The organism is Azonexus sp., from assembly GCF_049652925.1.
GTDB lineage: Bacteria > Pseudomonadota > Gammaproteobacteria > Burkholderiales > Rhodocyclaceae > Azonexus.
Window position 1 is genome coordinate 168,726 of the sequence record NZ_JBASFI010000040.1, and the last position, 56,845, is coordinate 225,570.

Annotated in this window: 55 protein-coding genes and 1 other RNA gene (2 of these 56 only partly in view); 33 read left to right on the forward strand and 23 right to left on the reverse strand. The window is 61.1% G+C overall.

Annotated elements, in window-relative coordinates; genetic code table 11:
- Nucleotides 1–424, reverse strand: partial view of a tetratricopeptide repeat protein gene (locus tag WBK19_RS19450; protein ID WP_511292726.1) — the 5' portion only. 164 nt of this gene lie to the left of the window's left edge; 424 of the gene's 588 nt are visible here — the first part of the coding sequence; its start codon is at nt 422–424; its stop codon lies off the left edge, out of view.
- Between the two features lie 163 nt (nt 425–587).
- On the opposite strand from WBK19_RS19450, the gene WBK19_RS19455 reads away from it, so the two are divergent.
- The gene (locus tag WBK19_RS19455) at nt 588–2,645 is read left to right on the forward strand and encodes a TonB-dependent copper receptor (protein WP_511292727.1); all 2,058 of its coding nucleotides are present in this window, start codon (nt 588–590) and stop codon (nt 2,643–2,645) included.
- A 245-nt stretch (nt 2,646–2,890) separates the two neighbouring features.
- Here the strand turns inward: WBK19_RS19455 and WBK19_RS19460 are convergent, their stop codons facing one another.
- Nucleotides 2,891–3,076: a hypothetical protein gene (locus WBK19_RS19460; RefSeq protein WP_511292728.1), complete on the reverse strand. Its 186-nt coding sequence runs from the start codon at nt 3,074–3,076 to the stop codon at nt 2,891–2,893.
- Nucleotides 3,069–3,281 (reverse strand): hypothetical protein, encoded by a 213-nt coding sequence (locus tag WBK19_RS19465; RefSeq protein ID WP_511292729.1) that lies wholly within the window; start codon nt 3,279–3,281, stop codon nt 3,069–3,071. The genes WBK19_RS19460 and WBK19_RS19465 overlap by 8 nt, the downstream gene beginning before the upstream one ends.
- Nucleotides 3,282–3,400: 119 nt before the next feature.
- Between WBK19_RS19465 and WBK19_RS19470 the strand changes: the two genes are divergently transcribed.
- Nucleotides 3,401–4,084 (forward strand): energy transducer TonB, encoded by a 684-nt coding sequence (locus tag WBK19_RS19470; RefSeq protein WP_511292730.1) that lies wholly within the window; start codon nt 3,401–3,403, stop codon nt 4,082–4,084.
- A gap of 17 nt (nt 4,085–4,101) precedes the next feature.
- Here the strand turns inward: WBK19_RS19470 and ssrA are convergent.
- From ssrA to WBK19_RS19495, 5 genes are all read right to left on the reverse strand, one after another.
- Nucleotides 4,102–4,433, reverse strand: a transfer-messenger RNA (tmRNA) gene (gene ssrA, locus WBK19_RS19475).
- A gap of 12 nt (nt 4,434–4,445) precedes the next feature.
- Nucleotides 4,446–4,973: a hypothetical protein gene (locus tag WBK19_RS19480; protein WP_511292731.1), complete on the reverse strand. Its 528-nt coding sequence runs from the start codon at nt 4,971–4,973 to the stop codon at nt 4,446–4,448.
- Between the two features lie 4 nt (nt 4,974–4,977).
- On the reverse strand, nt 4,978–5,571 hold the full coding sequence (locus WBK19_RS19485) for a riboflavin synthase (RefSeq protein WP_511292732.1): 594 nt from the start codon (nt 5,569–5,571) through the stop codon (nt 4,978–4,980).
- 171 nt (nt 5,572–5,742) lie between these two features.
- On the reverse strand, nt 5,743–7,944 hold the full coding sequence (locus tag WBK19_RS19490; protein ID WP_511292733.1) for a DUF6600 domain-containing protein: 2,202 nt from the start codon (nt 7,942–7,944) through the stop codon (nt 5,743–5,745).
- Between the two features lie 129 nt (nt 7,945–8,073).
- A complete protein-coding gene (locus WBK19_RS19495; protein WP_511292734.1) occupies nt 8,074–9,786 on the reverse strand; it encodes a response regulator in 1,713 nt (570 codons plus the stop codon).
- 160 nt (nt 9,787–9,946) lie between these two features.
- Here WBK19_RS19495 and WBK19_RS19500 point away from each other — a divergent pair, with 160 nt between their 5' ends.
- The 15 genes from WBK19_RS19500 (at nt 9,947) to WBK19_RS19570 (ending at nt 23,816) form a co-directional block, all read left to right on the forward strand.
- The gene (locus WBK19_RS19500) at nt 9,947–11,266 is read left to right on the forward strand and encodes a cyclic di-GMP phosphodiesterase (RefSeq protein WP_511292735.1); all 1,320 of its coding nucleotides are present in this window, start codon (nt 9,947–9,949) and stop codon (nt 11,264–11,266) included.
- Nucleotide 11,267: 1 nt separating this feature from the next.
- Nucleotides 11,268–12,584: an EAL domain-containing protein gene (locus WBK19_RS19505; RefSeq protein WP_511292736.1), complete on the forward strand. Its 1,317-nt coding sequence runs from the start codon at nt 11,268–11,270 to the stop codon at nt 12,582–12,584.
- A gap of 90 nt (nt 12,585–12,674) precedes the next feature.
- A complete protein-coding gene (gene mnmG / locus WBK19_RS19510) occupies nt 12,675–14,606 on the forward strand; it encodes a tRNA uridine-5-carboxymethylaminomethyl(34) synthesis enzyme MnmG (RefSeq protein ID WP_511292737.1) in 1,932 nt (643 codons plus the stop codon).
- Nucleotides 14,603–15,220 carry a 16S rRNA (guanine(527)-N(7))-methyltransferase RsmG gene (rsmG, locus tag WBK19_RS19515; RefSeq protein ID WP_511292738.1) on the forward strand — a complete coding sequence of 206 codons (618 nt, stop codon included), beginning with the start codon at nt 14,603–14,605 and terminating at the stop codon, nt 15,218–15,220. The genes mnmG and rsmG overlap by 4 nt, the downstream gene beginning before the upstream one ends.
- Complete coding sequence (locus WBK19_RS19520) at nt 15,217–15,978, forward strand: ParA family protein (RefSeq protein WP_511292739.1); 762 nt, start codon at nt 15,217–15,219, stop codon at nt 15,976–15,978. Before rsmG ends, WBK19_RS19520 begins: the two co-directional genes overlap by 4 nt.
- Nucleotides 15,975–16,829, forward strand: coding sequence for a ParB/RepB/Spo0J family partition protein (locus WBK19_RS19525; protein WP_511292740.1), 855 nt, complete (start codon nt 15,975–15,977; stop codon nt 16,827–16,829). Before WBK19_RS19520 ends, WBK19_RS19525 begins: the two co-directional genes overlap by 4 nt.
- 131 nt (nt 16,830–16,960) lie before the next feature.
- A complete protein-coding gene (locus WBK19_RS19530; RefSeq protein ID WP_511292741.1) occupies nt 16,961–17,305 on the forward strand; it encodes an ATP synthase subunit I in 345 nt (114 codons plus the stop codon).
- A 16-nt stretch (nt 17,306–17,321) separates the two neighbouring features.
- Complete coding sequence (gene atpB / locus WBK19_RS19535; protein WP_511292742.1) at nt 17,322–18,122, forward strand: F0F1 ATP synthase subunit A; 801 nt, start codon at nt 17,322–17,324, stop codon at nt 18,120–18,122.
- Between the two features lie 71 nt (nt 18,123–18,193).
- Entirely contained in the window at nt 18,194–18,454 is a 261-nt protein-coding gene (gene atpE / locus WBK19_RS19540) for a F0F1 ATP synthase subunit C (RefSeq protein ID WP_117610057.1), read from the forward strand.
- A gap of 40 nt (nt 18,455–18,494) precedes the next feature.
- Nucleotides 18,495–18,965, forward strand: coding sequence for a F0F1 ATP synthase subunit B (locus WBK19_RS19545; protein WP_226496593.1), 471 nt, complete (start codon nt 18,495–18,497; stop codon nt 18,963–18,965).
- 3 nt (nt 18,966–18,968) lie between these two features.
- On the forward strand, nt 18,969–19,505 hold the full coding sequence (locus tag WBK19_RS19550) for a F0F1 ATP synthase subunit delta (protein ID WP_511292743.1): 537 nt from the start codon (nt 18,969–18,971) through the stop codon (nt 19,503–19,505).
- Nucleotides 19,506–19,514: 9 nt separating this feature from the next.
- Nucleotides 19,515–21,053 carry a F0F1 ATP synthase subunit alpha gene (gene atpA / locus WBK19_RS19555; RefSeq protein WP_511292744.1) on the forward strand — a complete coding sequence of 513 codons (1,539 nt, stop codon included), beginning with the start codon at nt 19,515–19,517 and terminating at the stop codon, nt 21,051–21,053.
- 17 nt (nt 21,054–21,070) lie between these two features.
- Complete coding sequence (gene atpG / locus WBK19_RS19560; RefSeq protein ID WP_226496596.1) at nt 21,071–21,931, forward strand: F0F1 ATP synthase subunit gamma; 861 nt, start codon at nt 21,071–21,073, stop codon at nt 21,929–21,931.
- A gap of 31 nt (nt 21,932–21,962) precedes the next feature.
- Nucleotides 21,963–23,363: a F0F1 ATP synthase subunit beta gene (atpD, locus tag WBK19_RS19565; RefSeq protein WP_226403069.1), complete on the forward strand. Its 1,401-nt coding sequence runs from the start codon at nt 21,963–21,965 to the stop codon at nt 23,361–23,363.
- Nucleotides 23,364–23,390: 27 nt separating this feature from the next.
- Entirely contained in the window at nt 23,391–23,816 is a 426-nt protein-coding gene (locus tag WBK19_RS19570) for a F0F1 ATP synthase subunit epsilon (protein ID WP_511292745.1), read from the forward strand.
- 69 nt (nt 23,817–23,885) lie between these two features.
- On the opposite strand, the gene WBK19_RS19575 is transcribed toward WBK19_RS19570, so the two are convergent.
- The 6 genes from WBK19_RS19575 to WBK19_RS19600 all read right to left on the reverse strand — a co-directional run bounded on the left by WBK19_RS19575 (nt 23,886) and on the right by WBK19_RS19600 (nt 31,725).
- Complete coding sequence (locus WBK19_RS19575; protein ID WP_511292746.1) at nt 23,886–24,455, reverse strand: ubiquinone biosynthesis accessory factor UbiJ; 570 nt, start codon at nt 24,453–24,455, stop codon at nt 23,886–23,888.
- A gap of 11 nt (nt 24,456–24,466) precedes the next feature.
- Entirely contained in the window at nt 24,467–25,204 is a 738-nt protein-coding gene (gene ubiE, locus WBK19_RS19580) for a bifunctional demethylmenaquinone methyltransferase/2-methoxy-6-polyprenyl-1,4-benzoquinol methylase UbiE (protein ID WP_511292747.1), read from the reverse strand.
- A 4-nt stretch (nt 25,205–25,208) separates the two neighbouring features.
- Nucleotides 25,209–25,628: a gamma-butyrobetaine hydroxylase family protein gene (locus tag WBK19_RS19585; protein ID WP_511292748.1), complete on the reverse strand. Its 420-nt coding sequence runs from the start codon at nt 25,626–25,628 to the stop codon at nt 25,209–25,211.
- A gap of 62 nt (nt 25,629–25,690) precedes the next feature.
- The gene (locus WBK19_RS19590) at nt 25,691–27,295 is read right to left on the reverse strand and encodes a cyclic-di-GMP receptor FimW-related protein (RefSeq protein WP_511292749.1); all 1,605 of its coding nucleotides are present in this window, start codon (nt 27,293–27,295) and stop codon (nt 25,691–25,693) included.
- 11 nt (nt 27,296–27,306) lie between these two features.
- The gene (locus tag WBK19_RS19595; RefSeq protein ID WP_511292750.1) at nt 27,307–27,738 is read right to left on the reverse strand and encodes an HIT family protein; all 432 of its coding nucleotides are present in this window, start codon (nt 27,736–27,738) and stop codon (nt 27,307–27,309) included.
- A gap of 111 nt (nt 27,739–27,849) precedes the next feature.
- Complete coding sequence (locus tag WBK19_RS19600) at nt 27,850–31,725, reverse strand: DUF3683 domain-containing protein (RefSeq protein ID WP_511292751.1); 3,876 nt, start codon at nt 31,723–31,725, stop codon at nt 27,850–27,852.
- Between the two features lie 211 nt (nt 31,726–31,936).
- Between WBK19_RS19600 and WBK19_RS19605 the strand changes: the two genes are divergently transcribed.
- Nucleotides 31,937–32,719 (forward strand): phosphate/phosphite/phosphonate ABC transporter substrate-binding protein, encoded by a 783-nt coding sequence (locus tag WBK19_RS19605; RefSeq protein ID WP_511292752.1) that lies wholly within the window; start codon nt 31,937–31,939, stop codon nt 32,717–32,719.
- On the forward strand, nt 32,719–34,689 hold the full coding sequence (locus tag WBK19_RS19610) for a putative bifunctional diguanylate cyclase/phosphodiesterase (RefSeq protein ID WP_511292753.1): 1,971 nt from the start codon (nt 32,719–32,721) through the stop codon (nt 34,687–34,689). Before WBK19_RS19605 ends, WBK19_RS19610 begins: the two co-directional genes overlap by 1 nt.
- Here WBK19_RS19610 and chrA read toward each other — a convergent pair.
- Together chrA and WBK19_RS19620 are read right to left on the reverse strand one after the other, a co-directional pair.
- Nucleotides 34,670–36,019, reverse strand: a complete 1,350-nt coding sequence (gene chrA, locus WBK19_RS19615) for a chromate efflux transporter (RefSeq protein WP_511292754.1) — start codon at nt 36,017–36,019, stop codon at nt 34,670–34,672. The two genes, WBK19_RS19610 and chrA, sit on opposite strands and share 20 nt — an antisense overlap.
- The gene (locus WBK19_RS19620; RefSeq protein WP_511292755.1) at nt 36,019–36,444 is read right to left on the reverse strand and encodes a YqaA family protein; all 426 of its coding nucleotides are present in this window, start codon (nt 36,442–36,444) and stop codon (nt 36,019–36,021) included. The genes chrA and WBK19_RS19620 overlap by 1 nt, the downstream gene beginning before the upstream one ends.
- Nucleotides 36,445–36,482: 38 nt before the next feature.
- On the opposite strand from WBK19_RS19620, the gene ilvA reads away from it, so the two are divergent.
- Nucleotides 36,483–38,015, forward strand: a complete 1,533-nt coding sequence (gene ilvA, locus WBK19_RS19625) for a threonine ammonia-lyase, biosynthetic (protein ID WP_511292756.1) — start codon at nt 36,483–36,485, stop codon at nt 38,013–38,015.
- A gap of 73 nt (nt 38,016–38,088) precedes the next feature.
- On the opposite strand, the gene WBK19_RS19630 is transcribed toward ilvA, so the two are convergent.
- Together WBK19_RS19630 and WBK19_RS19635 are read right to left on the reverse strand one after the other, a co-directional pair.
- Nucleotides 38,089–38,415: a branched-chain amino acid transport AzlD family protein gene (locus WBK19_RS19630; RefSeq protein WP_511292757.1), complete on the reverse strand. Its 327-nt coding sequence runs from the start codon at nt 38,413–38,415 to the stop codon at nt 38,089–38,091.
- Nucleotides 38,412–39,146: an AzlC family ABC transporter permease gene (locus WBK19_RS19635; protein ID WP_511292758.1), complete on the reverse strand. Its 735-nt coding sequence runs from the start codon at nt 39,144–39,146 to the stop codon at nt 38,412–38,414. The genes WBK19_RS19630 and WBK19_RS19635 overlap by 4 nt, the downstream gene beginning before the upstream one ends.
- 234 nt (nt 39,147–39,380) lie before the next feature.
- On the opposite strand from WBK19_RS19635, the gene WBK19_RS19640 reads away from it, so the two are divergent.
- A complete protein-coding gene (locus tag WBK19_RS19640; RefSeq protein WP_511292759.1) occupies nt 39,381–40,430 on the forward strand; it encodes a nucleotidyltransferase family protein in 1,050 nt (349 codons plus the stop codon).
- A 115-nt stretch (nt 40,431–40,545) separates the two neighbouring features.
- Here WBK19_RS19640 and WBK19_RS19645 read toward each other — a convergent pair whose 3' ends face one another.
- Complete coding sequence (locus WBK19_RS19645) at nt 40,546–40,971, reverse strand: hypothetical protein (RefSeq protein WP_511292760.1); 426 nt, start codon at nt 40,969–40,971, stop codon at nt 40,546–40,548.
- A 285-nt stretch (nt 40,972–41,256) separates the two neighbouring features.
- Here WBK19_RS19645 and WBK19_RS19650 point away from each other — a divergent pair, with 285 nt between their 5' ends.
- From WBK19_RS19650 to WBK19_RS19665, 4 genes are all read left to right on the forward strand, one after another.
- Complete coding sequence (locus WBK19_RS19650; protein ID WP_511292761.1) at nt 41,257–42,273, forward strand: sulfate ABC transporter substrate-binding protein; 1,017 nt, start codon at nt 41,257–41,259, stop codon at nt 42,271–42,273.
- 84 nt (nt 42,274–42,357) lie between these two features.
- A complete protein-coding gene (gene cysK / locus WBK19_RS19655; protein ID WP_511292762.1) occupies nt 42,358–43,290 on the forward strand; it encodes a cysteine synthase A in 933 nt (310 codons plus the stop codon).
- Complete coding sequence (locus WBK19_RS19660; RefSeq protein ID WP_511292763.1) at nt 43,287–44,417, forward strand: MalY/PatB family protein; 1,131 nt, start codon at nt 43,287–43,289, stop codon at nt 44,415–44,417. Before cysK ends, WBK19_RS19660 begins: the two co-directional genes overlap by 4 nt.
- A complete protein-coding gene (locus WBK19_RS19665) occupies nt 44,414–44,704 on the forward strand; it encodes a hypothetical protein (RefSeq protein WP_511292764.1) in 291 nt (96 codons plus the stop codon). Before WBK19_RS19660 ends, WBK19_RS19665 begins: the two co-directional genes overlap by 4 nt.
- Here WBK19_RS19665 and WBK19_RS19670 read toward each other — a convergent pair.
- Nucleotides 44,685–45,266: a 5-formyltetrahydrofolate cyclo-ligase gene (locus WBK19_RS19670; RefSeq protein ID WP_511292765.1), complete on the reverse strand. Its 582-nt coding sequence runs from the start codon at nt 45,264–45,266 to the stop codon at nt 44,685–44,687. The two genes, WBK19_RS19665 and WBK19_RS19670, sit on opposite strands and share 20 nt — an antisense overlap.
- 14 nt (nt 45,267–45,280) lie before the next feature.
- On the opposite strand from WBK19_RS19670, the gene WBK19_RS19675 reads away from it, so the two are divergent.
- The 4 genes from WBK19_RS19675 to WBK19_RS19690 all read left to right on the forward strand — a co-directional run bounded on the left by WBK19_RS19675 (nt 45,281) and on the right by WBK19_RS19690 (nt 51,612).
- Entirely contained in the window at nt 45,281–47,212 is a 1,932-nt protein-coding gene (locus tag WBK19_RS19675; RefSeq protein ID WP_511292766.1) for a lytic transglycosylase domain-containing protein, read from the forward strand.
- A 9-nt stretch (nt 47,213–47,221) separates the two neighbouring features.
- The gene (locus WBK19_RS19680; RefSeq protein WP_511292767.1) at nt 47,222–49,300 is read left to right on the forward strand and encodes a DUF1631 family protein; all 2,079 of its coding nucleotides are present in this window, start codon (nt 47,222–47,224) and stop codon (nt 49,298–49,300) included.
- A 97-nt stretch (nt 49,301–49,397) separates the two neighbouring features.
- Nucleotides 49,398–50,360, forward strand: a complete 963-nt coding sequence (locus tag WBK19_RS19685; RefSeq protein ID WP_511292768.1) for a complex I NDUFA9 subunit family protein — start codon at nt 49,398–49,400, stop codon at nt 50,358–50,360.
- Nucleotides 50,361–50,376: 16 nt separating this feature from the next.
- Nucleotides 50,377–51,612: a multifunctional CCA addition/repair protein gene (locus WBK19_RS19690; protein WP_511292769.1), complete on the forward strand. Its 1,236-nt coding sequence runs from the start codon at nt 50,377–50,379 to the stop codon at nt 51,610–51,612.
- On the opposite strand, the gene WBK19_RS19695 is transcribed toward WBK19_RS19690, so the two are convergent.
- The gene (locus WBK19_RS19695) at nt 51,580–51,777 is read right to left on the reverse strand and encodes a DUF2905 domain-containing protein (RefSeq protein WP_226403111.1); all 198 of its coding nucleotides are present in this window, start codon (nt 51,775–51,777) and stop codon (nt 51,580–51,582) included. The two genes, WBK19_RS19690 and WBK19_RS19695, sit on opposite strands and share 33 nt — an antisense overlap.
- Before the next feature lie 60 nt (nt 51,778–51,837).
- On the opposite strand from WBK19_RS19695, the gene WBK19_RS19700 reads away from it, so the two are divergent.
- Nucleotides 51,838–52,644 (forward strand): alpha/beta hydrolase, encoded by an 807-nt coding sequence (locus WBK19_RS19700; protein WP_511292770.1) that lies wholly within the window; start codon nt 51,838–51,840, stop codon nt 52,642–52,644.
- Here WBK19_RS19700 and WBK19_RS19705 read toward each other — a convergent pair.
- Complete coding sequence (locus tag WBK19_RS19705) at nt 52,634–52,825, reverse strand: YjfB family protein (RefSeq protein ID WP_511292771.1); 192 nt, start codon at nt 52,823–52,825, stop codon at nt 52,634–52,636. The genes WBK19_RS19700 and WBK19_RS19705 overlap by 11 nt on opposite strands.
- Nucleotides 52,826–52,888: 63 nt before the next feature.
- Between WBK19_RS19705 and WBK19_RS19710 the strand changes: the two genes are divergently transcribed.
- Complete coding sequence (locus WBK19_RS19710; protein WP_511292772.1) at nt 52,889–53,875, forward strand: hypothetical protein; 987 nt, start codon at nt 52,889–52,891, stop codon at nt 53,873–53,875.
- On the opposite strand, the gene WBK19_RS19715 is transcribed toward WBK19_RS19710, so the two are convergent.
- Nucleotides 53,876–55,036 (reverse strand): class I SAM-dependent methyltransferase, encoded by a 1,161-nt coding sequence (locus WBK19_RS19715; RefSeq protein WP_511292773.1) that lies wholly within the window; start codon nt 55,034–55,036, stop codon nt 53,876–53,878.
- 95 nt (nt 55,037–55,131) lie between these two features.
- On the opposite strand from WBK19_RS19715, the gene WBK19_RS19720 reads away from it, so the two are divergent.
- Entirely contained in the window at nt 55,132–56,274 is a 1,143-nt protein-coding gene (locus WBK19_RS19720; protein ID WP_511292774.1) for an FIST signal transduction protein, read from the forward strand.
- Between the two features lie 10 nt (nt 56,275–56,284).
- Nucleotides 56,285–56,845 carry the beginning of a response regulator gene (locus WBK19_RS19725; RefSeq protein WP_511292775.1) on the forward strand. The gene runs 2,196 nt beyond the window's last position, so the window shows 561 of its 2,757 coding nt (coding positions 1–561); its start codon is at nt 56,285–56,287; the stop codon falls past the right edge of the window.

Genomic DNA, 56,845 nt, shown 5'->3' on the forward strand with positions numbered 1-56,845 from the left:
GCCGCCAGGCGACCATTTGCGGTTCATGTTCGTGGTGCAGATGGTGTTTGCGATTCATCGTGAACCAGCGATGCGCCTCGACTTCGTCAGCCGCCACACCCTGACCGATCTGGTACATCAGGCCGATCTGCAACTGCGAAACCTTGTCACCCTGTTCGGCTGCCTGCCGATACCAGCGTAGCGCCGCCGCATAGTCGAGCGGCACGCCGTCAGCGTACTGATGAATCACCGCCAGATTGTAGGCGGCATCGACATTTCCCTTGGCCGCCCAGTCCTTCCAGATCGCCACCGCCCGCCCGGTATCGCCGCCCTTGTGCAACTTCGCGGCCGTCCGCAAGTCGTCGTCGGCCGTACCGGCCACGGCAGAAATGCTGGTTACCAGGACCCAAAGGGCGACGAGAAAACGGATCGGCATTCCTGACATGGACTGACTCCGGCGCGGGAAAAATAAGCCAGGAATCCTACGGCGCCAGCCCCTCCTTTGGAATTAGACAAATTGCCGCGCGACAATTTGTCGCATTCCCGTCGCCTGCCAACTCCCGGACAATCAGCGCGCGTTCAAATACCAATAATTCAGGGAGAGTTTCATGGGGTACCACATTCGTCCGCTGGCCGCCGCAATGGCTGTCGCGTTTTCCGGCACGCTGCCGGTCATGGCGCAAACCACCGTGCTCGACACCGTCGTCGTCACGGCCGCCCAGATGGACGAACCGCTCAAGGTGGTCACCGACCCCAAGGCACCGAAACAACCGATCCCGGCCCATGACGGGGCCGATTACCTGAAAACCGTGCCGGGCTTCAGCGTCATCCGCAAAGGCGGTACCGATGGCGACCCGGTGTTGCGCGGCATGGCCGGCTCCCGCCTCAACATCCTGCTCGATGGCGAACACATTCTCGGTGGCTGCGGCAACCGCATGGACCCGCCCACCGCCTACGTTTTCCCTGAATCCTACGACCGCGTCACCATTCTCAAAGGGCCGCAGACAGTCAGCCACGGCCCGGGCAACTCGGCCGGCACCGTGCTCTTCGAACGCGACATCAGGCGTTTCGCGCAAACCGGCTACCGCTTCAACGGCAGCCTGACCGCCGGCAGCTTCGGCCGCAACGACCAGGTCATCGACGCCCGCGCCGGGACGCCGGAGTTCTACGCCCAGATCAACGGCACGCGGTCGAGCAGCGACGACTACGAGGACGGCGACGGCAACAAGGTCAATTCCGCCTACACGCGCTGGAGCACCGGCGCGACGCTGGGCTGGACGCCGAACGACAACACCCGCCTCGAACTCTCCGTGCTCAAAAGCGACGGCGAAGCGGCCTACGGCGACCGGACCATGGACGGCGTCAAGTTCGACCGTCAGAACGTCGGCCTCAAGTTCGAAACGCGCCAGGTATCGAGCCTGATCGAGAAAATCGAAGCGCAGGTCTATTACAACTACGTCGATCACGTCATGGACAACTACTCGCTGCGCACCAAGCCGGCCGGCAGCATGTACATGGTCAGCAACCCGGACCGCGAAACGACCGGCGGTCGCCTCGCCGTCGCCCTGCGCCCGGCTGACATGCTGCAACTGACGCTGGGCGCCGATTACCAGCGCAACATCCACACCCTGCGCAGCGCCTCCTCGATGACCGCGGTGCCGGCGTTCGAACAACTGGCGCGCACCGAGGACGCCAATTTCACCAACTTCGGCCTGTTTGGCGAGGCGACCTGGCATCTGTCCGACACCCGACGCATCATCGGCGGCCTGCGCAGCGATAGCTGGGAGGCTCAGGACCAGCGCGCCACGCTGCGCCTCGGTACCGGCATGGGCGCCACCACCGTCGCCAACCCGACCGCCGGCCAGGCCCGCGACAGCACGCTGACCAGCGGCTTTGCCCGTTACGAACACGAGCTGCAGGCCGGCTCGACGCTCTATGCCGGCCTCGGCCACAGCGAGCGTTTCCCGGATTACTGGGAAACGGTATCGGCCAGCAAGGAAAGCGCCACCTCGACCAGCGCCTTCAACACCAAGCCCGAGAAGACCAACCAGCTCGACATCGGCTGGATTCGCAACCTCGGCGCGCTGTCCTTCTCGGCCGCCGGTTTCTACAACGAGATCGACGACTACATTCTGGTCCAGTCGGGCGTCGTCAAGGCGACGCCGGCCCGTACCGTGTCGATCGTCCGCAACATCGACGCCCACACCTGGGGCGGCGAAATCGGCGCCGCTTACCAGATCGACAGCAACTGGAAAATCGACAGCTCGCTGGCCTACGTCCGCGGTGAAAACGAGACCGACGGCACGCCGCTTGCCCAGATCCCGCCGCTCGAAGGCCGCCTCGGCCTGGCCTGGAACAATGGCACCTGGTCGGTCGGCTCGCTGCTCCGCCTGGTTGCCGGGCAAAAACGCTACGACCTCAACAAAGGCAACATCGTCGGCCAGGACATCGGCGCCACCGGCGGTTTCGGCGTCTTCTCGCTGAACGCCAGCTACAAGCCGAGCCGCGCCGTGCTCGTCTCGGCCGGGGTCGACAACCTGTTCGACAAGACCTACGCCGAACACATCAGCCGCGGCGGCGCCGCCGTCACCGGCTACGACCAGACCTTCCGCATCAACGAGCCGGGCCGCACGCTATGGCTCAAGGCCCAGGTCAGTTTCGACTAAGCGAGGAGTTTTCAAATTAGCCTGTTTTTTCCGGTCGACCGTAGCAACCCCCCCGGCGCCCAGCGCGCCGGACGCCAACTGGCGGCCGGCGAAGGCATCTATCACGCTGGCGCCGATGGCCTCGCCTGGCGGCTCAACAGCGGCGTCGTCCGGCTCGACAACGTCAGGTCAGCCAGCGACGCCTCGTTTGCCAGCCTCGCCGTCCCCGGTGACATCCTCGGCTGCGAAACCCTGCTCTTTGGCTGCTACACCTTCTCGGCCACGGCACTGACCCAGTGCCAGCTGTCGCCGTGGCCGGAAGGCGCCGGGGCGCTGGCCGGCGAGTCGCTGCTTGCCTCGCTCGCCCAGGCCCAGCAACGGGCGGCCGAAGTCGTCGCGCTGCGCGGCGGCCAGGCTGCAGATCGCGTTCTCAGCCTGATCCGGCTATTCACCGACAGCGCCGGTCAGGTCGTCCTGCCAACCCGGCAGGATATTGCCGACATCACCGACCTGCGCTTTGAAACCATTTCGCGCATCATCAAGGCGCTGGAACGGACGAAAGTTTTGCTGCCGATCAAGGTCGAAGGCGTGCACGCGACGCGCAGTTTCCGGGTTGATCTGGCGGCTGCCTGAGCGCGTCCTTGTATCTGCAGACACTCGCCCTTAGGCCGGAAAAGCCAACAGCGTCGATGATTCGCCTAGCGGCGACGCCTGACCTTCGGACGCCGATCAGTGATGCGGCAAATTGCCAAAAGCCCTGCGGATATAATGAACCGATGTCTGCCGGCCTCCGTCTCCCCCAGCCGAAATCTCCAGAATGGCTGCATAGCGGTCGCTATTTGCTGATCGCGCTGGCGCTGCACGTACTGGTTTTACTCTATCCGCTGACGCTGAGCATCGACCAGCTCGAAGCAATGCCGCCCTCCCCGGTTCAGGTCCAGCTCACGGAGCGCGTTTCGGCAGTTCAGGCGATACCGCCTGCACCACCGGAAAAGGCCGCCGCACCAAAACCGGTTCCCCGGGAGAAACCCGCCCAGACAGCGCGTCCGGTCATCGCCCTGGCGCCGGAACAGGCCAGCGCGCCACCGACGTTTTCAGTTCCCGCCCCCATCATCGCCGCCCCGCCAGTTTCGCAACCGGCCGCGGCACCCGCCGCCAGTTCAGCCCAGCCCGCCATCACCGCCGCCCGCTTCAACGCCGCCTACCTGAACAATCCGGAGCCGAAATACCCTTCGCTTTCGCGGCGACTGGGCGAGGAGGGTAAGGTGCTGCTCAGGGTTCGGGTCACACCGGACGGGCGAGCTGCTACGGTCGACATCGAAAAAAGCAGCAATTACGACCGGCTGGACGAGGCGGCGCGGCAGAGCGTGGCAAATTGGCGCTTCGTGCCGGCCAAACGCGGCGATGAGGCCATCGAGGCAACGGTCATCGTGCCCATCGTCTTCCGCCTCGACAACTGAAAGCGGAAAACCGGACGTGACGACGGGGACCGAAGTCCCCGCCGGCTATCTTTGGTAACAAGGCTCTAGCAGCCCCGGCTAACCGTTTTTAGGCGGCAATAGCGAATTGCTCATCATTGGCAATTATGGATTTGCTTCATTAACGTCGATCGCCTGACGAGTTGCCTGCGCACCTTTGCCCGCCCTGTCGAAGCCAGTACACCCCCAACCAAAAACACTCAGCAGAATGCCCTTGGGTGGAGGTGAGGGGAATCGAACCCCTGTCCAGAACGCCTCCAGATTGCCGGAATTACAACCATGCTTTGAATTATGGGGGCGGGGTGGTGGTTTTTCAAGCGAGGATTCGCCACAGCGGCTAAATTCAGTGGCTGCACCAGCCACGACGGTCGTCGTCACCGAAACTACCGCGCAAACTTTCAGGCGAGGCCAGAGTTGAGCGCACCCGTAGCGAGGTGCCATCGAACAACACATTGAAACGGGCCGGTTCGTTCCAGTCGTCGCAATAACGCCATTCCCAGACCAGTTCGTCACGCGCCTTGAAATAAACAGTCCACGCGGCAACGGACGGCCCCAGGATGCGCACCACCTCGTCTGTCGTCAAGCCCGCCTGAATGCGGGCAAAGTGTCGGGTATCGAGCACGTTTTCGCGACTCAGCACCTTGCCCTGGGCATCGATACGGACAAAAAAGGTGTGATAACCCATCGGACCGCGCGGATAGACCAGTGTCTCGCCGCCATCGGTTTCGTTCCAGCGGACGGCCGGCTGGCCCATGACGCGTTCGATGTCCTCGACCCGCGCGGCACCGGCTTGCAGGCCGAACCCGTCGTAGGCCGCGCAAGAACCCAGCAGAGCGGTGAGCAGCGCAACGACAAGGATTCGGCAAGGCATCGCCTTACTCGCGGTCGGCGGCTAGCAAACGCTCGCAGTAGCGGGCGATCAGGTCAACTTCGAGATTGACCTTGCTGCCCGGCTTGAGCCGATTGAGGGTCGTGTTTTCCAAGGTATGCGGGATCAGGTTGATCGTGAAGTCGGTGCCATTGACCTCGTTGGTCGTCAGGCTGGTGCCGTCGACGACGATCGAGCCCTTGCGCGCGATGAACTTGGCAATGGTTTTCGGGGCACGGATTTCGAGCAGACGATTGTCGCCAACCGGATCGAAGCGCAGCACTTCGCCAACACCGTCAACGTGGCCGGATACCAGATGGCCGCCGATCACGTCGTTGAGGCGTAGCGCCTTTTCCAGATTAACCGGGCCAGGTGCATCAAGCCCGACGGTGCACGACAAGGTTTCCGGCGAAACATCGACGGCAAAGGTATTGCCTTCCCTGACCACCACGGTCAGGCAAACGCCGTTATGGGCGATCGAATCGCCAAGCGAAACATCGTCGAGCTTGAGGCCACCGCCGTCGACATGTAGACGGTAACCGACTTCCCGCGGGGTGAGGTGAGTGATGCGGCCAACTGCCGCGATGATTCCTGAAAACATGGCTGTTCCTGCCGTAGGCAAAAACCGGACTTTATCACGCCCGATTGAGCCGTCGGCTGGTGCGAAAGCAACTCAGAGCGCCAACTCCCACAGCTTGCGGGTTCCGGCAATCTGGCTGCTGAACGACGCGTGACCGGGGCTAGTCGCAACCCCGGTCTCCACATTCAGCGCTTAACGTCCGCGCCGATCGTCGTCATCGCCGTGGCGACGGCGTTGTTCCGGCTGGCCGCCTTGCGGTGCCAGCTGACGCGGCGGATCAACCCGCGGCTGGGGCATCGGAGCCGGGGCCGGAGGGGGTACCCGGAATTCCTGAAGCTGGCGCGGTGGGTCAGCCCGCTGCTGCGGCATGGGCGCTGGAGCGGGGGCACGGAACTCCTGCGTCTGACGTGGCGGTTCGGCGCGTGGCTGCGGCATTTCGCGTACCGGTGGCGTGGCGGGCATCCTGACTTCCGGAGCCGGCCTCGGCATTTCCGGCTGGCGCATGATTTGCGGCGCCTCGCGTTCGCGGGACGGTGGTGCCTGAGGTTCCATGCGCTGAACTTCCCGCGCTTCGCGACGCTGCTCCCTTTCCTGTGGCGCCATCATCGGCCGGGGCTGACGCTCCTCGGTCCGCATCTGGGGCGTCGGCATGTCGCGGCGGATTGGCGCCGGGGCGGCCTCCTCTGGTTGGCGGCCACGCAACTCCGTTTCCGGACGCGTTTCACCCGGGCGGCGGAAACCGCCACGGCGCCCTTCGACTGGCTGGGTCTGGCCGGCTTCCGGCGCTGGCTGGCGAATTTCCGGCGCCACTGCCTCGCGACGTTGTGGCGTGGTGGCTGGTGCAACTTCAACCGGACGCCCACGATTCTCAATTCCCGGACGCATGTCGGGCGAGCCGCGCCCACCTTCGCGGCGCGTATCGCCTTCGCGGGCATTCGCGGCCTCTGGCGTCAGCTGACGGAGAGCCGGGCGATCAGGATTGCGTGGCATCGGTTCGGTCCGTGGTGCGCCGCGCTCCTGGCCATTCAGCCGTGGGGCATCGAAATCGCGGCGTGGCCGGTTGATCGGCTCACGTCTTTCGTCGTTGCGCGGACGAACGGCTCCCAGGGCCGGGGCCAGCCAATCGGCATTCGGTGCGGAGCGGGCGAGAGGGGCTCGACCCAGCGCAGGGCGCTCCTGACGCTGAATTTCGCGCGAGGTGATCGAGCGGCCTTCGCGCACCATGTTGGCCGGCACGACGGTAACGGCACGCGGCAAGGCGTGGTGGACAAAGGGGGCATGCCCACCGGGACGAATGGCGCGGTCGATGACGCTCACATCACGGACGTGAGTGACGTTGATCTGGCGGACGTAGTTGGGACTGTGACGGTGGCCAGGCACATAGACTTCGCGCGGGGCGAGGGGGAACCAGCCGACTGCCGGCGCGGCGCCGGAGCGAAAACCGACGCTCCAGCCCGGGTTGCCGATCCAGGCGACGAGTGCCGGCGCATAGACCGGGCGGGCGGCGAGGCGGCCGGGAACCCAGCCCCAGCGGCCATGGATGATCGCCCAACGGCCATAGTGGAAAGGCGCAAAACCCCACGGCGCCTGGTCGATCCAGGTCCAGCCCCAAGGGGCAACCCAGGCCCAGCGGCCATAGCGGTAGGGTGCCCAGTCGTCAGCCACGGCGCGCGGATACCAGACCGAGCCGTAATCAGGCGCCGTCTGCCAGTCACCGTAGGCATCGAGATCCTGATAGCCGGTCATGTGCGGCGAAACGTGGCGGCGCGACTGGCTGGCCAGCGTCACGTTCTCGCGATTGGCCACCCAGCGGTCGAAGGCATCGTTGCTACGGTCGGCATCGAGCTGCTCGTTGCCATCGCTCCAGTGGCTAACCTTCTGTCCGGCAGCAACCGACGTCGCCCGCTGGCCGTCATCGAAAACGGCGCGGCCGGCCTGCACGCTGAGTTCGCTGCGATCAGCGAAGACGTCGATGCGATAGCGCCCCGGCGTCAGAAAACGGACATTGCCATCCGGCGTGGCGATCACCACATCATCGACCTGATCGCGGTCGAGAATGCTGACCGCCAGGCTGCCGCCGCTCACCCGGACATCGACCCGCGTATCGTCCACGACGGGGAATTCGACCTCACTGTCGTCGGCCAGTCGATAGGCGGTGGACCCGATCCACACCTCGGCCCGGCCGCGCTGCCCGGTTTCCAGCACGGCGCCGCTGCTGATCGGCCAGTTGAGCGTGGCCGGTCCGCCCTGATCGCCACGGTCAACCCGAAAATCGACCTGATTTTCAATATGAGCCAGACGCCCGACGCGGGCCGGTGGATCGCTCTGCGCCACGGCGGGCAGGGCAACCGCCATGGTCAGCGCGAGAAATATTTTTTGCATGGATTGCAGCATCGTGGACTCCCGAAGGAAAAGCGCCGCCCGCACGAAAAGGCGGGCCGGTGTGTAATCAACGCGCCAGCACGAGAAAGGATGAGTCAGCGGAGCAACTAATTGGTTTCAAAATGTTGCCGCCCTGATTTTTCAAGTGTTGTCGGTGGCAATACCGTATTTATTGGCGACCGTGACGTACAGTTCGCGGGCCGAGGCCACCTTGGCGCTCTTGCGGTCCTTGCGCTGGGCGCGCTGCAGATAGTCGATGGCCCTGGCTGCCAATGCTTGATCCCAGCCCTTCTTGTCCATCAAGGCGAAAATGGCCTTGGCAGCATTGACCAGGAACTGCAAATTGGGCACTTGCTCGACGGCCTGGATCAGCAACTGGACAGCACCCTCAAGATCGCCGCTGCGCGCCGCCAGGACGCCCTTGTTGTTGAGTTCGACAATCTCCTTGCCGACCTGTTCGAGCATCGCCTTGCCGGCATCGGGCTGGCCGGTTTTTTTGAAGACGCTCGTGATGTGGTCGATGAGGTTCCTGTCCTCATGGTTTTCGGCGGCGACCTGACGCATGATCTTCGTCGCCTCGCCTTCCTTGCCGGTGGCGTAGCAGGCGTGGGCCAGATCGACGGCCAGACGCTGCGACACATGTTTGCCTTTTTCGGCCGCCTCTTCGCTGATCATTTTCTGCAAGGCGAGGGCCTGATCGACCAGATGCTGAGCCTTGTCGGCCGAGCCTTCACTGTTCAGGCAAAGGCTTTCGGTAACCAGCGCCGCCAGCTCGGCCTGCATGTCGCCGCGCCATTCGCGCTTCATCTCCGCAGAAATCTTGCGCGAGGCGCTCACGTTGCCCCGCTCGACCAGGACGCGCGACAGGTTGGCAAAGTCATCCACCGTCCGCAAGCTCGACCCCTTGCTGCGCTCGATGACCTTCCCGTAAGCCTTTTCGGCGGCCAGCAAATCGTTGTTGCGGGCCGCCACATCGCCGACCAGCCGTTGCCGCACGGTGTTGTGCGGCGAGGCATCAGCCGCCCGCTGCAGGGTCTGCTGGGCAGCCTCCAGCTTGCCCTGGGCTTCGTGCACCGAGGCCAGAAAGTCGTAGGCCGACAGGTAATCGGGCGCTTCCGCGGTGACCTGTTCGGCCAGTTGTTCGGCCTCGTCGAGCGCCCCCCGGTCGCGCAGGGCCATCGCCAGCCCCATCTTGGCCCACGGCACGACGCGCCCTTCGAGCACGCGCCGGAAAACCTCCTCGGCCTCGTGCGTCTTGCCCAGTGTATGCAGCAGATCACCCTTGAACCGCAGGGCGTCGTACATGTATTGCGGCTGCTGCTGGATGACACGGTCGCAGGCGATGATGGCTTCCTGCAAGGCACCGCGCTCGACCTGCTCGTAGATGTGCCGCAGTACGTGTTTTTTGTAAATTGATCTGATCAGCCTGGCCTGTAGTTGCTCGGCGGTAAAAGGCTTGATCAGGTAATCGTCGGGCGCTAGTTCGGCCAGCGATACGACGTTGGTGTAGCCTCGCTCGCTGGTGATGATCATGTACACCGTTGACAACGGGATGAGGTGGGCGTGGCGCAGTTCTTCGAGCAATTGCTGGCCGTCGCGGCCATCGTCGAGAATGAAATCGGAGAGCACGATATCGAAACGGTTGGCCTTGACCTGACGGATGACCTCGGCTGAGTTGCCAGCCCCGTGCACCAGCGTCACGCCCAGCGCACCGAGCATCAGACGCAGCGAATCGCGCGCCGGCGAATGACGGTCGACGATCAGGACCCTTTTCTTGGTCAGCGATTGCTGCAAAACCAGCAGCATCTCCTCGTTATCGAGCGGGCTGGGCCCTTTGACTTGGCTTGTACTCATTTCGCAAACTTACTTGAGTTCACTGGGCAGGGCAAGGAATCGGCAACCCCCCTTGGCATTTCATCACCCGGACAGTGAAAACCATATCCAAACCGGGTCTCGAGGGCAAACCGGCATGTTATTGTTCTGATCTTGGCATCGATCGCAAAAAACGGCTGGAATGTCGCACAAAATAAGCGTTGTCACCCTTGATCTCCAGATCGGCATGTTCATCAGCGACCTTGACCGGCCCTGGATCGAGACGCCATTCCTCATGCAGGGATTGTTGATCGAAAATGAAGCGCAGATCGCCACCTTGCAACAATACTGCCAACAGGTCACTGTCGATCGCAGCCGTTCGCTCGGCGATGCCTACGCGCCACGTGACCATGGTCGCGATGCACCTCGCCAACCAGGTACCCTGCCTGTTTTTCGGCAAGTGAACGATGCTCAGCCGAATGACTTTGCGTCGATCTGTCGCCACCTGCGCATGGAGCCGGTACTACGCCGCTACCGCTATTCGCCCGATCTCGACTCTTCCGACCAGCAAAGCCATCTGGAAGCGGAACTGCTCTATTCTGCGCCGATCGTCGACGACGTCAAACGCACGCTGAAGATGATTCGTGATGCCATTGCCAGTGCCGAAACCGTATCGCTCAACGAGATCGGCAAGCAGGTTTCGCACATGGCGCGCAGCGTCGAACGCAATCCGGAAGCGATGATCTGGCTGGCCCGTCTGCGCTCAACCGACCAGTATTCATACGATCACGCCCTCGATGTTTCAGTGCATTTGATGGTTTTCGCCCGATATCTCGGCCTTTCTTCCAAGGTCATCGAGCAGGTTGGTGTGGCCGGCCTGATGCAGGACATCGGCAAGATCGATATCCCGATCGAGATCCTCAACAAGCCCGACAACCTGACTGAGGAAGAATACCGTCAGGTGCAGTCTCACGTCGCCAGCTCGCTCGAAATGCTGCTCGGCCAGGAAGTGTTCCCCAATCACATCCTCGAGATCGTTGCCAGTCATCATGAGCGGGCCGATGGCAGCGGCTATCCACGCCGCTTGAAAGGCGAGAGGATTTCGTTTCACGGCGAACTGGCCGGCATTGTCGATACCTATTGCGCGATGACTCGCGACCGCGCCTACGGCACCGCCATTTCATCGCAAAAGGCACTTGAAGCGCTGATCCGCATGCGCGGCACCAAGTTCCGCGAAGCCGTCATTGACCAGTTTATCCAGTGCATTGGCCTGTACCCGATCGGCAGTCTGGTCGAACTCAATACCGGCGAGGTTGGCGTCGTCATCCAGCAAAATCAGGTGCGCCGTCTCAAGCCTCGTCTGCTGATCCTCCTCGGCCCCGATAAAAGCATCGAGCGCCATCCGATCACGCTCGACCTGATAATGGATCCGTTGACCCCAACCGGCGAGCCCTACCGGATCATGCATGCCCTGCCGGCCAATGCCTACGGGATCGATCCCGGTGAGTTCTATCTGACCTGAAATGCCCTCTCGCCCATTCGTCAACCGCCAGCGCGACCTTATCGACCAGACTACGGGGCTTCCCCTGCTGGCCAGTGCCTTGGCCGATTTGCCGAAAATGATCCGGGAAAATGCAACAGAACGGCAACTAGGCATCATTTCGCTGGCGATCGTCCCTGACCCGCAGCTCCTGCGCCAGTCGACAGATGCCATCCACAAGCTGCGCATCCTGGCCAGCCGGGAAATTCAGACAGCGGTGCGACCACAGGATCGCGTCTATACCGTCAGCCACGAGGAGTGGCTGATTATCCAGCCCAACCTGATCAGTAGCGCCGCCCCGACCCTGGCCATGATCCGCCTGCGCGACAGCCTGATGGCCATTTCCGGCCACACCGGAAGCATCAGCCACCTGCCTCGCCTGGCTCTGGGGGCCGCTATTTGGCCAGACCATGGCGACGACGCGCTCTTTCTCGTGCAGTCGGCGCGTATCGCCCGCCTGCATGCTGAACAGGGCAACCCCGATATCCGGACCTACCAGCCATCGATGGAGTCTGAAGGTGAACATGAGCAAGGGCTTCTCGCTGATCTACGCCAGGCCCTCAGCAATAACCACGGGCTGGCCCTCTATCTGCAACCGCAAGTAGAAATCGCCAGCGGTCGCTGCATTGGCGCCGAAGCCCTGTTGCGCTGGCAACGCGAAAATGGCGAATGGGTTGCCCCGCCGCGCATTCTCGAAGCCATCGACCGCCTCGGACAACGCCAGACATTCAATCGCTGGCTGCTGCATCAGGCGTCACAGATTCAGAAGCAACTGGTCGAGCACGGCATCGACATCGCTCTGTCGCTCAACCTCTCGGCCAACGACCTGCTTGATGTCGAGCTCCCGGACATGATCGGCCAAGCGCTCGCCACCTGGGATCTCCCACCGCACAAGTTCCTGCTCGAAATTACCGAAACGATGATGATCGAGGAAAGCTGGCAGGTCATGGATGTCCTGAACCGCCTGCGCCAGCTTGGCCTGCGCCTTTCAATCGACGATTTCGGCACGGGCTACGCCGGAATGGGCTACTTACAACGCCTGCCGGTTCAGGAAGTGAAGATCGATCAGGTTTTTGTCCGTCAGGTTGTCGAATCGGACAAAGCCCGTGAAATCATTGCGTCGGTGATCCAACTGGCCGGCAAACTGGGCATGAGCATCATTGCCGAAGGGGTCGAGACGACGGAAACGCTGGATCAGCTCCAAACTCTGGGCTGCCACTTCGCCCAGGGCTACTTGTTCTCACCGGCGCTGTCGCTTCCGGATTTCGTCGTTTGGTGCAAAGCCAACCTGGCTCCGTGAAAATAAGGCGGCATGGCAAAAACCTGTGATATTTCAGCGCCCTGAAGTAAAATCCGCAGTCCGCTATTGCGCTGCAACAAAGCCATCCAAATGCTCTATCCCACCCGTTTCGATGTCATCGTCGTCGGCGGCGGTCACGCCGGCACCGAGGCCGCGCTCGCCGCAGCCCGGGCGGGTGCGAACACGCTGCTCCTGACGCACAATCTCGACACGCTGGGGGCGATGAGTTGCAACCCGTCGATTGGCGGTATCGGCAAGGGCCATCTAGTCCGCGAGGTCGATGCACTGGGTGGGGCCATGGCAGCAGCGACCGATGAAGCCGGCATCCAGTTCCGTATTTTGAACGCCTCGAAAGGCCCGGCCGTCCGCGCCACCCGCGCCCAGGCCGACCGCGTTCTGTACAAACAGGCGATCCGCGGTCGACTGGAAAATCAGCCCAATTTGACCATTTTCGCCGAAGCCTGCGATGACCTGATCGTCGAGGGCGAACGTGTCGTCGGCGCGGTAACGCAACTTGGCATCCGTTTCATGGCCGGCGCTGTCGTGCTCACGGCCGGCACCTTCCTCAACGGCAAGATCCACGTCGGGCTTGAAAACTACACCGGCGGCCGCATGGGCGATCCACCGTCGAACTCGCTGGCCGCCCGCCTGAAAGAACTCAATCTGCCGCAAGGCCGCCTGAAGACCGGCACGCCGCCACGCCTCGACGGCAAGACCATCGATTTTTCGGTGATGGAAGAGCAGCACTCGGACGACCCGATGCCGGTATTTTCCTTCCTCGGCAACGCCGCCCAGCACCCGCGCCAACTGCCGTGCTGGATCACAGAAACCAACGAGCGCACGCACGACATTATCCGCAGCGGCCTAGACCGTTCGCCGATGTACACCGGCGTCATCGAAGGCGTCGGCCCGCGTTACTGCCCGTCGATCGAAGACAAGATCCACCGCTTTGCCGACAAGAACCAGCACAACGTCTTCCTGGAACCGGAAGGCCTGACGACGCACGAGATCTATCCGAACGGCGTGTCGACCAGCCTGCCCTTCGACATCCAGCTGGCCCTTGTGCGCTCGATCCGCGGCATGGAAAACGTGCACATCCTGCGCCCCGGTTACGCCATCGAATACGACTTCTACGACCCGCGCGGCCTCAAGGACACGCTGGAGTCGAAGGCCATCAACGGCCTGTTCTTCGCCGGCCAGATCAACGGCACGACCGGCTACGAAGAAGCCGCCGCGCAGGGCCTGCTGGCCGGCATCAACGCCGTGCGCTACGTGCGCAACGAAGCCGGCTGGTGCCCGAAACGCAACGAAGCCTACCTCGGCGTGCTGGTCGACGACCTGATCACACGCGGCGTTTCCGATCCCTACCGGATGTTCACCAGCCGCGCCGAATACCGCCTGAGCCTGCGCGAGGACAACGCCGATTTGCGCCTGACCGAACAGGGCCGCGCCCTCGGCCTGGTCGACGACATCCGCTGGGCCGCCTTCTGCCAGAAGCGTGATGCGATCGCCGCCGAGCAGGAACGCCTGAAATCGACCTGGGTCAATCCCAAGCTGACACCAGTCGAAGACTGCATTCGCGTGCTGGGCAAGCCAATCGAGCACGAATACAACCTGTTCGAACTCCTGCGCCGCCCCGAAGTCAGCTACGCCGCGCTCATTACCCTGCCGGTTCCGGAAATCGCCGGGGAAAGCGAATCCCACGGTCAACCGGAAAATTTGCCCAAAATTGAAATGGACCCGGCGGTCGTCGAACAACTCGAAATCTCCGCCAAGTATCAGGGCTACATCGACCGCCAGGCCGAGGAAGTCGCCAAGTCGGCCAGCTACGAAAACACCGCGCTACCGGCCGATCTCAACTACGCCACGGTCGCCGGCCTGTCCAACGAGGTCAAGCAGAAGCTCAACCAGCACAAGCCGCAGACCATCGGCCAGGCCTCGCGCATCCAGGGCATCACGCCCGCCGCTGTTTCGCTGCTGCTCATCCACCTCAAGCGCCACAACCTGTCGCACGCCGCATGAGCCAGAACGCGCTAGCCAGCGGCCTCGCCGCTCTCGACATCACGCTGCCGGCCGAGGCACAGAGCAAGCTGCTCGCCTTCCGCGACCTGCTGCTCAAGTGGAACAAGACCTACAACCTGACCGCCCTGCGCGATCCGGCTCAGGCGATCTCACACCACCTGCTTGATTCGCTCGCCATCCTGCCGCATGTCGGCGCCGGCAATCTGCTCGACGTCGGCAGTGGCGGCGGCCTCCCCGGCATCCCGCTAGCCATCGCCAGGCCTGAACTCTCGGTCAGCATGGTCGACACCGTGCAAAAGAAAACCACCTTCCTGCAGCAAGCCGTCATCGAACTGGCGCTCAAGAATGTTACGGTGCACCACGCCCGAGTCGAGGAAATCCAGGGACAATACGCCCAGATCAGCTCGCGCGCCTTTGCCGAAATCGGCCTTTTCATCAGCCTGACCCGCCACTTGCTGGCCCCGGACGGTCGCTGGCTGGCCATGAAAGGTGTGCGACCGGACGACGAACTCAAGACCTTGCCGGCCGACATCACGGTGGAAGCAATCATCCCGCTCAGCGTACCCGGGCTGGATGCCGAACGACATTTGATCATTTTGAAAGCCGGGTCATGAAAGTACTCGCCATAACCAACCAGAAAGGCGGCGTCGGCAAGACGACCACCGCGGTCAATCTGGCGGCGTCGCTGGCCGCCGAGGGCAAGCGCGTCCTGCTCATCGACATGGATCCGCAGGGCAACGCGACGACCGGGTCCGGTATCACCAAGAAAGAAGCGCTGCCCACCGTCTATCAATTGCTGATCGGCGCCGCGACGCTGCTCGAAGTCTGCATCGAGACCGCCTTCGACTTCGACATCCTGCCCGCCAACCGCGAACTGGCCGGCGCCGAAGTCGAAATGATCGAACTCGACCAGCGCGAATACCGCCTGAAAAAAGCCCTGGCGCAAAACCACGCCGAATACGATTTCGTCCTCATCGACTGCCCGCCAGCCCTCAACATGCTGACCGTCAACGCCCTGGTCGCCGCCGATTCCGTGCTGATCCCGATGCAGTGCGAGTACTACGCACTGGAAGGCTTGTCCGATCTCGTCGAAACGCTGCGCAAGGTGCGTCACCACCTCAATTCCCGACTCGAAATCGAAGGCCTGCTGCGGACCATGTACAACGGTCAAAGCACGCTGACCCAACAGGTTTCCAGCGAACTCGAAAGCCATTTCGGCGACAAGGTCTACAAGACCATCGTGCCGCGCAACGTCCGGCTGGCCGAAGCACCGTCCTACGGCAAGCCGGTCATCGCCTTCGACAAAAACTCAAGGGGTGCGCAAGCCTATACAGCACTCGCCCAGGAAATTCTTGAAAGGGTCGCCCAATGATCAAGATGAAAGGACTCGGCCGCGGCCTCGACGCGCTGCTTTCCGGCAGCGACGCAAAGGCCGAAGACGAACTGCGCAACCTGCCGGTCGAACGCCTGAAACCAGGCAAGTACCAGCCGCGTACCCACATGGACCAGGACTCGCTGGCTGAACTCGCCGCATCGATCAAGGCCCAGGGCGTCATGCAGCCGATTCTCGTGCGCGCCGTCAACAATACGCCCGGCGCCGAGCGCTACGAAATCGTCGCCGGCGAACGCCGTTGGCGCGCCGCCCAGATCGCCGGTCTGAGCGAAGTCCCGGTTCTCGTTCGTAGCATTCCCGACGAGCAGGCGCTGGCCATGGCGCTCATCGAAAACATTCAGCGCGAAAACCTCAACCCGCTCGAAGAAGCCCAAGGCTTGCAACGCCTGATCGATGAATTCGGCCTGACCCACCAGCAGGCCGCCGATGCCGTCGGCCGCTCCCGCCCCGCCGCCTCGAATTTACTGCGTTTGTTGCAACTGACCGCCCCGGTTCAGGAACTGCTGATGACCGGCCAGATCGACATGGGCCACGCCCGCGCCTTGCTGCCGGTATCTAGCGGCCAACAGGTCGGCCTGGCTCAGCGCGTCATTCAGAAGGGCTTATCAGTCCGAGAAACCGAACGACTGGTGCAACAACTATTGAATCCGCCCAAACATGCCCCGGAAAAAGCCGTCGACCGCGACCTGCTGAGCCTGCAGGAACGCCTGTCCGACGGACTCGGCGCCAATGTCGCCATTCGCTCCAACAAAAAAGGCGCCGGCAAGGTCACCATCGAGTTTTCGAGCCTCGACCAGCTTGACGGTCTCATCTCACGGCTTCATGCATAAACAATGTCACTAATCGTAACCCACAGAAAGCACGGGAAAACCCTCACTTTTTGCACTGCGGAAATTGACTCCTCTATAAGACTCCGTTACACTCGCACGGTTATTGATCGAGGCATGCCTTGCATCCGCAAGTGAGCTGGATACTCAGCCGCCAAGCGGCACTGGCAACCATCCTGGCCATCGCGGCAGGTTTGTTCCTTAGTGCGAATGCAGCAGTCTCGGTTCTGATCGGGGGATCAATCGGATTCATCGCCAATCTCGGGTACGTCCTGAGAGCCTTGAGGATGAGTTCGAGTACGGACCCGGTCAAGGTTTATCAGGCGCAAGCCGCCGGAGAAGGGTTCAAGTTTCTGCTCACTCTGGTCGGATTTGCGCTGGTGTTTTTAGGGTACAAGGAAGTGGCGGTTCTGCCGCTCTTCCTTGGGTACGCATCAACCTTTGTCATCTACTGGATGGCACTGCTGAAGAATCGCTAGGCTGACTGGAGAAAACATGAGCGCAGAAGGCGGCACTACTGGTTATATTCAACACCACCTGACCAATCTCGCTGTCTGTGCAGACAGCGCCAAGGTGGATGGGGTTTGTAGCGGTTTCTGGACTTTCCACCTCGATACCCTGCTGGTTTCCGGCATTCTGGGTTTGGTGGTTTTCGGCCTGATGGCCATGCTGGCAAGCAAGGCCACCGCAGGTGTCCCGTCAGGCGGCCAGAACTTTGTTGAAATGGTAGTTGGCCTGGTCGACCAGCAAGTACGCGATACTTTTCATGGCAAGAGCGCCTTGGTTACCCCGCTAGCCATTACCATTTTTGTCTGGGTGTTCGTCATGAACGCCATGGACTTGATTCCGGTCGATTTCCTGCCAACCGCGCTGCAAGCTGCCACCGGCAATCATCACCTGCCCTTCAAGTTTGTTCCGACCACGGACCCCAACCTGACATTCGCAATGTCGCTCACCGTGTTCGTCATATCAATCGTCATGGGCCTCAAGGTCAAGGGTTTCGGTCACTTCATGCACGAAGTGTTCGCGGTACCGTTCGGTCTCAAGCTGGCTCCGATCAACCTGCTGTTCCGCATCGTTGAGGAAATCGCCCGGCCGATCTCGTTGTCCCTGCGACTCTTTGGCAATATGTACGCCGGCGAAATGGTCTTCATCCTGATCGCATTGCTCGGCATCTACCAGTTGCCCCTGGCTTTGCCCTGGGAACTGTTCCACATCCTGATTATTACCCTGCAAGCCTTCGTGTTCATGATGCTGACCATCGTGTACATGTCGATGGCCGCAGAGTCGCACTAAGTCGTAGTAGCAGTTTTTCAGTAGTTTTTAACTTTAACCCCGCAACAAACCTACCTTACTGAGGAGTAAACATGGAACTCGCAACCGTCCTCTCCAACACCGCTATCGCTGTAGCCATCCTGATCGGCGCCGGCGCTCTGGGTACCGCTATCGGCTTTGGTATCCTGGGTGGCCGTTTCCTGGAAGGTGCTGCTCGCCAGCCGGAAATGATCCCCACGCTGCAAGTCAAGATGTTCATCGTCGCCGGTCTGCTCGACGCCGTGACCATGATCGGTGTTGGTATCGCTCTGTTCCTGCTCTTCGCAAACCCGTTCCTGGCTCTGCTGAAGTAATTAACCGCGCCCCTGTAACCCTTATAACCAGGAGGTTAGCGTGAACATCAACGCTACACTGATTGGCCAGGCAATCTGGTTTGCTCTCTTCATCTGGATCACGATGAAGTACGTCTGGCCGCCGCTGCAAAAAGCGATGGCAGACCGTCAAGCACAGATCGCTGATGGCCTGGCTGCAGCTGAACGTGGCAAGCACGAGCAAGAACTCGCTGCCAAGCGTTCCGCTGACGCGTTGCGGGAAGCCAAGGAGAAATCCTCGGACCTCATCGCTCAAGCCGAAAAGCGTGCGCAGCAGATCGTCGAAGAAGCCAAGGGCACCGCCAAGGTCGAGGCCGACAAGGTCGTCGCCGGCGCCAAAGCCGAAATCGATCAGGAAGTCGAACGCGCCAAGCAGCAGTTGCGTGAGCGCGTCGCCGAACTGGCGGTTGCTGGTGCCGAGAAGATCCTGCGCAAGGAAATCAACGCGTCCGCGCATGCCGACATGCTGGTCGCCCTTAAACAGGACCTGTAAGCAATGGCTGAATCCGTCACTATCGCCCGTCCTTACGCCGAAGCCCTGTTCCGGGCGGCCAAGGAAAGCGGCAATCTGGCCAAGTGGGCCGAGCAGGCAGTATCGCTCGCCCAGGTGGCCGCCAGTCCCGATGTCCGTGCGGCTATCGGCGATCCCAATGTGGCGGCCCCGCAACTGGTCGACCTCTTCCGGTCTGCCTGCGGTACGGCGGTAGATGCGGAGCTGGCGAATTTCATCCAGCTGCTGTCGAACAACGACCGTTTGGGGCTGTTGCCGGAAATCGCCGGCTTGTACGAAAGCTACAAGCGCGCCGAGGAAGGCACCAAGCAGGCCGAAATCATTTCGGCCTTCCCGATCGATGACAACCAGGTGAAAGCCCTGGTGCCCCAACTCGAAACAGTCTTCAAGACCAGGCTCGAGACTTCCGTGTCGGTTGATCCGACCCTGATAGGTGGCATCAAGGTAATCGTTGGCGACCAGATGCTGGATGCTTCAGTCCGCGGCAAGCTCGACGCCATGGCTACGGCGCTGAACAACTAGGAGAATTTCATGCAGTTGAATCCTTCCGAAATTTCTGAACTGATCAAGAGCAAGATCCAGAACCTGCAGGGCGCATCGGAAGTGCGCACGCAGGGCACCGTGGTATCCGTCACCGACGGTATCTGCCGCGTGCACGGCCTGCAAGACGTTATGCAGGGCGAAATGCTGGAATTCCCCGGCAACACCTTTGGCATGGCGCTCAACCTCGAGCGTGATTCCGTCGGTGCCGTGGTTCTTGGTGCATACGAACACATTTCCGAAGGCGACGTGGTCAAGACCACCGGTCGCATTCTGGAAGTTCCCGTCGGTCGCGAATTGCTCGGCCGCGTGGTCAATTCCCTCGGTCAGCCGATCGACGGCAAAGGCCCGATCAACGCCAAACTGACAGACAAGCTGGAAAAGGTTGCGCCAGGCGTTATTTGGCGTAAGTCTGTTTCCCAGCCTGTTCAGACCGGTCTGAAGTGTGTGGACTCCATGGTTCCGGTTGGCCGTGGTCAGCGCGAGCTGATCATTGGTGACCGTCAAACCGGCAAGACCGCCGTTGCAGTCGATGCCATCATCAACCAGAAAGACAAGGGTCTGTTCTGCGTTTATGTTGCTATCGGCCAAAAGGCTTCCACCATTGCCAACGTCGTACGTAAGCTCGAAGAGCACGGCGCGATGGCAAACACGATCGTTGTCGCCGCTCCGGCTTCCGAATCCGCAGCGCTGCAGTATCTCGCACCGTATGCCGGCTGCACGATGGGCGAATATTTTCGCGACATCGGCGAAGATGCACTGATCGTTTATGACGACTTGACCAAGCAGGCTTGGGGCTACCGTCAGGTTTCCCTGCTGCTGCGCCGTCCGCCGGGCCGTGAAGCCTATCCGGGCGACGTGTTCTATCTCCACTCCCGTCTGCTGGAACGCGCTGCTCGCGTCTCCGAAGCCTGGGTCGAGAAGGTCACCAATGGCGAAATCAAGGGCAAGACCGGTTCTCTGACCGCTCTGCCGGTCATCGAAACGCAAGCTGGCGACGTGTCTGCCTTCGTTCCGACCAACGTGATCTCCATTACTGACGGTCAGATCTTCCTGGAAACCGACTTGTTCAACGCCGGTATCCGTCCTGCGATCAATGCCGGTATCTCGGTGTCCCGCGTCGGCGGTGCGGCTCAGACCAAGCTGATCAAGAAGCTCGGCGGCGGTGTCCGTCTGGCACTGGCCCAGTACCGCGAACTTGCAGCGTTTGCCCAGTTTGCTTCCGACCTCGACGAAGCAACCCGCAAGCAGCTGGAACGTGGTCGTCTGGTCACCGAGCTGATGAAGCAGGCCCAGTACTCGCCGATGAGCATCTCCGAAATGGCCGTCACGCTGTACGCAGCTGACAAGGGCTACTTCGATGATGTCGAAGTCAAGCGTGCCCTGGAATGCGAAAAGGCCATGATTGGTTATCTGAAAGCCAACTGTGCTGACCTCATGAACACGATGGAGTCCACAGCCGACCTGAGCGCCGACTCCGAGAAGCAACTTGCCGCTGGCATCGTTGCTTTCAAGAGCAGCTGGGCCTGATTAGCTAGGAGAATCACATGGCTAGCGGCAAGGAAATTCGCAACAAGATCAAGAGCGTCGAAAACACGCGCAAGATCACCAAGGCCATGGAGATGGTGGCCGCATCCAAAATGCGCAAGGCGCAGGACCGGATGCGGGCTGCCCGTCCCTATGGCGAGAAGATCCGGCGCGTAGCAGGTAACCTGTCTCATGCTCTGACCGAATACCGCCACCCTTTCCTCGTGAATCGTGAACAAGCCGCTGTCGGCATGATTCTGATCACTTCGGATAAAGGGCTGTGCGGCGGTCTGAACTCCAACCTTCTTCGTCTGGCTGTGAGCAAGATGAAGGAGTTCGAGTCCAAGGGCAATAAAATACAGGCCACCTGCATCGGCAACAAAGGTCTCGGCTTCATGCAACGCGCTGGCGCGAAAGTTGTCTCGCACGTAACCGGATTGGGTGATACGCCCCATCTGGAAAAGCTGATCGGGGCGGTCAAGGTTCAACTTGATTCCTACATGAAGGGCGAGATCGACGCGTTGTACATCGGCTATACCCGCTTCATCAATACGATGAAACAGGAGCCGGTGTTTGAACAGCTGCTTCCGCTGTCCAGCACTACAGTCGGTACTGCTTCGCACAAATGGGATTACGTCTACGAACCCGATGCCAAGGCTGTGATCGACGATCTGCTGATCCGTTATGTCGAAGCTCTGATTTATCAGGCCGTCGCTGAAAACATGGCCTCCGAGCAGTCCGCCCGGATGGTTGCCATGAAGTCGGCATCGGACAACGCCAAGACCGTTATCGGCGACTTGAAGCTGGTTTACAACAAGGCCCGTCAGGCTGCGATTACCAAGGAACTTTCGGAAATCGTCAGCGGCGCCGCCGCGGTGTGACGCGTAGATTTTTATTTTTGGGGATTTGAATATGAGTCAAGGTTCAATCGTTCAGTGCATCGGCGCCGTTGTGGACATCCACTTCCCGCGCGACGCGATGCCGAAGGTCTACGACGCCCTCAAGCTGGATGCTTCTGAAGCAAACGGCATGGCAGAAGACGGCCTGACCTTCGAAGTACAACAACAACTCGGTGACGGCGTCGTTCGTACCATCGCCATGGGTTCCTCCGACGGTCTTCGCCGCGGCATGAAAGTGAACAACACCGGCGCCGGCATTTCCGTGCCCGTTGGTATGGGCACGCTCGGTCGCATCATGGACGTGCTTGGTCGCCCGATCGACGAAGCTGGTCCGATCGACTCCAATGAGCTGCGTGAAATTCACCAGATGGCACCGAAGTTCGACGAACTGTCGTCTTCTGTTGATCTGCTGGAAACCGGCATCAAGGTTATCGACTTGATCTGCCCGTTCGCCAAGGGCGGCAAGGTTGGCCTGTTCGGTGGCGCCGGCGTTGGCAAGACCGTCAACATGATGGAGCTGATCAACAACATCGCCAAACAGCACGCCGGTTTGTCCGTGTTTGCCGGCGTCGGTGAGCGTACTCGTGAAGGTAACGACTTCTATCACGAAATGAAGGACTCCAACGTTCTCGACAAGGTCGCGATGGTGTTCGGTCAGATGAACGAGCCGCCGGGCAACCGTCTGCGCGTCGCGCTGACCGGTCTGACCATGGCTGAGCGTTTCCGTGATGATGGCCGCGACATTCTGTTCTTCGTCGACAATATCTATCGCTACACCCTTGCTGGTACGGAAGTTTCCGCACTGCTCGGCCGTATGCCTTCCGCCGTGGGCTATCAGCCGACGCTGGCTGAAGAAATGGGCCGTCTGCAAGAGCGTATCACCTCGACCAAGGTTGGCTCGATCACCTCCATCCAGGCCGTTTATGTGCCTGCCGATGACTTGACCGACCCGTCCCCGGCTACCACCTTCCTGCACTTGGACTCCACGGTTGTGTTGTCGCGTGATATCGCCTCGTTGGGTATCTACCCGGCCGTTGATCCGCTCGACTCCACCTCCCGCCAGCTTGATCCGCAGGTCGTTGGTGAAGAGCATTACGCCGTTGCTCGTGCTGTGCAGATGAATCTGCAACGCTACAAGGAACTGCGTGACATCATCGCGATTCTGGGTATGGACGAACTGTCTCCTGAAGACAAGCTGGCCGTGTCCCGCGCTCGCAAGATTCAGCGCTTCCTGTCCCAGCCGTTCCACGTGGCTGAAGTCTTCACCGGCTCGCCGGGCAAGTTTGTTTCCCTCAAGGAAACGATCAAGGGCTTCAAGGGCATTTGCGCTGGCGAGTACGATCATCTGCCGGAACAAGCGTTCTACATGGTGGGCGGCATCGAGGAAGTCCTCGAAAAGGCCAAGACGCTGTAATTACACAACGTCGCATAGGAGCTAGTAATGGCTATGACTGTTCATTGTGATGTCGTCAGTGCTGAAGAATCGATTTTCTCCGGACTGGTGGAAATCGCGGTGTTTCCCGGCGAAGCCGGGGAACTCGGCATTCTGCCGCGGCACACACCGCTTCTGACTCGCATCAAGCCCGGCACCATTCGTTTGAAGGTGCCGAACCAGAGCGAGTTTGAGCTGGTGTATGTTTCTGGTGGCATGCTGGAAGTACAGCCCGACATGATTACCGTGTTGGCAGATACTGCGATTCGTGCGCACGATCTGGACGAAGCCAAGGCACTGGAAGCCAAGAAGCGCGCCGAAGAGGCACTCGCCAATCGGAATGCTGAAATGGATTACGCCACGGCTGAAGCCGAACTGGCGCAAGCCGTTGCCCAGCTGCAAGCAATCCAGCGCATGCGCAAGCACACGCACTAATTCCGGAAATCCGGATCAAAAAAGGCAGCCTCGGCTGCCTTTTTCATTTCTATCTATCGGGACATACAATTACAGCCGGGAAATACGTTTTTCCAATCTCGCCACATCGTCCCGCAAACAAACCACAGCACCGCCAAATGCTGCCACATCACGGTTTGGCGCCAGCATTCCCGATTCTTCGAGAGCGTACTCAGAGAAATTCTCGGCAGCTCGTCCGACGGCATCCTGAATTGCCACAGCCACTGACTGAGCGAGCCGCGCAATACGTCTGGCCGGAATATCGCCGACCAGCCGAGCGAGGTCGGCCTCACCATCCCATTGTAAATTGCGCAACACGAAGGCGAGACTTTCAGCGATATCGGCGGCCCCACCAAGTTTCACTGACGAGAACAGCGTATCGCGGTTGAATAACAGACGAGCCGGCAAATCCGAAGGCAGAGTGATGCTGACATCAGGTTCAAGTGCCTTGTCGCCCGCGTGAAACAGGCCTCGTTGGTCAATACCGAGCCGGAGAACAAAAAGCCCGGAATCGATTAGTACCTGTGCTCCGGAGTGCGCAATTAGCCGTGTCTGAGCCCAGCTTTCGCCTTCAATCAAATGATTCAGGGCGAGAATGGCCAGTCGATTGAGCGCTTCCATCTAATGCAAGCCTAGAACTTGAACCCGCGATGCAGGGCAACAACGCCCAAAGCGAGATTGAAGTACTCAACTTTTTCCAGGCCAACCTGCTCCATCATTGCCTTCAGTTCCTCCTGCCCGGGATGGACCCGAATGGATTCGGAGAGGTAGCGATAGCTGTCCGAATCGTTCGTAACCAATTGGCCAACACGCGGAATGACCTTGAAAGAATAAAAATCGTAGAGCGGTGCCAGCGGTTTCCAGACCTGCGAGAACTCCAGTACCAGCAGGCGGCCACCCGGACGCAGAACGCGCCGCATTTCAGCCAGCGCGGCATCCTTGTGTGTCATGTTACGCAAGCCAAAAGCAACCGTCACACAATCGAACCAGTCATCGGGGAAGGGCAGCTTTTCAGCGTCACACTGCGCCACAGGCAGCATGTAGCCCTTGTCGAGCAGGCGGTCACGACCCCGGGCCAGCATCGCATTGTTGATGTCGGTCAGCCAGACCTGACCGCTTTTTCCAGCGCGCTTGGCAAAGGCCAACGCCAGATCACCGGTGCCACCAGCCACGTCAAGTACGCGTGAGCCTTCGCGAACACCGCTGCGCTGAATGGTGAAAGCTTTCCACAAACGGTGCATGCCACCCGACATCAGATCATTCATCAGGTCGTAACGACTGGCGACCGAATCGAATACGTCGGCGACGCGCCGGGCCTTCTCCTGCTCGGCAACGGTTTCGTAGCCAAAATGGGTTTTATCGTTGTTCATGATTTCAGTGGTGGTGGCCGCAGCTTCCCGCTGCTGGACGTGATGAAGTGTCGATATCGCGCGACAGTCCCTGCTTTTCAATTTGCGCTAGATATTCCTGCCAGAGCTCGTCGTGATGCTTGCCCAGGTTGTAGAGCAAATCCCACGAATAGAGGCCGCTGTCGTGGCCATCGGAAAAGACCAGGCGCAGGGCATAGGTTCCAACCGGCTCAACACGTTCGATATCAATATCGCGCTTGCCTGTCTGCAAGGTCTCCTGGCCCGGACCGTGGCCTCTGGCCTCGGCAGAAGGCGTATAGACGCGTAGAAATTCGAAATCCAGCGAGTAATTTTCGCCCTCAGAGTAGATCAGTTCCAGCCGGCGGGATTTCTTGTGCAGCTTGATTTCGCTCGGTATCAGGGTGTCTCGATCAATACCAGCCATTGTTTTCTCCAGAATGAGGACGCTAGTTTAGCGCACTCGCCGCAGTGCTACGCCGAGACTGGTCAAATCATCTGGTAGCTGATACGGTCGTAATCGGTACCGCGCTGAAGTACATGGTTCATCCGTATCTGCCAGGGCGTCTCTTCCCCGGACGATACGTCGAGTATCCGGCTGGCCTGATACATCCCCGGAGGCAGGACAATCGACCCTTCTTCCTTGATCGCCGGTACCGGCGGCAGCAAAAAGGCACGCACGAAACGCTCGTTGTTGCCCGCCTTCATCGCGGCGATGCGCACGGCAATGCCGACCGGCATACCGGGCAGGGTTGCCACGCCGACGATCAGTCCGCCGTTGTCTTCCTGCATCAGCCAGGTTGCCTGCACCAGCAGGTAGTGATCGCCGTCGTGTGGACAGACCACCATCAGCTGGCCATGCGAGATCCGCATTCCAGCGCAGCTGCGGCCAAGACGAAAGCCGTTCGCCGAATGGTTGATCACCGACCACTCGTCGACCGGGAACGTAACCAGCGGTCTGATGGCTGGCGTCTGGTCCGAATCAACACGCTCCCCGAAGGTGAACAACTGGTCGAATTCGCCGCGGGAAAATGCGGCTGCCGAATCTGGCTGCCCGAACTCCTTGCCGGTGATGCAAAAATGGATCGCCTCGAAGCCAACCGCAACGCGGGCAATTCCTTCGGTAGCGAAACGGCGGAAGCGACGGGGCGAAGCAGACTGAGTCCAGGGGCGCGAAAGATGATCAAGCAAGCCAATAACATGGCCACTGGTTTCCTCGCCCAGACCGAGTTGGGATGGCGTTATGCGCTGACGCAACTGGCTCAGCATATGATTGATCTGCAGGCCGAGCCGTGTGGTGTCCAGGCGCCGCGTATCAGCGGACGGCTCATCGGCAACGGCCGTCGGATGCAACGGCGCATCTTTCATCAACTCGATGACGTAGGCCGGAACCTCGAGGTCGTCTTCGAGCTTGTGTATGGAAACCAATGGTGCCCACATGCCTGCCCAGCGCCGGATCAGGTTTAGATTGCGCACGCTGTTGCTGTAGGGGCTGGCAATGTCGATGAGTAGCAGAGTCGTGTAGGCAGCGGCGCAATGGGTCGCCTGCAGACTGTTTTCGAGGGCATCCTCGACCGGCGTGTAGGCGATACCCCATTCCTCGGCCGTCTCATAGAAACCGTGCAAGTCCAGCCAGATACCTGGCGGCAAATCGCGGCGGGCGCGGTAGTGCTCGAGGATGACCATTCCTGTGTAATACAGACAACGATGCAGGATGGTAGCCATCATGGTCACATACTGCGCATTTCCCGCATCCGGCTCCTCGAGTCGGGCAGACAGCGCGTAGGCCTTGCCCATCTTGCGCCAGGCAGTCACTACCTGTTGGAAATAGGACTCTTCTTCGGCGGCAAGAGGCAGGGCCTTGTTATGGTAGCGCCGCGCCATTTCTTCTTCGACGAAGCACATCGGCGCCCGCGCCTGCTCAAGCAGCGCCAGCAGAATGCCGGATTCAGGCGGAGTCAGGAGCAGCGAGTCGATGAAACACATCAACTGTCGCTCGGCGACAATCGGATTGGCCAGCGACAACTGCGAGAGATAGTTCATCCCGCTTTGCAGATCTGAAATTACGGGCACTTCCATGGCGGTTGAATTCATGATCCCCAGCCTTATTCGATATTTACCAGCGCTACGGCGACAGCCTGGGCCAGAACTGCGTCACTGACCACCGGTCGTGGCGTCAGGCCCTCCCGCCGGACGCTTCCCCATACCGGCTCCGGAAAATGTCTGTCGTCCTGCCAGCGTGGAATGACGTGCCAGTGAACATGGGGAACCATGTTGCCAAAACTGGCCAGATTGATTTTATCCGGATTGAATAACTGTCGCACAACTGATTCGACGGCAAAAACAACGCGCATCAGCAGGGCCTGATGGCTGGCATCAAGGTCAGTGATCTCGCGCACATGATCATTCCAGATGACGCGGCAAAAGCCCGGGTAGTACGGATCATCCACCCTCACGACGCGGCAAAGACCCGACTGCCAAAGAATGGGTCCGCCGGGGTTGATGCACAATTCACAGGACTGACTGTCGCTACCCACGTTATCTGACTCCGGTTTTCCGTGAAGGATTACACCGAAGAATAAATATCACAAGCCGCGACTGCAAAAGAACCTTCTATTTCACGGTCAACCGGAAAAAACAGGCAAAAATCAAAGGAGAACCCGCTCGATCCCACCCGTATTGGCCTTGCCAACGTAATCCGCCATCCAGTTTTCACCGAGCAGATGCTTGGCCAACTCGACGACGATGTAATCTGCCTTGGTGCCGGCATCGTCGTCGTAACGGGAGAGGCCCTGCAAACAGGCCGGGCAGGAAGTCAGAATCTTGACGTCGCCCGTGAAACCATCAGCGCGCAGTTTGGCAGCACCGCTTTCGATTTCTTCCTGTTTGCGGAATTTAACCTGCGTCGCGACATCCGGCCGGGAATAGGCGAAGGAACCGGCGTCGCCGCAACAGCGATCGGTCAGCGGTACTTCCTGGCCCATCAGCGCCTTGGTCACAGCCAGCGGCGCATAGGCCTTCATCGGCGTGTGGCAAGGGTCGTGGTACATGTAGCGTGTCCCGCTGACGCCTTCGAGCTTGACGCCCTTTTCCATCAGGTACTCGTGGATGTCGAGCAGGCGGCAACCCGGGAAGATCTTCTCGAACTGGTATTTCTGCAGCTGATCCATGCAGGTGCCGCAGGACACAATCACCGTCTTGATGTCGAGATAGTTGAGCGTATTGGCGACGCGGTGGAAGAGCACGCGGTTGTCCGTCGTAATCTTCTGACCCTTGTCGGAATCGCCCGAGGCATTCTGCGGATAGCCGCAGCACAGGTAGCCCGGCGGCAGCACGGTCGTCGCCCCGACTTCATAGAGCATGGCCTGCGTGGCCAGTCCGACCTGCGAGAACAGGCGCTCGGAGCCGCAGCCCGGGAAATAGAAAACGGCGTCCGATTCCTCGGTCGTCTTCTGCGGATTGCGGATGACCGGGATAACCTTGTCGTCCTCGATGTCGAGCAGACCGCGCGAGGTGCGCTTGGGCAGATTGCCCGGCATCGGGCGATTCAGGAAGTGGATGATCTGCGTCTTGACCGTCGGGGCGCCAACTGTCGCCGGCGGATGTTTGCGGCTGTCCTGGATCAGACCGAGCGCCTTGGCCGCCTTGTGGGCGAGGCGCTGGGCCTTGAAACCGAAATCCATCATGCCGAAACGCATGAGCTTGATGGTCGCCGGGTCTTTGAGGTTCAGGTAAGTCATTGCTGCAAAGGTGCCAGGGCTGAAGCGCTTTTTCTCCTGCTTGCGCAGGAAGTTGCGCATGGCCACCGAAACATCGCCGAAATCGATGTCGACCGGGCAGGGCTTCAGGCAGCGGTGGCATACCGTACAATGGTCGGCAACATCGTTGAATTCGTCGAAATGCTTGAGCGATATGCCGCGCCGAGTCTGCTCTTCGTAGAGGAAGGCTTCGACCAACAGCGAAGTGGCCAGAATCTTGTTGCGCGGCGAGTAGAGCAAGTTGGCCCGCGGTACGTGCGTCGAGCAGACCGGTTTGCACTTGCCGCAGCGCAGGCAGTCCTTGACCATGTCGGAAATCTTGCCGATTTCGGACTGCTCCATGATCAGCGACTCGGTGCCCAGCAGTGAAAAAGAAGGCGTGTAGGCATTGCCCATATCGCCGCCTGGCATCAGCTTGCCCTTGTTGAAATGGCCTTCCGGATCGACCTTCTGCTTGTAGGCGCGGAAGGGGCCGAGTTCTTCTTCGGTCAGGAATTCCAGCTTGGTGATGCCGATGCCGTGTTCGCCGGAAATGACGCCATCCAGGTCACGGGCGATGTGCATGATGCGCTCGACCGCCTTGTTGGCTGTCTGCAGCATCTCGTAATTGTCGGAATTGACCGGCAGGTTGGTATGCACATTGCCGTCACCCGCGTGCATGTGCAGGGCGACGAAAACGCGGCCGCGCAGCACTTCCTTATGGATCGCTTCGATGCGTTCGATGATCGGCCTATAGACGCCACCGTCGAAAATCTTGGCCAGCCGTGCATGCAGCTCCTGCTTCCACGACGTACGGACCGAGTAATCCTGCAGGCGGTGGAACAGCGTCGGATGATCAGCCCGGTTGGTCAGTTCGCCGGCTACCACGCCGTAGGAAGCAAAACGTGATTCGGCTTCGGCCAGCGGCAGGTCGAGGTTTTCGAGCAGCCATTCCCAGCGCAGGCGGACGGCATTGACGTAATCGAGCGCCGCCTGCTGGCGGTCGCCGATCAGCACATCGGTATCAAGCGTTGTGTCGCCGCGATGCAGGGGCAGGTCGCCCTTGAGGAATTCGGAAAGCGCGTCGCATAAGGCGAGCTTGTTCTGCGTCGACAGCTCAATGTTGATGCGCTCGATGCCGTCGCAGTAGTCGCCCATGCGCGGCAACGGAATCACCACGTCCTCGTTGAGCTTGAAGGCGTTGGTGTGGCGCGAAATGGCGGCGGTGCGCGAACGGTCGAGCCAGAATTTCTTGCGCGTTTCGGCATTGACCGCGATGAAACCCTCGGCGGCGCGCAGGTTGCACATGCGGACGACTTCCGAGGCAGCAGCCATCACGGCATTTTCGTCGTGGCCGACAAGGTCGCCGATCAGGACCATCTTCGGCCGACCATGGCGCTTGGCCTTGGTGGCGTAGCCGACGGCTTTTACGTAACGTTCGTCGAGGTGTTCCAGACCGGCCAGTTGGACGCCGGCGGCATGCCCGGCGCCGCCCGGCTTGAAGTAATCGGTAATTTCGACGATAGCCGGCACGGCTTCGCGCACCTGACCGAAAAACTCCAGGCAAACGGTGCGCGCCACCGGCGGCATCTTGTGCAGCACCCAGCGGGCGGCGACGATGATGCCGTCGGTGCCTTCCTTCTGCACACCGGGAATGCCGCCCAGAAATTTGTCGGTAACGTCCTTGCCCAGCCCGATCTTGCGGCAGGCGGCGCCCGGCAGGGTCAGGATTTCTTCGCCGAGCAGCTTCTTGCCGCTCGGGTCGAAGCGTTTGAGGCGGAATTCGACATTTTCCTGCTCGTGAATCTTGCCGAAGTTGTGATTGACGCGTTCGACTTCCAGCCAGTTGCCGTCCGGATCGACCATCTTCCACCAGGCCAGGTTGTCCAACGCGGTTCCCCACAGCACGGCCTTCTTGCCGCCGGCATTCATGGCGATGTTGCCGCCTATACAGGAAGCGGAAGCCGAAGTCGGGTCGACCGCGAAGACGCGACCGGCCAGCGAAGCTGCTTCGGAAACCCGGTCGGTCACCACGCCAGCACCGGTGCGGATGGTGGCGTAGGGCGTTTCATGACCGGCCAACACGAGTTCTTCAACCGGGCCGATGTCGATCAGCTTTTCGGTATTGATTACCGCAGCGTACGGCGTCAGCGGCACGGCGCCGCCGGTGTAGCCGGTACCGCCGCCGCGGGCGATGATGGTCAGGCCGGCTTCGATACAGCCCCGCACGAGGTGGCCGATTTCCTCTTCGGTATCCGGATTGAGGACGACGAAGGGGTATTCGACACGCCAGTCGGTCGCATCGGTGACGTGCGAAACGCGGGCCAGGCCGTCGAAGGCGATGTTGTCCTTGCGCGTGTGCTTGCTCAGGATGCGCGTGACCTTGCGGCGCAGATCCCAGGTTTCGCCAAAACGTTCGGCAAAGCGGTTGACTGCGATGCGCGCCGCATCGACCAGGCGCTTGACCTTGGCGGCCCGCTCCTTGTCCTCGCCCTCGGTCGCTTCGCGCCGCTTTTCGACCTCGTTGAGCCGGTGGTGCAGGGCATTGACCAGCGCATCGCGCCGTTCACGATTGTCGAGCAGGTCGTCTTCCAGATACGGGTTGCGCTGCACGACCCAGATGTCGCCCAGCACCTCGTAGAGCATGCGTGCCGAACGGCCGGTGACGCGCTCGGAACGGAGCTCGTCGAGCACCGCCCAGTTGTCGGCGCCGAGCAGGCGGATGACGATCTCGCGATCGGAAAACGAGGTGTAGTTGTACGGTATTTCGCGCAGGCGAGCAGTCATGAGGCGACCAAAATCAATAGCGTTAAAGGTGGAATTTTAGCGTACCGAAGGGGTACGCAACGAGCACGGGTACCTTCCGACAGAAATTAGGCCCAAATGTTCTACTTATATTGATGAGGGGAGTAAAATATTACAAAAGTTATAGGTATTCTAAATGCATCGGCGAAACATCCTCAGATGGCTAGGCATTTTGCCCTTCACGCGGAGCTTGATGGCGGAAGGAGTGGAGTCTCGTGCGCTTCGTCTGGGCATCATGCCTTTCAATTCGACGCTGGCCCTGTTCAAGACGCACCAGCCCTTGCGCCAGTATCTGCAGAGTGAGTTGGGGCGACCGATCGAACTCTTCACCGCCGCCGACTACTTCACCTTTCTCAACAGCTCGCTGGCTGGCGAATATGACCTCCTGATCACCGGTCCGCATTTTGGCGTCATGTGCCTGCAGTCTTATGAAGCGCTGGTTCGCTACAAGGCCGTGCTCCAACCGGTCTTCGTCGTTCGTCCGAATTCCGGCATCCGTTCGCTCGACGACCTCAGAGGCAAGCGCATCGGGCTCTCCAGCCGTCTTTCGATTTCCTCGATTGGGGGGGTCAAATGGTTGCTCGACCATGGCATGCAGATGGGTCGCGATTATCAGTTGTTCGAACGCACTACCCATGGTGCTGCGGTCGCGGCCGTGGCCGTCGGCGAGCTGGATGCCGCGCTGACGACGCACACCCCGCTGCATCAGGTACCGGAGGATGTCAGGGCCAAGGTCAGCATTCTGCCCATCGACGTCAGCGTCCCGCATTTGATGACGCTTGGCCACAATCGGCTGGGCAAGGCCGAACTCAAGCGGGTTCGCTCTGCATTGCTCAAATTCGGCACCACCGCGCAAGGCCAGGCCTTTTTCCGCGAAACCGGCTATGAGGATTACACGGCGATCACGCCCGAGGACCTCGAGTCGCTCGCCCCCTACGTCGCGCTGACCAGGGCGCTGCTCGGACATCCGACATAATGTTCAATATCCGGCGCTCGCTGCGGGCCAAATTGCTGCTGGCCAGCGTCATTATCGAGGCGCTGATGCTGGCGCTGCTGGTCAGCAACAGCGTACGCCTGATCGAGCACCATCTATCCGAACAACTTGATGCGCGCGTCCAGGCTGTCGAACTGGCCTACAAGACGGCCGTTGCCGTGCCACTGGCCTCCCAGGATTACGCCACCCTGCGCGACATTCTCGACGGCTGGCGCAAGGCCTCCGACATCACCTACCTGGCGGTCACCGATCCCGATGGCCGCATTCTCGCCTCGTCCGGCTGGCCGCCCGGCGACGCCTTGCCACTGGTCAACCGGAGCGAAGGGCAGATCCGCCACGTGCGTTTTCCGGTCGACTATCTTGGCCAGATCTACGGTCACATCCATTACGGCATGTCCACCGCCTTCATGGACAAGGCCTCGGCCGAACTGCTCTGGCAGAGCGGCCTGATCGCGCTGGCCGAAATCGTCCTGTCGCTCGTATTGCTGTCGATCATCGGCTACCTGCTGACCCGGAATCTGATCACCCTGGCTGGAGCCAGCATCAACGTGGCCAATGGGCATTACGAAGAGCGCATGGCGATTTCCGGCGAGGACGAAGTGGCAGTCCTCGCCCAGAACTTCAACACGATGACCGACGCCGTCAAAGCGCGGATTGCCGACTTGTCGTATCAGGCCAACCATGACTCGCTGACCGGCCTGTTCAATCGACGCGCCTTCGAAACCCATCTTGAAGCCGTTCTCAAAGCCGAAGACCTGGCGGAAGATCCGGTCACCCTGCTTTACCTCGACCTCGACCAGTTCAAGGTCGTCAACGACACCTGTGGCCATGCCGCCGGTGACGACCTTCTGATCCGCCTGACGCGGATGATCGAAGAGCGCTTTCCCTACGGCTTTCTGGCCCGGCTGGGCGGTGATGAATTCGGCATCGTCATGCGCGACAGCAGCCCGCAGGAAACCATGCGCCGCGCCACCCAGTTGATCGCCGAGATATGCGCCTTCCCGTTCTTCTGGGACAACCGGAGCTTCCGGCTCGGCGCCTCGATTGGCGTCGTCCGCTCCGGCCCCGACATGATGAGCGTGACCGATCTGCTGATCGCCGCCGACACCGCCTGCTATGCGGCCAAGGAACGAGGGCGCAACCGCGTCGAGATCTACACGCCGACCGACGAGTGGTATCGCCAGCGCAGCGAAGACTTCCGGACCATGCCGCAACTGACGCGGGCCATCGCGGAAGGCCGCTTCATGCTCTTCCACCAGCGTCAGGAACCGCTCAAACCCGGGCTGCCGGTCACCGCCGAAGTGCTGCTCCGCCTTTCCGACCCGCTCGGCAAGATCAACTCGCCCAGCCGCTTCATCGCCACCGCCGAGCGCTACAACCTGATGCCCTACATCGATCGCTGGGTTGTCGAGAACGTCTGCCGCTACATGAGCGACTGGCAGAAGAGCGGCCAGGCATTTCCGTTCCGCCACCTTGCCGTCAATGTCTCGGGGGCCAGCCTGAGCCTCAACGATTTCCCGGCTTTCGTCCGCCAGCAAATCGAACAGCACGACATCGACCCGGCCATGCTCTGCTTCGAGATCACCGAAAGCTGCGCCGTCGCCAACCTCGACCAGGCACTCGAATTCATCGAGCAGATGCACGCCATAGGCGCCACGCTGGCGCTCGACGACTTCGGCAGCGGGCTCTCCTCATTCGCCTACCTCAAGCGATTCAAGATCGATTTCCTGAAAATTGACGGCATGTTCGTCAAGAATATCGACCAGGATCCTTGCGACCACGCCGTCGTCGAAGCCATCGTGCAACTGGCCCGCGCCCATAATCTGATCACCGTCGCCGAATACGTCTGCAACGCCACCGTCGACCGCATCGTTCAGGAAATTGGCGTCGACTACGCTCAGGGCTTCGTCCGCCACGTGCCGGAGCCGCTGCCTAAAGTGCCCAGCCCCTGAGCAACAGACCGCTGGCCGCGCAAACAGCGATCACCAGCATCACATTGGCCTGGTAACGAAACAGCGCAATGCCGGCGGCGAGCGTGATGCCAGCTGAAACCACATCGAAGTGGCCGGAAAAACCGGCCGGCCAGAAGACGTGATAAGCGAAAAACAGCGCCAGATTGAGAATGACGCCGACCACAGCCGCCGTGATCGCCGTCAGCGGCGCCGTGAAGTTGAGGTTGCCGTGCGTTGTTTCGACGAGCGGCCCGCCGAGCAGGATGAAGACGAAGGAGGGCAGGAAGGTGAACCACGTCACCACGCTGGCCGCCAGCGCCCCGGCCAGAAACAGGTTCTCCGGCCCGAACATCGCCTGCATCTGCGCCGTCTGGTAGCCGCCGATGAAGCCGACAAAGGCGACGACCATGATCAGCGGCCCCGGCGTCGTTTCGCCGAGGGCCAAGCCGTCGATCATCTGGGTCGGCGTCAGCCAGCCGAAATGCGTCACGGCGCCCTGATAGACGTAGGGCAGCACGGCATAGGCACCGCCGAAAGTGAGCAGGGCGGCCTTGGTGAAGAACCAGCCCATCTGGGTCAGCGTGTGGTTCCAGCCGAGCGTGGCGGTGAGTAGCGCCATGGGCAGCAGCCAGAGCAGGGCGCCTACGAAAACCACGCGCATGACCCGCGGCCAGCTGAAACGCGCGTGATCGGGCGTCGGCGTGTCGTCGTCGATGAGGGCCGGCATTTTTATTTTGGCGTTTTTTTCCGGTTGACCGTGGGATTCGGTGCGGACGGGTTTCATTCGCCCACCAACGTAACCAATCAGCCCGGCCGCCACAACGATGGCCGGAAACGGCGTACCAAAGGCGAAAATGGCGACGAAAGCCGCCCCGGCAATCGCCCACAGCAGCTTCGTCTTGAGCGCCCGCGAACCGATGCGCCAGGCCGCCTGCAGGACGATGGCGGTGACTGCCGGCTTGATGCCGAAGAATAGCCCGGCGACCAGCGTCGTGTTGCCGTAGGCGATGTAAATCCACGACAGCGCGATAAGGATGAACAGCGAGGGCAGCACGAAGAGCAAGCCGGCGACGATGCCGCCCCGGGTCCGGTGCATGAGCCAGCCGATGTAGGTCGCCAGTTGCTGCGCTTCCGGGCCGGGCAGCACCATGCAGTAATTGAGGGCGTGGAGGAAACGGCCTTCGGACAGCCAGCGGCGCTTTTCCACCAGTTCCTGATGCATCATCGAAATCTGCCCGGCCGGCCCGCCAAAGCTGATGAAGCCGAGCTTGAGCCAGAAGCGGAAGGCTTCCCAGAACGGGATATTGGCGGGCGGCGTGGAATTGGGCATCAGGAACTCAGGGCAGTTTGGGCGACCAACCAGTAGCGCGCGAACTTGCCGATGGCCATGAACAGGCAGCAGGGCAGCCAATGTAAACGCAACCAGCCGGCGGCAAGGCACAAGGCGTCGCCGATCAACGGCGCCCAGGCGAGGAGCAGGGCCGGACTGCCCCAGCGTTCGAGCTGGTCGCGATGCGGCAGGTTTTCGAGCTTCTGCCAGCGCGGCAGGTAGCGGCCACACCACCACGACGTCATGCCGCCGGCCGTGTTGCCCAACGTAGTGAGCATCAGCGCTAAGCCATATTCAGCCGGATGCAGATGCAAAAAGCCCCACAGCAGCGCCTCAGAGCCGCCGGGCAGCACCGTCGCCGAGAGAAAACTGGCCACCAGCAGGCCCCAAAGCCCGCTTTCCGCCGTGACGTTTAGCCACTCCACCCGTAGAATCTCCCTTTTGCCAGAATGAGTTGCGCCAAATGCACCCGGATTATCTCGAAAAAGTTCTCAACGCACAGGTTTATGACGTGGCCGTCGAAACGCCGCTCGACCTGGCCAGCAACCTTTCCGCCCGGGTCGGCAACAAGATTATTCTGAAGCGCGAGGACATGCAGCCGGTGTTTTCCTTCAAGCTGCGCGGCGCCTACAACAAGATCGCCAGCCTCTCGGCCGAAAAGCTCAAGCGCGGCGTGATCTGCGCCTCGGCCGGCAATCACGCGCAGGGCGTCGCCCTGTCGGCCAAGAAACTGGGTTGCCGGGCGGTGATCGTCATGCCGACCTCGACGCCGGGCATCAAGATCGACGCCGTCCGCTCGCGTGGCGGCGAAGTCGTGCTGCATGGCGACTCCTTCGACGAAGCCTATGCCCACGCCGTCGAACTTGAAAAAACCGAGAAACTAACCTTCGTCCATCCCTTCGACGATCCCGAAGTAATCGCCGGGCAGGGCACCGTCGCCATGGAAATCCTGCGTCAGCACTCGCGCCACAACGGGCCGATCACTGCCGTCTTCTGCGCCATCGGTGGCGGCGGGCTGGCCGCCGGGGTCGCCGCCTACATCAAGCGCCTGCGTCCGGAAATCAAGGTTATCGGCGTTGAAACCTTCGACGCCGATGCGATGAAGCAATCCATCGCCAAAGGCCATCGCGTCCGTCTCGACCAGGTCGGCCTGTTTGCCGACGGCACCGCCGTCAAGTTCGTCGGTGAGGAAACCTTCCGCCTGTGCAAGGAATACCTCGACGACATCATCCTCGTCGACACCGACGCCATCTGCGCCGCGATCAAGGACGTCTTCGAGGACACCCGCTCGATTCTCGAACCGGCCGGCGCGCTGGCCGTCGCCGGCGCCAAGGAATACGCCCGCCAGCACAAGCTCAAGGACAAGAACCTGATCGCCGTCACTTCCGGCGCCAACATGAATTTCGACCGCCTGCGCTTCGTCGCCGAGCGCGCCGAGTTCGGCGAGCAGCGCGAGGCCGTCTTCGCCGTCACGCTCCCTGAAAAACCAGGCGCCTACAAGAAATTCCTGGCCCTGATCGGCAAGCGCAACGTCACCGAATTCAATTACCGCTACCACACCGCCAGCGAAGCCCACGTCTTCGTCGGCGTCCAGGTTGGCGAGCGCAAGGAGTCGCTGAAGCTCGTCGAAAGCCTGCAGAAGCACGGCTACCCGACGCTCGACCTGACCGACGACGAAATGGCCAAGAACCATATCCGTCACATGGTCGGCGGCCACGCCCCGGCGGTCTGCGAAAAGGGCATGCGCGAGCTGCTCTACCGCTTCGAATTCCCGGAAAAACCGGGCGCGCTGATGAACTTCCTGACCCAGATGAGCGCAGGCTGGAACATCAGCCTCTTCCACTACCGCAACCACGGCGCCGACTATGGCCGGGTGCTGGTCGGCATGCAGGTGCCGCCGGGCGACATGGGCAAATTCGAGGAATTCCTGCAAAAGCTCGGCTACGCCCACTGGGACGAGAGCCAGAACCCCGCTTACAAGCTGTTTCTGGGCTGAGAAATCCGACCCGGTTAACTGCCACGGTCAACCGGAAATATCGCCGAAAATTGAAATGCCGGCGACCCGGGCCTCAGGCGATCCAGGCCTGAATCGCCCACAGCGCGGCCATGCCAGCCGCAATCGTTGCCAGGACGCTGCCCGTCAGCCGGGCAACCAGTAGCGCGATCAACGCTGCCCACAGACGCGGATTCTCCGGTGTGGCGTTCAGGTCGCCGCCGATCATGAAAATCTCCGGTGCTGCCAGGGCGCCGAGGATGGCCGGCGGAACGTAGCGTAAGAACGCTTCGATGCGCGGATCGTCGGGCAAATAGCGGCCAAAGGCGATGAACGATAGCCGGATCAGGAAGGTGACCAGCCCGCAGGCCGCCATGGTCTGCAGCAGCGCCATCGTGCTCATGGTTTTCTCCGGTCGAAGCGGCACATCACCAGACCGAAAGCGATGCCCACCCCGGCCGCCACCAGCAGGCCCAGCTTGTGCGGCAAGGCCAGCGCCGGCAGCACCACCGCCGCGGCAGCAATGGCAGCCCACGCATCGCTGCGCCGGCGCACCGACAACACCAGCAAGGCAATAAACGTCAGCGCGATCGAAAAATCCAGCGACCAGTTTTCAGGAATCGCCGCCCCGAGCAGCACCCCGACCAGCGTCGACAACTGCCAACCGGCCCACAGCGTAAAGCCCGTGCCGCACAAAAACCAGTGGCGATGTGCCGTCGCCGGACCGTCGCGCAGGCGGCCAATCGCTGCGGCAAACGCCTCGTCGGTCAGCAGATAGGCCAACAACAACTTCCAGCGCCACGGTAGGTCGCGCAAATAGTCCGCTACCGCCGCGCTGTACAAAAGATGACGCAGATTGACCACGCCCACCGTCGCCACCATCACCGGCGGCGGCGTTGCTCCGCCCCAAAGCTGGGCGAAAACCACCTGCGACGAGCCACCAAAAATCAGCGACGAACTCAAGACCACCGCCCACCCAGGCAAACCTGCCGCCAGCCCGAGCACGCCAAAAATGAGCCCGAAAGGCACCACGCCGAGCAGCAGCGGCAACTCGGCGCGAACGCCGCCAAGAAATTCGGCACGGGGAGAATCGTCAAACATCGGGTCGGGCAGGGAAATCGGCAAAGTCGCCATCCTAATCGATCGGTGCCAAGGCGTTCGTTCGGGCTGGAATTCAGGAAGCCGGTTGATCCGGGAAAAGCCCACTCCGACCCGGCCAGCCATTTCAATTTTGCTCATTTTCCCCGGTTGACCGTGGAAAACCGGCCTTTTAGGCGCACAATTACCCCACAACATCGAATTTCATTGGGTAATTAATTTTGCCCACGCTACACTTACCCAATTAATTTTGTTTTTATTGGGTAATCCATGAAAACCCCGGCCCTCGTTCGCCCGAATCAGCCCGCTTTCCGTCAGCAATACGCCGCCCTAAAAGAGCAGTCACTAACCGGTGACCCCCTGCTGCCGGGCACTCCTGGCACGCTACAACTGCGCCGAGGGACCGGCTACGCCTACTGGTACCGGGTCTATTACCCGGTACCCGGCAAGCAGGCCGAAACACTCGTCGGCCGCGAGGGTGATAGCGTGGCTGAAAACGCCATGCGGGCGCAAATGGATTTCGCCGAATCGACCGCTCGCCAGGTCAGCGTGCTGCGCAAGCTCGGCTTTCACGTCGCCGACAAGGCCAGCGCCCGCGCCCTGGTCGAACTGCACAACCTCGGCGCCTTCGAAAGCGGCCTGCTGCTCGCCGGCAGCCTCGGCTGCATCGCCTGGCTCAATGAACTCGGCGCTCGTCTACGTCAGCCGGCCGGCGAGCCGGCGATCTCGCCGCACCTTGAACTGGTCGCGCCGGAGGTTTTCCTGAGCCAAGCACTGGCCGCAGCGCTACCCCTCGTCGCCACACCTGATGCCAGCGCCGAAACGGTAAGCGACACCACGAACGAGTTTGCTCCCCATGCCGCCATCGCCTTGCCCGGCCTGCCCGCCATGCCGGCCGAAATTCTTGTTGCCGGCCCCCGCTTTGGCTCTGCCGTATCGGCGCCGGGGCTGGCCTGGTCGGCCACGACCATTCCCGACCACGCCTACCTGCTCGCCGCGCCCGCGCCCGGCGCGCTGCTCGCCGGCGGCCAGTGCATACCCGTCCGCCTGCCGCAAGCCGCCCGGCTCGTCTGGCACCAGCTCTCTGCCAGCCTCCACCGCTCGGCGTCGCAGGCGACAGTGGAACGACGGCTCGCCCTCAGCCTCGCCGCCGTCCTGCTCACGCTTGACCCGTGGGCCATGCTCACCGCTTGGGAAACAGCACCGGCCGCCATCACCGAGCCGCTTCGCCCGCTGCGTGACAGCCTGCTGAGCAGCGCCGCCGCCCACCCGGACTTGCAGGATCTGCTCGCCGACTGCCTGGGCGCGCCCTCGGCCTGAGGCGGAAGCCAATTTCAACTTTGACCATTTTTCCGGTTGACCGTAGCAATTGCGCCGGAAAACCTTCAGCTGCTGCTATGGCTTCCGCATCCCCGTTGCCAAGGCGGACGGAGGTCTAGCGTTGCGCCAGATTTTTCACCGCTGCGCCGCTCGTCACCTGCCGCCCCCAGAGCTGATAGACCTTGCCGGTGGTCGAAAGCACGACGACGGGGCTGTAGTAGCTATGGCGCATGATGGTCGAGTCGACTTCGATGCTGACCTGACCGCCCGCGCCGCCCGTTACACCCAGTTGCGTCGGATTGAGGATCATGACCATGCGAACGACGGCGGCTTCGGGCAACACCGATAGCTGTTCGATGCGGACCTGAATGCCCGGCGTCGGGTGCTCGTTCTTTTGTCCGTCGGGCCCGAGTTCGACATTGGCGACACGCTGGCAATCGTTGGCGCCATCGCAGGCAAGCAGATAGAGATCATAGGCGGTTGCCGCTTGCACCGGCATGGCGAGCAAGGCGGCAAAACCAAGGGTGAGAAGGTTGCGCATCTCTGGATTCCTTTTAGCCTGAGCCATCCTGGGGAGGGACTGGCCTGCTCGGCATCGAGTCCATGACATGGGCCTGCCGAAGGCGCCAGAATGTCAGGGCGACAAGCAGCCGTCAATCAGCCAAACGTCATACGCCGGAGCGTTCGTCACGCGCGTTGGCGGACAACTCCATTCTCATTAATTCCCATTGGTTATATTTATGTAAATATTAATTCTTTTACAGAATATCAATCACGGTCCAGGCTTCAGTCATCAAAAAATTATTTCAAATGACTGGAGTTCAGCATGTTCAAATTTGGCCGTTTTTTCCGGTTGACCGTGGGATCGGCCGTGCTTACCGGGGTTGTCGTCATCAGCAGCGCCGTCGCCCAAACCTCGCTACTCAACGTTTCCTACGATCCGACCCGCGAACTTTACAAGGATTACAACGCCGCCTTTGCCAAACACTGGCAGGCGAAGACCGGGCTGGCGATCAATTTCCGCCAGTCGCACGGCGGCTCGGGCAAGCAGGCGATGGCCGTGCGTGACGGGCTGGAGGCCGACGTCGTCACGCTGGCGCTGGCCTACGACATCGACGCGCTGGTCGAGCGCAAACTGATCCCGGCCGACTGGCAGACGCGCTTCCCGCACAATTCGTCGCCTTACACATCGACCATCGTTTTTCTGGTGCGCAAGGGCAACCCGAAGGCGATCAAGGATTGGGGCGATCTGGCCAGGCCAGGCGTTGGCGTCATCACGCCCAACCCGAAAACTTCCGGCGGCGCCCGCTGGAACTATCTGGCCGCCTGGGCGTGGGCGCTCAAGCAGCCCGGTGGCAATGAACAAAAAGCGAAGGAGCTGGTCACCGGCATTTTCAGGAACGTGCCGGTGCTCGATTCCGGCGCCCGTGGTTCGACCACGACTTTTGTCGAACGCGGCCTCGGAGATGTGCTGATCGCCTGGGAGAACGAGGCGCAACTGGCGGTCAATGAAATCGGCCGGGACAAGTTCGAGATCGTCGCCCCCAGCCTCTCCATCCTCGCCGAGCCGCCGGTGGCCGTGGTGGACAAGGTGGTCGACAAGCACGGCACACGGCTGACGGCGCAGGCTTACCTCGATTATTTGTATTCCGAGGAGGGCCAGAACATCGCCGCCAAACACTACTACCGGCCGCGCGACACCAAGATAGCGGCGAAATACGCGGCGCAGTTCCCGAAGATCAGGCTGGTCACCATTGCCGACACTTTCGGCGGCTGGCAGAAGGCGCAGAAGGCCCATTTCGCCGACGGCGGCAGCTTCGACCAGATTTACCTGAAGAAATAGCACAGTCCCCGCGGCCAACTGCCACCCCACCCACGACAGGCGCAGAGTCGCCTACAATCACTCATCCCCTTCCGGAGCCTTCTCATGAAAATCGCCAACGATGTCACTGAACTGGTCGGCAACACGCCGCTGGTCAAACTCAACCGCGTTACCGCCGGCTGCGGCGCGACGGTGCTCGCCAAGCTGGAATTCTTCAACCCGGGCAGCAGCGTCAAGGACCGCATCGCGGTCGCCATGCTCGACGCCGCCCAAGCCGCCGGCAAGATCGGTCCCGATACCGTCATCCTTGAGCCGACCTCGGGCAACACCGGCATCGGGCTGGCCATGGTTTGCGCGGCACGCGGCATCAAATGTGCATTCACGATGCCGGAAACGATGAGCCGCGAACGCAAGCTGCTGCTCAAGGCCTACGGCGCCGAGCTGATCCTGACGCCCGGCCCGGACGGCATGGGTGGCGCCATCAACAAGGCGACCGAACTGGCCGCCGCCGACAGCCGCTATTTCATCCCGCAGCAATTTGAAAACCCGGCCAATCCGGCCGTGCACCGCAGCACCACCGCCCAGGAAATCTGGCGCGACACGGCCGGGCTGGTCGACATCGTCGTCGCTGGCGTCGGTACTGGCGGCACGGTGACCGGGATCGGCGAGGCGCTGAAGGGCATGAACCCGAAAGTGCAGATCATCGCCATCGAACCCGACGCCTCACCCGTGCTGTCCGGCGGCGCCAAAGGCCCGCACCCGATTCAGGGCATCGGTGCCGGCTTCGTCCCGGCCGTGCTCAATACCGCCATTTACGACGAGATAATCCGCGTCAAGAACGACGACGCGCTGACCATGGCCCGTCGCATGGCGACCGAAGAAGGGCTGCTCGTCGGCATTTCTTCCGGCGCCGCCGGTTGGGCTGCAGTCGAAGTCGCCAAACGCCCGGAGAATGCCGGCAAGAACATCGTCGTCATCATTCCGTCCTGCGGCGAGCGCTACCTGTCGACCGTGCTCTTTCAGCACCTCGAAGTTTGAGCCCGTTCGACCAGCCCATCGACCGGCGTAACTCCGACTCCATCAAATGGAGCAAGTACGCTGGTCGCGATGTCCTGCCGCTGTGGGTGGCGGACATGGATTTCGCCGCGCCGCCGGCCGTCATCGAAACCCTGCACCGGCGCATCGAGCACGGTGTTTTCGGTTACGGCGGACCGTGGCCATCGCTTACGGAGTCAGTACTCGCTCACCTTGAAGGCGAATACCAGTGGCGAATTGAAGCCGAATGGATCGTCTGGCTGCCGGGGCTGGTTACCGGGCTCAACGTCGCCTGCCGGGCCGTCGACGGCGAGGTTTTGACCGCGACGCCGATCTATCCGCCCTTCCTCTCCGCTCCGCATTTTTCCGGCCGCAAGCTCAATCGCGCCGAACTGGCGTGCACCGACGACGGCTGGCGTTTTGACCAAGCCGCCTTGAAAGCTTCGCTGACGCCAGCCACCGATCAGTTCCTGCTCTGCCACCCGCACAACCCGGTCGGCCGCTGCTGGAGCCGCGATGAACTGCTCGAACTGGCCGCGCTGGCCGAAGCCAACGACCTCGTCGTCTGCTCCGACGAAATCCACTGCGGCCTGATCCTCGACGCCGACAAGCGCCACATCCCTTTCGCCAGCCTGTCGCCGGAGGCGGCCAAGCGCAGCATCACGCTCATGGCGCCGTCGAAAACCTTCAACATCCCCGGCCTCGGCTGCGCTTTCGCAGTGATTCCCTACGCCAGACTGCGCCACCGCTTCGAACACGCCATGCACGGCATCGTCCCGCACGTGAACGTTCTCGGGCTGGCCGCCTGCGAAGCGGCCTACCGCAACAGCGGCGACTGGCACCGCGAATTGATCGGCTACCTGCGCGCCAACCGCGATTTGGTGGTTTCCACGGTCAACCGGGAAACAGGGCCAAAAATGAAATCGGTCGAGGCCACCTATCTGGCCTGGATCGACGTCCGCGAACTCGGGCTGGGCAACCCGGCCGCGCATTTCGAAGCGCACGGCCTCGGCCTCTCCGACGGCGCTGATTTCGGCGCACCGGGCTGGCTGCGCCTCAACTTCGGCTGCCCGCGCGGCACGCTCGAAGAAGCGCTCAAGCGATTCACCACCGCCTGCCGGGCCGCATGAACACTTACCTGCTGAGCCTGTATTTCCTCTTCATCGCCGCCCTGAGCCAGGCGCTGATCGGCGGTTTAGCGCTGAAGTCTTCGCTCCAACGCGATCTGCCACGCGAGCGCTGGCGCCTGTGGGTCGCATTGAGCATCGGCACGCTGCTCCTTGCCCTGCACCACAGCTATACGCTCAACCTCGCCCTGCAAACCGGACTTTACGATTTTCGCCAGGCCACGCTGGTCATGCTGGCCGGACTGGCGACGAGCTTCGCCGTGTGGCAGCTCAGGCGGCTGAAATTTTGAAGCTGCCGGCCTCGGTGACGATCCAGTCGAGCCGCTGATCGTGGCTTTCCGGCCGGATGCTGTCCAGCCGATTGATCTCGAAACCGACACCAACGGCCAGCGGGCGAGGGGAGAGCGCAGCCATTGTCCGGTCGAAATAGCCGCCGCCGTAACCGAGCCGATAACCTGCGCCGTCAAAACCATTGAGCGGCAACAAAATGAGATCGGGCCGCACGAAATCACCGGCCACCGGCGTCGGAATCCCGTAGCGGTCTGGCGCCAGCACCGTTTCATCAGTCCACAGGCGAAAGGCCAGCGGCGCATCCGCGGCCACGACGACCGGCAGGGCAGCCCGCGCCCCGAGCGCCGCCCACCGTTCAATCACCGCCCGGACATCCGGCTCATGCTTGATCGGCCAGCAAAAGGCGACGATACGCGGCGCCAGCAAGGCGCCCAGCAAGTGCCCGACAATGCGCGCCGACAGCCTGGCATGCTCCGCTTCGCCCAGTGCCGCACGTCGCGCCACCATGTCGCGGCGCAATACCCGGCGCCAGCCCGTGTTATCCTCGTTCGGTTCAACCATGGCACTAATCTAGCATGAAGTTTCGCCTCATCCTCATCGCCCTCGCACTCCCGTTTTCCGTCCTTGCCCAGAGCAACGGCGACACCGCTTTCCTGACTGCCCGCGATGCTTTCCGGGCCGGCGACATCAACAAGCTGGAGCGCGCCACCAGCCAGCTCGGCGACCATGAACTGGCCGTCTACGCCGAGAGCTACCGGCTGCGCATGTGGATGGAAAGGGGCGACCCGAACAACCTGCGCGACTTCCTGCAACGCAACGAAGGCAGCTACGTCGCCGAAAAGCTGCGCGCCGACTGGATACGCTGGCTCGGCAAGCGTTCCACATGGAACGAAGTGGATGCCGAATTCCCCAAAATGCTCGCCCCGGAGCCCGATGTCGTCTGCTACAACCTGCAGGCCCGCCTCGCCCGCGACGACCGCAAGGTACTCGCCGAGGCCGAAAAGCTGTGGCTGACGATGCTCGAACCGCCGGAACCCTGCCGGCCGGTTTTGGATGCCCTCGTCAGCAACCAGCGCATCTCAGCCGATGAAGTCTGGCTGCGCGCCCGCCGCCAGGTCGAAGCGAATCGCCCGGGCTGGGCCAAAACCACGCTGAACTACCTGCCGGAAAACCAGATGCCGGAGAGCAAGGCTTTCGACAACGCTCTCAACAGCGCCATGGGCTACCTTGTCCGCCAGCCGGGCAACTGGGCAACCAGCCGGGCGGGGCGCGAACTCGCCGCCTTCGCCATTTCACGCCTTGCCACCAATGACCCGCGCGTCGCCGCCGACGAACTCGAAAAGATCAAAGGCAAGCTGCAGGAATCGGAACGCCAGTGGGCGTGGAGCCAGATAGCCCTGCAAGCCGCCAAAAAGCATTTGCCCGAGGCCGTCGGCTGGTATGCCAATGCCGGCAAGGCCCCGCTGTCCGATGAGGGCGCCCAATGGAAGGTACGCGCTGCCCTGCGCGCCCAGGAGTGGGGTGTCGTTCGCGACACGATCGAGGCCATGTCAGCCGAACTCGCTGCCCGGCCAGAGTGGATCTACTGGCTCGGCCGCGCCCTCAAATCCGGGGGGCGAACGACAGAGGCCGACGCCCTGTTCGAGAAAATCGCTGGCCAGACCAATTTCTACGGCAATCTGGCCGACGAGGAACTTGACCGCAAGATCACGCTGCCACCCAAGGCCAAGGCCACAACCGCCGAAGAAACCAAAGCAGCCATCGACAACCCGGGCATCCGCCGCGCCCTGGCCTTCTTCCGCCTCGATCTGCGCACCGAGGCAGTCAAGGAATGGATCTGGTCGCTGCGCGGAATGGATGACCGCGAGCTGCTCGCCGCAGCCAACCTGGCCAAGCGCAACCAGATCTGGGACCGCGCCATCAACACCGCAGACAAGACCCGCAACGAACACGATTTCTCGCTGCGCTTCCTCGCCCCCTATGGCGATACTGTGCGCCCGGCCGCCCAGAACCAGTCGCTAGACGACGCCTGGGTGTACGGTCTGATGCGTCAGGAAAGCCGTTTCATCACCAACGCCAAATCGAATGTCGGCGCCTCCGGCCTCATGCAACTGATGCCGGCCACCGCCAAATGGGTGGCCAGAAAAATCGGCCTGCGCGACTTCAACCACGGTCGCGTCAACGACACCGAAACCAATGTCCTGCTCGGCACCAGCTATATGCGCCTGGTCATGGAGAACCTCGACAACCACCCGGTTCTCGCCTCTGCTGCCTACAACGCCGGCCCCGGCCGGGCCAAGAAATGGCGCGCTGACCGGCCGCTCGAAGGCGCCATCTACGCCGAAACCATTCCGTTCAGCGAAACACGCGATTACGTCAAGAAAGTGATGAGCAACGCGGTTTATTATTCTGCCCAGTTCAACGGCAAGCCCGATTCCCTGAAAACTCGCCTCGGCGTGGTTGGTGCCAAAACCGCCGAAGGCATGAAAGACGCAGACCTACCCTAGGAAACCGACATGGCGGTGCAGTCCGACTCATTTCATCTCCTGAGCGACACTCGGGCCCTTTTCCTCAAGCACCTCGGTGCCTTGCTGCAGGATAGCGGCCTGCTCTCAGCCCCGGCCATTCAGGCCATTCAGGCCATTCAGGACGGTGCTGCCGCCTATTTCGATGAAATGGCTTCGACCAGCCGACGCGGCACCTTCGCCGAAGAAGTCGACGGACTGACCTCGTCGCGCATCACGCTGGTCGGCGAAGAGGATCTGGAACTGGGCATCCGCCTCGACGACATGAGCGCCCGCCTGTTCGAATCGACCGGCGGCAGCCTGTGGCGCACCCATTTGCGTTTCGTCACTTTGCTCAAGCGTCCGGACCTGCCAAAAAGCGCCAATCCGGTCGGACCGAAAGGCATCGCTCAAGGCCTGACCACCATGTTCGCTGCGGCCGGTGCCTTCGCCATCGACAACAAGCTGGAGTTGCTCGACCGCATCGAAGCCTGCCTGCTCGAGGGGCTGCCAACACTTTACGCCGAGATCAATGACTTCATGGATCGCGGCGGTGTCGAAGCGGCCCAACCAAGGATTATCGGCAGCCAGGAAGGGCCGGCGAGTGCTGACGCCCCATCCGTCTCGGAAAACGCGCTGCTTGCCCTACAGCAGGCGTTGCTCGCCAAAGTCCCCGGAAAAGCAGATTCGATCCAGTTTCAGCCGAGTGGTGGCGCAGCCGCCTCGCTGCTTAACCAGGCAACGCTCGAACGCCTCGTTTTGCGTCTGGACGAACTTGATCGCCAGGGCGCCTTCGACCAGAAGTTTGCACCGACCAGAACGGCGGAGGGCATGATTCCGGCGCTGTTCTCCGCTGACTGTGACTTCCCAAGCCAGCCCAAAGTCCTCAAGTCTGCCCAGCTCGGTATTCCGACGACCGCTGGTGAAAGCCTGGCCATCGACACGCTGGCCATGATTTTCGAGGCGATGTTCGCCAATCGAGCCTTGCCGGATACCTTGAAAGCCGTGATCTCCAGCCTGCAGATCACACTGCTCAAGGTGGCGATGAAGGACAGTTCGCTGTTCGCCAACGAGCAACACCCGGCGCGACTGGTCATCGACCGCATGGGGCAGGCCGTACTCGGCCTGCCGAGCGACGTATCGGCCCGTCACCCGGTGTGTGCCCGCCTGTTTGAAATCGCCACCTGGTTGCGCGGCGAAAACACCAGCGACATGGCCGCCTTCGAAAAGGCGGGAGCCCAGCTGGATGCGCTGCTGGCCGAACGCAACGCCGCCATCGTCGACGCCGCCAAGCCCTATCTGCCATTGATCGAGCAGCTTGAGCACGGCGACGACGCAGCCAGCCAAGTGCGACCTGTCATTGAAAAATTCATCGCGACCAATCCGCCAAAGGTCATCCGCAACTTTATCGAACAATCCGGCAGCCAGTTGCTGCAAGCCGTCTGGCTCGAGCATGGCGAACAAAGCAACGAGTGGCAGGAGAGCCTAGCCCTGATCGACGATCTGCTGTGGACCATCCAGCCCAAGGCCGACAGCGATGAACGCAAAACACTGGCCCGCCGACTGCCCGACATTCTGAAACGCCTGAGGGCAGCGATGAAGCGCGTCGGTCTGTCGCCCGAAGCCGAGTCAGCCTTCCTCGACGAGTGTTTCGAGCTGCAGACCAGGGCGCTGCGGGCGCTCCCCACTGCCGCTGTCAGCGAAGACCCGGGGGCCGGATTTTTTCCCAGTGGCATTTTCGCGCCGGCCAGTGCGCCAATCAGCGGCGAACTGCGCGTTGGCGAAACGGTTCTGGCGACTCTGGATTTTGCCGAGTTCCAGCCGGCACCAGCCCGTCCACTGCCTTGCAAAGAAGGTGACTGGCTCGAGTTCCTCATGCCCGGTGGCGAAAAATGCGTCGCGCGAGTCTGCCATATCAGCCCGAACAGCCAGCGGACGCTGTTGATCAATCCCGATTCTGCGCTGGCCATGTCCGTCCATCCGGCCATTCTTGACCGCCAGCTGCGGGAAGGCGAAGCCCACATCAGTTCGGCCAGCTCCCTGTTTGAAACAGCGGCCAGCGCCGCCTTGCGGCAAACAACGGGACGCTGAAGACACACAGTCAGCGGCCATCGGCCACAGGTCTGCCCGGAAAGCGGCAAATTGCCTTAAAATCCGGGTTTTACGTATTCAGTTTCCGGGGTTTCAAATGGACATCAAGAAGGTCTTGCTGCTGGGGGGTAGCGGTTTCGTCGGTACCTATATCGTCAACCGTCTGTCGCAACGCGGTATTGAAGTTACCGTCCCGACACGTCGCCGCGAACGCACCAAGGCGCTGATCATGCAGCCGGGCGTCAGCATGCCGGAAGCCGACATCCGTTGCGAAAAGACCCTGACCGAACTGATGCGCGGCCACGATGCCGTGATCAACCTGGTTGGCGTCCTGCACAGCCGCGACGTCGTCCTGCCCTACAGCCACGACTTCGCCGAAGCCCACGTCGAACTGCCGAAAAAGATCATCGCCGCCTGCAAGGCCACCGGTGTCCACCGCCTGGTGCACATGAGCGCCCTCAACGCCGACCCCAAGGGCCCGTCCGAATACCTGCGCTCCAAGGGCGACGGCGAAGCAGTCGTGATGGCCGCGAAGGGCGATCTGGACGTTACCGTCTTCCGTCCGTCGGTCATTTTCGGCCTCGGCGACTCCTTCCTGTCAATGTTCGCCAGCATTCTCAAGAAAGTCCCTTTCTTCCCGCTCGGTTTCGGTCACGCCCGCTTCCAGCCGGTTTGGGCGGCCGATGTCGCCGATGCCTTTGTTGATAGCCTGAATGATGTTGCCACCTACGGCCAGGTCTACGAGCTGGTTGGCCCGAAGACCTACACATTGCGCGAACTGGTCGACTACACCAAAAAACTGGCTGGCAGCACCGCCACCATTGTTCCCTTGTCCGAAGGCTGGGCTTACCTGCAGGCTGGCCTGATGTGGCTGGCCCCGAGCCCGATGCTGTCGCCGGACAACCTGCGCTCGATGGAAAAGGACAGCGTCGCTGAAGCCGGCAGCAAGCAGCCGGCCAACTGGCACCCGACGGCGCTGGAAGCCATCGCACCGACCTACATCGCGCTCAACACGCCAAAGGGCAAGCTCGACAGCTTCCGCTATCGCGCCGGTCGCTGAGGGCGCGCCACCGACCGTGCAGATATTCATCGTTGGCGGCGCTGTCCGCGATGAACTGCTCGGCCGGCCGAACGCCGACCGCGACTACGTCGTCGTCGGCGCCACCCCGGAAGCCCTGCTCAAGCAGGGGTTTCGGCCAGTCGGCAAGGATTTCCCGGTTTTCCTCCACCCGCAGACGCAAGAGGAATACGCGCTGGCCCGCACCGAACGCAAGTCCGGACACGGTTACCATGGCTTCACTTTCCACGCCGCGCCCGACGTCACGCTGGAAGAAGACCTCGCCCGCCGCGACCTGACCATCAATGCCATGGCCAAAGGCGCCGATGGCACGCTGATCGACCCTTTCCACGGTCAACCGGATTTATCGGCCAAAATCTTGAGGCATGTCGGGCCGGCTTTTGCCGAAGACCCGGTGCGGATCCTGCGCATCGCCCGCTTTGCCGCGCGCTTCAGCGATTTTACGGTGGCCCCGGAAACGCTGGCCCTGATGCGCCACATGGTAGCCTGCGGCGAAGTCGATCATCTGGTCGCCGAACGGGTCTGGCAGGAACTGGCCAAGGGCTTGATGGAAGACAGGCCGTCACGGATGTTCGAAGTCCTGCGCGACTGCGGCGCCCTGGCGCGTTTGCTGCCGGAACTCGATGTCCTGTTCGGCGTGCCGCAACGCGCCGATTACCACCCGGAAATCGACACCGGCATCCACACCATGATGGTCGTCGACCAGTCGGCGAAACGCGGCTTCGCCTTGCCGGTGCGCTTTGCGGCGCTGACCCACGACCTTGGCAAGGGCACAACGCCGGCCGACATCCTGCCACGCCATATCGGCCACGAAGAGCGCAGCGTGAACCTGAGCGAAAACCTCTGTGCCCGCCTGCGCGTGCCGAGCGACTGTCGCGACCTGGCGCTGCTCATGGCGCGCTATCACGGCAATGTTCATCGCGCCGCCGACTTGAAGGCCAGCACTATCGTCACGCTGTTCGAAAAAATCGATGCGCTGCGCCGGCCGGAGCGCTTCCAGCAACTGCTCGACGCCTGCCTGTGCGACTACACCGGCCGTCTCGGCTGGGAAAATCGCCCCTACGACAGCCCACGTTACCTGCTCACGGCACTGTCTGCGGTCAACGCCGTCGAAGCCGGAAAAATCGCGCTTGCCTGCCCCGACAAGGCCAAGATTCCTGAACGTATTCACATGGCCCGAGTTAATGCGCTCAAGATTTTGCTAAATGACTCGGGAGAGCAGCCAGAGCAATAACGAAAAAATGATCGTGGTCGCCACCGGAAACGTGTAACTTCGACCACGAAAGCGGAATGCAAAATCTCCCGGCAGTTTGCCGAACCGAATAAAGCGCGCCAGATGCGGGCCGATGATGCCCAGCAAAAATATCGCCACCACCAGCGTCAAAATCCACTTCAGCATTTGCCTTGTACCGCAGGGTGAAAGCCGCATTAAATCACGCCTCACTCTGAACAGAGCCCCATGCTAAAAACTCAAATCGTCGAAGGCCTCGAAGTCTTCTCCTGCCTGCCTTCCCGCAAGACCACCAAACCGGCGCTACTCTTCGTGCACGGCGCCTTCGCCGGCGGCTGGATGTGGACCGAAACCTTCATGCCCTTTCTCGCCAAGGCAGGCTACCCATGCTATGCCCTGTCGCTGCGCGGCCACGCCGGGAGCGCGGGTGGTGAGCATATCAACTGGCATTCGATTGGCGATTACGTCGATGACGTCAAGACAGTCGTCGACTGGCTGGGCGAAGCACCGGTCCTGATCGGTCATTCGATGGGTGGCTTCATAGTCCAGAAATATCTCGAACATCGCGAAGCACGGGCCGTCGCCCTGGTCTGTTCGGTGCCACCGCAAGGCCTGATCGCCTCCCAGTTCCACCTGATGTTCAACAAGCCACAGCTGTTCCAGGAAATCAATCAGATCATGGACGGCAAATACACCGACACCGGAACGCTGCGCGAAGCGTTGTTTGCCGGAGAGGTCGATGAAACGATGCTGGCCGCCTGGCTGAGCCGGATGCAGCCGGAATCGCACCGGGCGCTATGGGACATGTCGATGTTCAGCCTGCCCAACCTCTACGCCATGCACCGGCCGCCCATGCTCATCCTTGGCGCCGAAGATGACGTTTTGGTGCCCGCTTTCCTGGTCCAGACGACCGGACAGACCTACGGCGAACACGTCCATATCTTCCGCGACATGGGCCACGCCGTGACCCACGAAAAAGAATGGCCGCTTGTCGCGGCCACCTTGCGTGACTGGCTGGATGAAATCAAACCTTGACGTCGACCGCGTTGCCCAAGTTTGGCGGGTTGCTCGTCACTTGCGGCAAGGCTTCCAGCAACTGCGCCGCATTCTGGGCCTGAATGTCCATCGCCTTCTTGAGAACCGCCGTATTGGCGGCGTCCCTGATCTCCACGGGCGACATGGCGGAGGTCAAACTGCCTACAGAAGAAACATCCATCTTGCACTCACTCCAATTCGGACACATTATTAGTTCACTGTAGTCGAACTATTCGCCAATTCAATGAGTAATTCCGAAAAATCTGGACCGCTGTCAGCCATTCTCGAAGCCATCCGCGCCAAACGCGAGCGCAAGATCGGTACGGGAAAGGATATCGCCGAGCTTGAAGCCGCGCTGCTTGCCGACATCGAGACTTTCGATCTGGATGCCGCCGAACGGCGTGCCCGTCGGGAATATCTGGCCAACTCCGGCGCCGGCATGACTGATCCGACACTCGTTTTCCCCGAGATCGCGCCAGCCAGACCCGCCGCGAAGCCGCTCGAAGTCAAAGTGGCTGAAGCAGCCGGAGCCAAGGCTCCCGAGCCGCCAGCCAATATAGAAAACGAGCCGGAACTCGGCAGCAGCTTCCTTGATCAGCTAAGACAGCGAGCTGAAGTACGGCAGCGTGAAATCCATAGCGCCCTGGCCGAACGCACCTCGGTCAACGAGGCGATCGACCAGGCCCTGAAACACCTCTTCTTCTATCTGCACGAACTGGTTCAGCAACTGAACATCATCAAGCCGGATGTCCCGCGCGATTACCCTCTGATCGAACAGTTCGAGCTGAATCAGCTGAGTTGGCAAGAGGGCTTCGCCGACTACCGGACGCAGTCGCAAAGCGCCGGGGCGCTGGTTGAGCTGGTCACTTTCTCGTATCACCTGAGCGGCAGCACGACGCTTCATGTCGAACGTGACGGGCCATCCGTAGAGCGATTCCGGGCCATGCTTTTTGACTTCGGCCTGCCGTTCACCTACAAGGAATTCAAGAACGAGCGCAGTTATGTCGAACGCGCCGAGTTTGAAATCCGCAGTGAAGTCAGCGTCAGCGCTCGCTGGCGGGCCGATTTTTCAAAGGGCGTCATCACCGTCGAAACACGCAACCTCGAACGACTCGGTAGCGCGCTCTACAACGTCCGGCCACAGTTCGTCGACCAAGCGCTGCTGGATGATTTCGGTCGCCTTGTTCTCGGCCAGCCGAACCGTTTCCGCGAACTGGCCAAGCGTCAATAGTTATAACCGGCGGCTCTGATCGCCGTTGGCAAAGCCGAGCAGTGGCTCATCCAGTCCGCGACCGATGGCGATCACCTTGAACAGCTCGCCCATTTCGTGTGGCATCAGCAACTTGCCGACCGCACCGGCAGCCCGGATGTAATCCGGTGTGGCGTGAGGAATTGCCGCCAGGCAGTCGAGAATCCCGCAATTCAGCAGGAACTGTCCCTGACTGGCATAACCAAGCAATTCCAGCCCGCTGGCGTGGGCTGCTGCAATAATTGCCGTGAAATCGACGTGGACCGTAACATCCTGCAATCCCGGCAAATAGAACGGATCGGGATGGGCATGATGACGGTAATGGCACATCAGCGTTCCGCGCCCCCGTTGCTGATGATAGAACTCGCGGCGCGGGAAACCATAGTCGATCAGCAGCAACGCCCCCTTGTCCAGGCGATGCCCCCATTCTGCCGCCCAGGCCCGCGCAGCAAGACTGATTTCACTCTCGAAGCCCGGTGGGAGGCTGCATTGCACACCGATCTCTTCGGCGGCAGCAAGCAGGGCACCGCTTGCCGGGCGCTCGTTCCACGTGAAACCACCAGACTCGTCGACGACAACGCCGCGCTCAAAAATTCCATCTTCCCGCCAGGCGACGATGTGGGCGGGCATGGCGTCAAGTAGCTCATTGGCAACGACAGCGCCGGAAAAATGCTCAGGCAGGCGATCCAGCCACTCCACCCGGAGCAACAGATGGGGCGCCGCCGCTGAGATCGTTTCGTGCTGGCGCTGGCGCAGATCGGCTGACAAATCGAGAATGAAGTAGCGTTCCGGCAAAGCCTCGGCGGTCTCCAGCGCGAGCAGCAAATCGGCCGCCAAGCGCCCCGAGCCAGCCCCCACTTCAAGTACCACGGGATGCGATGCGGCCATGACCTGAGCTACCTGACGGGCGAGCGCCTTCCCGAATAATCCGGTCATTTCGGGCGCCGTGACGAAATCACCTGCTGCGCCGAACTTGCGCGCCCCGGCTGCGTAGTAGCCAAGTCCCGGGGCGTAGAGAACGTGCTCCATGAAACGGGCAAAGGAAAGCCAGCCACCGGCGGCGGAAACCTCGTCGACAAGTCTTTGTTGCAAGCGCAGGCTGTGAGCAAGCGCTTCTGGCGCGGGGATCGGCAGGTTATTCATGGCAAGTTCAAAAAGTGTCAATTTTAAGGGCGCAACGAGAATTTCACCGCCGCCTATGCTATTTTTGCATTCTGCATCAAAGGAGGAAACACACCTTGCGCATCAAACAAATAATCAATCGCAAGCCGACGGAACTAGCCTCAGCGCTGAGTAATATCGAAACTGAAACGGCAGACCTGCTGCTGATTTTCGGCAGCGTAGAACACGTGACGTTCCCCGGCTTCCGCGAGTCGCTTAACAACGCTTTTCCTGATGCCTTGCTGCTTGGCTGTTCGACCGCCGGCGAAATCACCGTGGAGGGTGTCGATGATCAAACATGCACCGTCACTGCCATCAAGTTTGACCACACCAGCCTCTGTCAGGGTAGTACACGTCTGGCTGGCATGGAGGACTCCTTCGCTGCGGGCGAAAGACTGGGGCAACAGATTGCCGGGGCCGACCTAAAAGCCGTCCTTGTTTTCGGGCCCGGCGTACAAATCAACGGTAGCGCCCTGGTCAACGGCATAACCAGCGTCATTGGCAGCGCCATCCCGATTACCGGAGGTCTGGCCGGGGATGGCGGTGCGTTCAAGGAAACATTTACCATTGGCCCGGACGGCGTGGCCAACGACCACATCGTTGCCGTTGGCTTTAGTGGCGACGGACTGCGCTTCGGCCACGGCTCCTTTGGTGGCTGGGAACCTTTCGGCCCGGCTCGCAAGGTGACGCGCTGCGACGGCAATATCCTGCATGAACTGGACGGTGAGCCGGCGCTCGAAATCTATCGGCGCTACCTGGGCGAACACGCCAAGGGGCTTCCGGCATCGGGTCTGCTTTTTCCCTTCGCCATGCTCGGTGAAGACCATAGCGCAGTCGGCTTGATCCGCACCATTCTGGGCATAGACGAAACAAGCGGAAGCCTTATCCTGGCTGGCGAAATCGATCCTGATGGCTATTTGCGCCTGATGCACGCCAGCACCGACAAGCTGGTAAACGGGGCCGAATCGGCGGCGGAAGCAGCGGCGGCCATGTTGCAGGGCAACGGCGAAAGCCTGGCGATTCTGGTCAGCTGCGTCGGGCGAAAACTGGTCATGGGCGACCGTGTCGATGAAGAGGTCGAGGCTGTCGGCGATGTATTTGGCCAGGCAGGTGTATTGACCGGCTTCTACTCCTATGGAGAAATCAGTCCGTTCACTCCCGGCGCGTCGTGCAAACTGCACAATCAGACAATGACCATCACCTGCCTGAGCGAGGCCTGACCTAAACCTCATGCAAAAAGCGCTTCTCCGTCAGTTGAAACGCAGCCTCGGGATTGGCAGCGAAGCCGAACTGGCTGCGCTGCTGAACTCAATGAGCCTCGCAGCAACGACGGCGGATCCCGCCTTGCGAACCGCGCTGGATGGTTTTGGCGATTTTCTGAAGCGCGTTGATATCAGCTACGAGCAATACGAGCGCGATCTGGATTTGCGCACCCGCAGCCTGGAAATTTCCTCGTCCGAGCTCTCTGACAGCAACGAGAAACTGCGTCTGTCGCTGGCAGACCGCGAAAATGCACTGCGTTCCCTGCGGAATACAGTCCGGCATTTGTTACCGGACACCGATCCGGGTGATCAGGTTGATTCGTTTGCCGATGAAGACATCGCCGAACTATCCAAGCGAATCGCTTCGATGGTCGCCGAAAGTGAGCACGGTCGCCGTGAGCTGGCGACGCAGAAATTCGCCCTTGATCAGCATGCCATCGTCAGTATTACCGACACTGCCGGCACAATCCTGTATGCCAACGACCGTTTTTGCGACATCAGCGGTTATACCCGTGAGGAGCTCCTCGGC

Bases quoted from the DNA above. Each gene is read 5' to 3' on its own strand.
- WBK19_RS19500 (WP_511292735.1), top strand. From the start codon at position 9,947: ATGTCGCACAAAATAAGCGTTGTCACCCTTGATCTCCAGATCGGCATG.
- WBK19_RS19630 (WP_511292757.1), bottom strand. From the start codon at position 38,415: ATGAGCACGATGGCGCTGCTGCAGACCATGGCGGCCTGCGGGCTGGTC.
- WBK19_RS19575 (WP_511292746.1), bottom strand. From the start codon at position 24,455: ATGGAAGCGCTCAATCGACTGGCCATTCTCGCCCTGAATCATTTGATT.
- WBK19_RS19705 (WP_511292771.1), bottom strand. From the start codon at position 52,825: ATGGATGTTTCTTCTGTAGGCAGTTTGACCTCCGCCATGTCGCCCGTG.
- atpE (WP_117610057.1), top strand. From the start codon at position 18,194: ATGGAACTCGCAACCGTCCTCTCCAACACCGCTATCGCTGTAGCCATC.
- WBK19_RS19670 (WP_511292765.1), bottom strand. From the start codon at position 45,266: ATGGTTGAACCGAACGAGGATAACACGGGCTGGCGCCGGGTATTGCGC.
- WBK19_RS19685 (WP_511292768.1), top strand. From the start codon at position 49,398: ATGGACATCAAGAAGGTCTTGCTGCTGGGGGGTAGCGGTTTCGTCGGT.
- atpA (WP_511292744.1), top strand. From the start codon at position 19,515: ATGCAGTTGAATCCTTCCGAAATTTCTGAACTGATCAAGAGCAAGATC.
- WBK19_RS19585 (WP_511292748.1), bottom strand. From the start codon at position 25,628: ATGGCTGGTATTGATCGAGACACCCTGATACCGAGCGAAATCAAGCTG.
- WBK19_RS19675 (WP_511292766.1), top strand. From the start codon at position 45,281: ATGAAGTTTCGCCTCATCCTCATCGCCCTCGCACTCCCGTTTTCCGTC.
- WBK19_RS19680 (WP_511292767.1), top strand. From the start codon at position 47,222: ATGGCGGTGCAGTCCGACTCATTTCATCTCCTGAGCGACACTCGGGCC.
- WBK19_RS19520 (WP_511292739.1), top strand. From the start codon at position 15,217: ATGAAAGTACTCGCCATAACCAACCAGAAAGGCGGCGTCGGCAAGACG.
- chrA (WP_511292754.1), bottom strand. From the start codon at position 36,019: ATGCCCAATTCCACGCCGCCCGCCAATATCCCGTTCTGGGAAGCCTTC.
- WBK19_RS19710 (WP_511292772.1), top strand. From the start codon at position 52,889: ATGAGTAATTCCGAAAAATCTGGACCGCTGTCAGCCATTCTCGAAGCC.
- WBK19_RS19480 (WP_511292731.1), bottom strand. From the start codon at position 4,973: ATGCCTTGCCGAATCCTTGTCGTTGCGCTGCTCACCGCTCTGCTGGGT.
- WBK19_RS19665 (WP_511292764.1), top strand. From the start codon at position 44,414: ATGAACACTTACCTGCTGAGCCTGTATTTCCTCTTCATCGCCGCCCTG.
- atpG (WP_226496596.1), top strand. From the start codon at position 21,071: ATGGCTAGCGGCAAGGAAATTCGCAACAAGATCAAGAGCGTCGAAAAC.
- WBK19_RS19495 (WP_511292734.1), bottom strand. From the start codon at position 9,786: ATGAGTACAAGCCAAGTCAAAGGGCCCAGCCCGCTCGATAACGAGGAG.
- WBK19_RS19695 (WP_226403111.1), bottom strand. From the start codon at position 51,777: ATGCTGAAGTGGATTTTGACGCTGGTGGTGGCGATATTTTTGCTGGGC.
- WBK19_RS19635 (WP_511292758.1), bottom strand. From the start codon at position 39,146: ATGGCGACTTTGCCGATTTCCCTGCCCGACCCGATGTTTGACGATTCT.
- mnmG (WP_511292737.1), top strand. From the start codon at position 12,675: ATGCTCTATCCCACCCGTTTCGATGTCATCGTCGTCGGCGGCGGTCAC.
- WBK19_RS19640 (WP_511292759.1), top strand. From the start codon at position 39,381: ATGAAAACCCCGGCCCTCGTTCGCCCGAATCAGCCCGCTTTCCGTCAG.
- WBK19_RS19490 (WP_511292733.1), bottom strand. From the start codon at position 7,944: ATGCTGCAATCCATGCAAAAAATATTTCTCGCGCTGACCATGGCGGTT.
- atpD (WP_226403069.1), top strand. From the start codon at position 21,963: ATGAGTCAAGGTTCAATCGTTCAGTGCATCGGCGCCGTTGTGGACATC.
- ilvA (WP_511292756.1), top strand. From the start codon at position 36,483: ATGCACCCGGATTATCTCGAAAAAGTTCTCAACGCACAGGTTTATGAC.
- WBK19_RS19470 (WP_511292730.1), top strand. From the start codon at position 3,401: ATGTCTGCCGGCCTCCGTCTCCCCCAGCCGAAATCTCCAGAATGGCTG.
- rsmG (WP_511292738.1), top strand. From the start codon at position 14,603: ATGAGCCAGAACGCGCTAGCCAGCGGCCTCGCCGCTCTCGACATCACG.
- WBK19_RS19610 (WP_511292753.1), top strand. From the start codon at position 32,719: ATGTTCAATATCCGGCGCTCGCTGCGGGCCAAATTGCTGCTGGCCAGC.
- atpB (WP_511292742.1), top strand. From the start codon at position 17,322: ATGAGCGCAGAAGGCGGCACTACTGGTTATATTCAACACCACCTGACC.
- WBK19_RS19505 (WP_511292736.1), top strand. From the start codon at position 11,268: ATGCCCTCTCGCCCATTCGTCAACCGCCAGCGCGACCTTATCGACCAG.
- WBK19_RS19455 (WP_511292727.1), top strand. From the start codon at position 588: ATGGGGTACCACATTCGTCCGCTGGCCGCCGCAATGGCTGTCGCGTTT.
- WBK19_RS19525 (WP_511292740.1), top strand. From the start codon at position 15,975: ATGATCAAGATGAAAGGACTCGGCCGCGGCCTCGACGCGCTGCTTTCC.
- WBK19_RS19605 (WP_511292752.1), top strand. From the start codon at position 31,937: ATGGCGGAAGGAGTGGAGTCTCGTGCGCTTCGTCTGGGCATCATGCCT.
- WBK19_RS19570 (WP_511292745.1), top strand. From the start codon at position 23,391: ATGGCTATGACTGTTCATTGTGATGTCGTCAGTGCTGAAGAATCGATT.
- WBK19_RS19550 (WP_511292743.1), top strand. From the start codon at position 18,969: ATGGCTGAATCCGTCACTATCGCCCGTCCTTACGCCGAAGCCCTGTTC.
- WBK19_RS19650 (WP_511292761.1), top strand. From the start codon at position 41,257: ATGTTCAAATTTGGCCGTTTTTTCCGGTTGACCGTGGGATCGGCCGTG.
- WBK19_RS19485 (WP_511292732.1), bottom strand. From the start codon at position 5,571: ATGTTTTCAGGAATCATCGCGGCAGTTGGCCGCATCACTCACCTCACC.
- WBK19_RS19715 (WP_511292773.1), bottom strand. From the start codon at position 55,036: ATGAATAACCTGCCGATCCCCGCGCCAGAAGCGCTTGCTCACAGCCTG.
- cysK (WP_511292762.1), top strand. From the start codon at position 42,358: ATGAAAATCGCCAACGATGTCACTGAACTGGTCGGCAACACGCCGCTG.
- WBK19_RS19645 (WP_511292760.1), bottom strand. From the start codon at position 40,971: ATGCGCAACCTTCTCACCCTTGGTTTTGCCGCCTTGCTCGCCATGCCG.
- ubiE (WP_511292747.1), bottom strand. From the start codon at position 25,204: ATGAACAACGATAAAACCCATTTTGGCTACGAAACCGTTGCCGAGCAG.
- WBK19_RS19590 (WP_511292749.1), bottom strand. From the start codon at position 27,295: ATGAATTCAACCGCCATGGAAGTGCCCGTAATTTCAGATCTGCAAAGC.
- WBK19_RS19600 (WP_511292751.1), bottom strand. From the start codon at position 31,725: ATGACTGCTCGCCTGCGCGAAATACCGTACAACTACACCTCGTTTTCC.
- WBK19_RS19700 (WP_511292770.1), top strand. From the start codon at position 51,838: ATGCTAAAAACTCAAATCGTCGAAGGCCTCGAAGTCTTCTCCTGCCTG.